The sequence below is a fragment of the Micromonospora sp. NPDC007220 genome, from assembly GCF_040634035.1.
Taxonomy (GTDB): Bacteria; Actinomycetota; Actinomycetes; order Mycobacteriales; family Micromonosporaceae; genus Micromonospora; species Micromonospora reichwaldensis.
In genome coordinates this window covers 1-57,671 of record NZ_JBEYEU010000031.1, presented here as the reverse complement: position 1 = coordinate 57,671, position 57,671 = coordinate 1, and the positions used below count along the sequence as shown (strand labels likewise).

The 57,671-nt window shown below is 73.3% G+C and carries 40 protein-coding genes and 2 tRNA genes (1 of these 42 running past the window's edge); 29 read left to right on the top strand and 13 right to left on the bottom strand.

What is annotated here, in order from left to right:
* A protein-coding gene (locus ABZ573_RS29465) for an amidohydrolase family protein (RefSeq protein WP_151457028.1) crosses the window boundary here: on the top strand, positions 1–640 show its 3' portion. The gene continues 389 nt to the left of window position 1, outside the view; the window shows 640 of its 1,029 coding nt (coding positions 390–1,029); its start codon lies beyond the left edge, outside the window; the stop codon is at positions 638–640.
* A 107-nt stretch (positions 641–747) separates the two neighbouring features.
* Here ABZ573_RS29465 and ABZ573_RS29460 read toward each other — a convergent pair whose 3' ends face one another.
* Positions 748–1,617: a dienelactone hydrolase family protein gene (locus tag ABZ573_RS29460; protein WP_358122275.1), complete on the bottom strand. Its 870-nt coding sequence runs from the start codon at positions 1,615–1,617 to the stop codon at positions 748–750.
* A 282-nt stretch (positions 1,618–1,899) separates the two neighbouring features.
* Between ABZ573_RS29460 and ABZ573_RS29455 the strand changes: the two genes are divergently transcribed.
* The 3 genes from ABZ573_RS29455 to ABZ573_RS29445 all read left to right on the top strand — a co-directional run bounded on the left by ABZ573_RS29455 (position 1,900) and on the right by ABZ573_RS29445 (position 4,118).
* Positions 1,900–3,363: an amidase gene (locus ABZ573_RS29455; protein WP_358122270.1), complete on the top strand. Its 1,464-nt coding sequence runs from the start codon at positions 1,900–1,902 to the stop codon at positions 3,361–3,363.
* A gap of 73 nt (positions 3,364–3,436) precedes the next feature.
* Entirely contained in the window at positions 3,437–3,724 is a 288-nt protein-coding gene (locus tag ABZ573_RS29450) for a hypothetical protein (protein WP_132239469.1), read from the top strand.
* Positions 3,711–4,118, top strand: coding sequence for a DUF5130 family protein (locus ABZ573_RS29445; RefSeq protein ID WP_132239293.1), 408 nt, complete (start codon positions 3,711–3,713; stop codon positions 4,116–4,118). Before ABZ573_RS29450 ends, ABZ573_RS29445 begins: the two co-directional genes overlap by 14 nt.
* 80 nt (positions 4,119–4,198) lie before the next feature.
* On the opposite strand, the gene pepN is transcribed toward ABZ573_RS29445, so the two are convergent.
* On the bottom strand, positions 4,199–6,751 hold the full coding sequence (gene pepN, locus ABZ573_RS29440) for an aminopeptidase N (RefSeq protein ID WP_358122268.1): 2,553 nt from the start codon (positions 6,749–6,751) through the stop codon (positions 4,199–4,201).
* 213 nt (positions 6,752–6,964) lie between these two features.
* Here pepN and ABZ573_RS29435 point away from each other — a divergent pair, with 213 nt between their 5' ends.
* The 4 genes from ABZ573_RS29435 (at position 6,965) to ABZ573_RS29420 (ending at position 9,974) form a co-directional block, all read left to right on the top strand.
* Positions 6,965–7,588 (top strand): DsbA family protein, encoded by a 624-nt coding sequence (locus ABZ573_RS29435; RefSeq protein ID WP_151457358.1) that lies wholly within the window; start codon positions 6,965–6,967, stop codon positions 7,586–7,588.
* 200 nt (positions 7,589–7,788) lie between these two features.
* Entirely contained in the window at positions 7,789–8,142 is a 354-nt protein-coding gene (locus tag ABZ573_RS29430; protein WP_151457186.1) for a hypothetical protein, read from the top strand.
* 92 nt (positions 8,143–8,234) lie between these two features.
* Complete coding sequence (locus ABZ573_RS29425; RefSeq protein ID WP_151457187.1) at positions 8,235–9,434, top strand: DUF1015 family protein; 1,200 nt, start codon at positions 8,235–8,237, stop codon at positions 9,432–9,434.
* Positions 9,435–9,506: 72 nt separating this feature from the next.
* Entirely contained in the window at positions 9,507–9,974 is a 468-nt protein-coding gene (locus ABZ573_RS29420) for a ribose-5-phosphate isomerase (protein WP_151457188.1), read from the top strand.
* Between the two features lie 117 nt (positions 9,975–10,091).
* Here the strand turns inward: ABZ573_RS29420 and ABZ573_RS29415 are convergent, their stop codons facing one another.
* Entirely contained in the window at positions 10,092–10,412 is a 321-nt protein-coding gene (locus ABZ573_RS29415; RefSeq protein WP_327029357.1) for a hypothetical protein, read from the bottom strand.
* 472 nt (positions 10,413–10,884) lie between these two features.
* Here ABZ573_RS29415 and ABZ573_RS29410 point away from each other — a divergent pair, with 472 nt between their 5' ends.
* The gene (locus tag ABZ573_RS29410) at positions 10,885–11,430 is read left to right on the top strand and encodes a hypothetical protein (protein ID WP_151457190.1); all 546 of its coding nucleotides are present in this window, start codon (positions 10,885–10,887) and stop codon (positions 11,428–11,430) included.
* A 145-nt stretch (positions 11,431–11,575) separates the two neighbouring features.
* On the opposite strand, the gene ABZ573_RS29405 is transcribed toward ABZ573_RS29410, so the two are convergent.
* Entirely contained in the window at positions 11,576–11,842 is a 267-nt protein-coding gene (locus ABZ573_RS29405) for a hypothetical protein (RefSeq protein ID WP_151457191.1), read from the bottom strand.
* Between the two features lie 194 nt (positions 11,843–12,036).
* Here ABZ573_RS29405 and ABZ573_RS29400 point away from each other — a divergent pair, with 194 nt between their 5' ends.
* Together ABZ573_RS29400 and ABZ573_RS29395 are read left to right on the top strand one after the other, a co-directional pair.
* Positions 12,037–12,834, top strand: coding sequence for a serine protease (locus ABZ573_RS29400; RefSeq protein WP_327029356.1), 798 nt, complete (start codon positions 12,037–12,039; stop codon positions 12,832–12,834).
* A 483-nt stretch (positions 12,835–13,317) separates the two neighbouring features.
* Positions 13,318–14,139 carry an FG-GAP-like repeat-containing protein gene (locus tag ABZ573_RS29395; RefSeq protein ID WP_192581577.1) on the top strand — a complete coding sequence of 274 codons (822 nt, stop codon included), beginning with the start codon at positions 13,318–13,320 and terminating at the stop codon, positions 14,137–14,139.
* A 1,026-nt stretch (positions 14,140–15,165) separates the two neighbouring features.
* Here the strand turns inward: ABZ573_RS29395 and ABZ573_RS29390 are convergent.
* Positions 15,166–28,137 (bottom strand): SDR family NAD(P)-dependent oxidoreductase, encoded by a 12,972-nt coding sequence (locus ABZ573_RS29390; RefSeq protein WP_358122263.1) that lies wholly within the window; start codon positions 28,135–28,137, stop codon positions 15,166–15,168.
* A 543-nt stretch (positions 28,138–28,680) separates the two neighbouring features.
* Between ABZ573_RS29390 and ABZ573_RS29385 the strand changes: the two genes are divergently transcribed.
* The 9 genes from ABZ573_RS29385 to ABZ573_RS29345 all read left to right on the top strand — a co-directional run bounded on the left by ABZ573_RS29385 (position 28,681) and on the right by ABZ573_RS29345 (position 39,900).
* Positions 28,681–28,863: a hypothetical protein gene (locus ABZ573_RS29385; protein ID WP_151454973.1), complete on the top strand. Its 183-nt coding sequence runs from the start codon at positions 28,681–28,683 to the stop codon at positions 28,861–28,863.
* A 36-nt stretch (positions 28,864–28,899) separates the two neighbouring features.
* The gene (locus ABZ573_RS29380; protein ID WP_327029353.1) at positions 28,900–30,468 is read left to right on the top strand and encodes a fatty acid--CoA ligase; all 1,569 of its coding nucleotides are present in this window, start codon (positions 28,900–28,902) and stop codon (positions 30,466–30,468) included.
* Between the two features lie 448 nt (positions 30,469–30,916).
* Positions 30,917–34,042, top strand: a complete 3,126-nt coding sequence (locus tag ABZ573_RS29375) for an amino acid adenylation domain-containing protein (RefSeq protein ID WP_327029352.1) — start codon at positions 30,917–30,919, stop codon at positions 34,040–34,042.
* A gap of 44 nt (positions 34,043–34,086) precedes the next feature.
* A complete protein-coding gene (locus ABZ573_RS29370; RefSeq protein ID WP_151454976.1) occupies positions 34,087–35,070 on the top strand; it encodes an aldo/keto reductase in 984 nt (327 codons plus the stop codon).
* Positions 35,071–35,128: 58 nt separating this feature from the next.
* Entirely contained in the window at positions 35,129–35,866 is a 738-nt protein-coding gene (locus ABZ573_RS29365; RefSeq protein WP_151454977.1) for a sulfotransferase family protein, read from the top strand.
* The gene (locus ABZ573_RS29360; protein WP_151454978.1) at positions 35,863–36,720 is read left to right on the top strand and encodes a family 3 encapsulin nanocompartment shell protein; all 858 of its coding nucleotides are present in this window, start codon (positions 35,863–35,865) and stop codon (positions 36,718–36,720) included. Before ABZ573_RS29365 ends, ABZ573_RS29360 begins: the two co-directional genes overlap by 4 nt.
* Before the next feature lie 376 nt (positions 36,721–37,096).
* Complete coding sequence (locus tag ABZ573_RS29355; RefSeq protein ID WP_358122259.1) at positions 37,097–37,318, top strand: hypothetical protein; 222 nt, start codon at positions 37,097–37,099, stop codon at positions 37,316–37,318.
* The gene (mraY, locus tag ABZ573_RS29350; protein ID WP_358122257.1) at positions 37,315–38,418 is read left to right on the top strand and encodes a phospho-N-acetylmuramoyl-pentapeptide-transferase; all 1,104 of its coding nucleotides are present in this window, start codon (positions 37,315–37,317) and stop codon (positions 38,416–38,418) included. The genes ABZ573_RS29355 and mraY overlap by 4 nt, the downstream gene beginning before the upstream one ends.
* Positions 38,419–38,730: 312 nt before the next feature.
* Complete coding sequence (locus tag ABZ573_RS29345) at positions 38,731–39,900, top strand: MFS transporter (protein WP_358122255.1); 1,170 nt, start codon at positions 38,731–38,733, stop codon at positions 39,898–39,900.
* A gap of 108 nt (positions 39,901–40,008) precedes the next feature.
* Here ABZ573_RS29345 and ABZ573_RS29340 read toward each other — a convergent pair whose 3' ends face one another.
* From ABZ573_RS29340 to ABZ573_RS29325, 4 genes are all read right to left on the bottom strand, one after another.
* Complete coding sequence (locus ABZ573_RS29340) at positions 40,009–41,106, bottom strand: FAD-binding oxidoreductase (RefSeq protein ID WP_358122253.1); 1,098 nt, start codon at positions 41,104–41,106, stop codon at positions 40,009–40,011.
* 179 nt (positions 41,107–41,285) lie between these two features.
* A complete protein-coding gene (locus ABZ573_RS29335) occupies positions 41,286–42,509 on the bottom strand; it encodes a S8 family peptidase (RefSeq protein ID WP_151457581.1) in 1,224 nt (407 codons plus the stop codon).
* Positions 42,510–42,627: 118 nt separating this feature from the next.
* Complete coding sequence (locus tag ABZ573_RS29330; RefSeq protein ID WP_358122251.1) at positions 42,628–45,819, bottom strand: Hsp70 family protein; 3,192 nt, start codon at positions 45,817–45,819, stop codon at positions 42,628–42,630.
* Between the two features lie 106 nt (positions 45,820–45,925).
* Positions 45,926–46,792, bottom strand: a complete 867-nt coding sequence (locus tag ABZ573_RS29325) for a sigma-70 family RNA polymerase sigma factor (protein ID WP_151455991.1) — start codon at positions 46,790–46,792, stop codon at positions 45,926–45,928.
* Between the two features lie 147 nt (positions 46,793–46,939).
* Here ABZ573_RS29325 and ABZ573_RS29320 point away from each other — a divergent pair, with 147 nt between their 5' ends.
* Positions 46,940–47,404 carry a carboxymuconolactone decarboxylase family protein gene (locus tag ABZ573_RS29320; RefSeq protein ID WP_225852341.1) on the top strand — a complete coding sequence of 155 codons (465 nt, stop codon included), beginning with the start codon at positions 46,940–46,942 and terminating at the stop codon, positions 47,402–47,404.
* A gap of 70 nt (positions 47,405–47,474) precedes the next feature.
* Here ABZ573_RS29320 and ABZ573_RS29315 read toward each other — a convergent pair whose 3' ends face one another.
* Positions 47,475–47,894, bottom strand: coding sequence for an ASCH domain-containing protein (locus tag ABZ573_RS29315; protein WP_225852340.1), 420 nt, complete (start codon positions 47,892–47,894; stop codon positions 47,475–47,477).
* Positions 47,895–48,393: 499 nt separating this feature from the next.
* Complete coding sequence (locus ABZ573_RS29310) at positions 48,394–48,837, bottom strand: hypothetical protein (protein ID WP_151455989.1); 444 nt, start codon at positions 48,835–48,837, stop codon at positions 48,394–48,396.
* 380 nt (positions 48,838–49,217) lie between these two features.
* Here ABZ573_RS29310 and ABZ573_RS29305 point away from each other — a divergent pair, with 380 nt between their 5' ends.
* Positions 49,218–49,832 carry an ATP-binding protein gene (locus ABZ573_RS29305; RefSeq protein ID WP_151455988.1) on the top strand — a complete coding sequence of 205 codons (615 nt, stop codon included), beginning with the start codon at positions 49,218–49,220 and terminating at the stop codon, positions 49,830–49,832.
* A 40-nt stretch (positions 49,833–49,872) separates the two neighbouring features.
* Complete coding sequence (locus tag ABZ573_RS29300) at positions 49,873–50,895, top strand: S66 peptidase family protein (protein WP_358122248.1); 1,023 nt, start codon at positions 49,873–49,875, stop codon at positions 50,893–50,895.
* Between the two features lie 205 nt (positions 50,896–51,100).
* On the opposite strand, the gene ABZ573_RS29295 is transcribed toward ABZ573_RS29300, so the two are convergent.
* Positions 51,101–51,174 (bottom strand) — tRNA-Gly (locus ABZ573_RS29295).
* A 179-nt stretch (positions 51,175–51,353) separates the two neighbouring features.
* Here ABZ573_RS29295 and ABZ573_RS29290 point away from each other — a divergent pair.
* The 6 genes from ABZ573_RS29290 to ABZ573_RS29265 all read left to right on the top strand — a co-directional run bounded on the left by ABZ573_RS29290 (position 51,354) and on the right by ABZ573_RS29265 (position 56,855).
* A tRNA-Pro gene (locus ABZ573_RS29290) sits at positions 51,354–51,427 on the top strand.
* A gap of 136 nt (positions 51,428–51,563) precedes the next feature.
* Complete coding sequence (gene tig, locus ABZ573_RS29285; RefSeq protein WP_327029346.1) at positions 51,564–52,910, top strand: trigger factor; 1,347 nt, start codon at positions 51,564–51,566, stop codon at positions 52,908–52,910.
* 169 nt (positions 52,911–53,079) lie between these two features.
* The gene (locus ABZ573_RS29280; protein ID WP_091628855.1) at positions 53,080–53,721 is read left to right on the top strand and encodes an ATP-dependent Clp protease proteolytic subunit; all 642 of its coding nucleotides are present in this window, start codon (positions 53,080–53,082) and stop codon (positions 53,719–53,721) included.
* A 10-nt stretch (positions 53,722–53,731) separates the two neighbouring features.
* Complete coding sequence (locus tag ABZ573_RS29275; protein ID WP_327029345.1) at positions 53,732–54,394, top strand: ATP-dependent Clp protease proteolytic subunit; 663 nt, start codon at positions 53,732–53,734, stop codon at positions 54,392–54,394.
* A 219-nt stretch (positions 54,395–54,613) separates the two neighbouring features.
* Positions 54,614–55,909, top strand: coding sequence for an ATP-dependent Clp protease ATP-binding subunit ClpX (gene clpX / locus ABZ573_RS29270; protein WP_151455911.1), 1,296 nt, complete (start codon positions 54,614–54,616; stop codon positions 55,907–55,909).
* A 148-nt stretch (positions 55,910–56,057) separates the two neighbouring features.
* Positions 56,058–56,855 (top strand): carbon-nitrogen hydrolase family protein, encoded by a 798-nt coding sequence (locus ABZ573_RS29265; protein WP_358122245.1) that lies wholly within the window; start codon positions 56,058–56,060, stop codon positions 56,853–56,855.
* 3 nt (positions 56,856–56,858) lie between these two features.
* Here the strand turns inward: ABZ573_RS29265 and ABZ573_RS29260 are convergent, their stop codons facing one another.
* Positions 56,859–57,086 carry a hypothetical protein gene (locus ABZ573_RS29260; protein ID WP_121399376.1) on the bottom strand — a complete coding sequence of 76 codons (228 nt, stop codon included), beginning with the start codon at positions 57,084–57,086 and terminating at the stop codon, positions 56,859–56,861.
* Positions 57,087–57,671: the final 585 nt, after the last annotated feature.

Genomic DNA, 57,671 nt, shown 5'->3' with positions numbered 1-57,671 from the left:
GGACCCGGAGGCGGCCTGCGCCGAACTGGACCGCTGCCTCGCGGCGGGGCACGCCGGGGTGGAGATCGGCAACCACGTCGGCGACCGCGACCTGGACGACGCCGGGATCGTGGAGTTCCTGACGCACTGCGCCGAGGTGGGCGCGCCGGTCTTCGTCCATCCGTGGGACATGCCGGGCGGCCCCCGGCTGGACCGGTGGATGGCCCGCTGGCTCGCCGGGATGCCCGCCGAGACGCACCTGTCGGTGCTGGCGCTGATTCTCGGCGGCGTCTTCGACCGGGTGCCCGACACGCTGCGGATCTGCTTCGCGCACGGCGGCGGCAGCTTCCCGTTCTGGCTGGGCCGCGCCGACAACGCCTGGCACCGCCGGGGCGACCTGGTACGCGGCGCCTCCACCGCCCCGCCCAGCTCGTACGTCGACCGGTTCTGCGTCGACTCGGTGGTCTTCTCCGCGCCCGCGCTGCGGCTGCTGGTCGACACGATGGGCGCCGAACGGGTGCTCGTCGGCAGCGACTACCCGTATCCGCTGGGGGAGCGGCCGGTCGGCCGGGTGGTGCGCGAGGCGGACTTCCTCACCGGCGAGCAGCGCGACCTGCTGCTCGGCGGCAACGCGCTGCGCTTCCTCGGCATCCGCTCCTGAGCCGCGCCCGGGCGGCGCGGTCCCCGAGGGGCCCCGCGCCGCCCGGCGGGTGGAATCCGGAGCCGTCGCGGCCCCCAGTGCGCGCGACGGCTCCGGAGCATGGGGGTTCAGGAGTGCGGGCAGGTGTCCCGGTACTCCTCGATCGCCGAGCCCCGCGGGGCCGGGCAGAGGAACTGCTCGTAGCGGGTGTCGTCGTCGACGAACCGCTTGAGCCAGGAGATGCTGTACTTCGCCACCGTCACGTTCGCCGAGGTGGGCGCTGAGTGGCTCGCCGCGTTCAGCTCCAGGTACGCCTTGTCCAGAGTGGCCGGCAGGCTGGTGTAGAACGGCTCCGAGTGCGACGAGACCGGGGCCACGGTGTCGTTCTCGGCCCCGATGACCAGGGTCGGTACGCGCACCGACGACCAGCTCTTCTGGGTGTGCCAGCCGGTCAGCGGGATCGCCGCCTGCAACGCGGGCCGGGTGCTGGCCGCCGACAGGCTGCCTCCGCCGCCCATCGAGTGACCCATCACGGCGAGCCGGTTCTGGTCGATCCGGGTGCGGACGGTGCTGGTGTTGGTCAGGTAGTCCAGGGCGGCCAGCAACTGGGTGCCCCGGCTGGCCGGCTGGTCGTACACGGACCGGGTGTCGATGGTGATGACGACGAAGCCCTGCGAGGCCAGGCGGGGGCCGAGCCACGCGACCGAGGTCTGGCGCGCGGTGAAGCCGGGGGAGATGGCGACCGCGCCGAAGGTGCCCTCGGCGGTGCTCGTCGGGTAGTAGATCGTCCCGCCGCCGAAGCCGCTGACGCTGCTCGCGGCCACGGTGGTCTGCGCGGTGACGAACGGGCCCCGGGTGGCCTCGATGCTGGCCACGGTGGGCGCGGGGCCGCGCTCGTAGGGGTTGGCGGCGAGCGGCGCGGCCGTAGGCAGGTCCCGGGCGCCGGCGGGTGCGGCGGGGGCGGCGGCCAGGCTCGCGCCGACCAGGGCGAGGGCCAGCAGCGGACGGGTGGCGCGCGAGGACCAGCGGCGGCGGGGGACCGGGTGCAGAGCGGGTAGAGGTTGCACGGCGACGCTCCCTGCGGGGGTGGGGGTCGGTGGCGGCGGTGCGGGGGGCCACCGGGTGGACGGTGATCGCCATCGATCGGGTCCATCCTGCGTGCCGGGTGCCGGTGGCCGGTCATCCCGATGTGGTCATGTCCGGGGGGATATGGCGCTCGTCGCACCGCCGGCCGGTCGTGTCGTACGGCACACCGGCGGCCGGGCGGGCAGGATGAGGGGATGGCCGAGCCGCACGACCTGACCGCGTTGGAGCAGGCCGCCGCGATCGCCGGCGGCGAGCTGTCCAGCGTCGAACTGGTCGAGCACCACCTGACCCGCGTCGACGCGCTCGGCGACACCGTCGGCGCGTTCGTCACGGTCACCGGCGAGCGGGCCAGCGCGGCGGCCCGCGCCGCCGACGCCGTCCCCGCCGACGAGCGCGGCCCGTTGCACGGCGTGCCGACCGCGATCAAGGACCTGACTCTCACCGCCGGGGTGCGCACCACCTTCGGTTCGGCGGCGTTCGCCGACTTCGTGCCGCCCGTGGACGCCGACGTGGTCCGGTTCATGGCGGAGGCCGGGCTGGTGAGCCTGGGCAAGACCACCACCTCCGAGCTGGGCTGTTCGCTCTACTCGGAGGGGCTGGTCGCGCCGCCGGCCCGTAATCCGTGGGACCTGGCGTACACCGCCGGCGGCTCCAGCGGAGGGGCGGCGGCGGCCGTCGCGGCCGGGCTGGTGCCGGTCGCCCAGGGCTCCGACGGCGGCGGCTCGCTGCGCATCCCGGCGTCGCTGTGCGGCCTGGTCGGCTACAAGCCGAGCCGGGGGCTGGTCTCCGGGGGGCCGGTCGGCTCCGGCGCCTTCGGCCTGCCCACCAACGGCCCGATCGGGCGTACGGTCGCCGACGTGGCGGCGCTGCTCGACGTGCTGGCCCGGCCGGTGCCCGGCGAGCCCTACCTGGCGCCCACCCCGCCCCCGGGCGGCTGGCTCGGCGCGGCCCGCGCGGCCGACCCGGGGCGGCTGCGCGTCGGGCGGTTCACGGCCCCGATGCTCGCCGACGAGCCGGTGCACCCCGACTGCCTCGCCGCCGTGGACCGGGCGGCGGCGCTGCTCACCGCCGCCGGCCACGAGGTGGTCGACGTCCCCGCGCCCCTCGGGCCCGCCGTGTGGCCGCTGTTCGAGATCGTCTGGTACGTGCTGGCGCTCGCGCCCGTACCGCGCGGGCGGGAGAGCGCGCTGCTGCCGCTGACCCGCCACCTGCGGGCCCGAGGCGCGGAGATCTCCGCCGGCACCCTCACCGCCACGCTCGGCGAACTCCAGGCGCAGGTACGCCTCGGCGTGCGCCGCACCGCCGGCTGCGACCTGCTGCTCTGCCCGACCCTCGCCGCGCCGCAGGCGCCGCTGGGCTGGTTCGCCGAGGGGGGCGACCCGGCCGAGGACTTCGACCGGCAACGCCGGTTCTCGCCGTACTGCGCCGTGTTCAACGTCACGGGTGATCCGTCCGTGTCCCTGCCGGTGGGCGTCACCGCCGAAGGGCTGCCCGTGGGGGTCCTGCTGACCGGCCGGTACGGCGACGACGCGAGGTTGATCGCCACGGCTGCGCAACTGGAGCACTCCAGTGGCGGATGGGATCGCCACCCCGCAATCTGGCGGGCCGTGGGCTCCGCTAACGTGAATGGCAGCGGTGTCGGGAGGTCGGCGCCATGATCGTCCACCCGACCCGGAATCTTAAGGTCTCTTCTTCCGCCTGGGGGCGTTGGGATTGTCTGTAACCGAGACGTTGCTGGTCTTCGTCGGCATCCCGGCGGCCGCGGTGCTGGTGATCGCCGGTCTGGCGTACGCCGGTAGTCGTGGCGGCGGCGGTGGCGGCGCCAAGCGCTACCGGCCGGGCCGGTCCTTCGACTTCACTCCGGTCTGGTTCCTGGGCCGGCCGGAGCAGCTGGCCGACTCGGCCGGCACCGCCCTGGCAGCGGGCGCGCAGGCGCCGGCGCTGACCAGCCGCAAGCAGGAGCAGGCCGGCATCGAGGCGCCGGCCGGTGGAACCGGAGGCGCAAGTGACCGTTGGTGAGAAGCAGGCCGGGACGGGGAATCCGCCCGAGGTGCTGGACGGGCCGTTCTCGACCCGCCAGCTGCTGCGCATCGACGAGGCCCTGCGCCTGGCGGACCAGGGCACCGGCCTGGTCTTCTCGGTCTTCGTCGGCGGCCTCGACGAGCCGATCCGGGAGCACGCGGAGCGGCTGCACCGCCAGCTCGCCGAGCCCGACCGGTCGGTCCTGATCGCGGTGTCGCCCAACCAGCGGCAGCTGGAGATCGTCACCGGCCGGCACGCCCGCAAGCGCATCCCCGACACCTACGCCCGGCTCGCCGCGCTGTCGATGGTGGCGGCGTTCGGCGGCGGCGACCTGGCCGGCGGCATCATCAACGGCCTCGACCAGCTCGCCAGCCACGCCGGCAAGGGCTGACCGACCCGGAGCCCCACCCGACGTCCAACGGTGAAGCTCGGTCCGCACCGCGGACCGGGCTTCACCGTGTCGGGCGTACGTCAGGCGCTGCGCGCGTCCCGCTCGCGGGCCCGCAGGGCGCGGACGACGCCGTCGCGGCCCTCGCCCACCAGCCGGCGCAGCGGGGCCGAGTGGCCGTCGCCGGCCAGCCACGCGTCGGTGGCCGCCACGGTCTCGTCGTCCACCAGGTACGCCGGGTACGCCAGCTGCGCGAACTCCTGCGCCGGCTCGCTGTCCCGGCTACCCCAGACCTGGTCCACCGTGGCGAAGTACGCGTCGCGGTAGGGCACCGTCAGCTCGACCTGCGCCGGGTGGATGAGACCCTGCAACAGCGCCCGGTTGCGCCAGTTCGGCAGCGACTCCGGGCCGGTCAGCTGAGCCCAGACGGCGGCCTTGTTCTCCGCCGTCGGCACCAGCGCGTGCGCGTACGCGGCCTCGCGCTCGCCACTGGCCGTGCGGTCCCCGGCCAGCTCGGCCTCGATCTCGGCGGGACCGGCCGCGCCGTTGGCGACCAGCGCGCCCAGCACGGCCCAGCGCAGCTCGGTGTCGATGGACAGGCCGGCCGGAACGTCGCTGCCGGCCAGCCAGCCCCGCAGGGTGGCCAGGTCCTCGGCCGAGCGGGCCGCCGTGGCGTACGCGCGGGCCCAGGTCAGCTGGAAGCCGCTGCCCGGTTCCGCCGCCGCCAGCGTGGTCCGCGCGGTGCGGGCCAGCTCCGCCCAGCCGGTCGGCGCCCAGGCCGGATCGGCGTAGAACGTGAGCGCCGTCTTGGCCTGGCGCAGGGCGGCGTTGACCAGGTTGATGTCGGTCTCGGCGGGCAGCCCCGCCAGCACCAGCGCCACGTAGTCGCGGGCGGCCAGTTCGGCGTCGCGGGTCATGTCCCAGGCGGCGGTCCAGCACAGCGCGCGGGCCAGCGACGACTCGAAGCCGGCGATGTGCTGCACCACGGTGGCCATCGACCGCTCGTCGAGGCGCAGCTTGGTGTAGGTGAGGTCGTCGTCGTTGAGCAGCAGCACGTCGGCGGCGGGCACCCCGCGCAGCGCGCTCAGCTCGGTCCGCTCGCCGGCGACGTCGATCTCGTGGCGCTCGCGGCGGACCAGCCGGCCGTCGGTCAGGTCGTAGAGGCCCACCCCGATCCGGTGGGTACGCAGCGTCGGGTGCGCGGTGGGCGCCTCCTGGAGCACGACCACCTGCTCGTAGGTGCCGTCCGCGCCGATCGTCAGCTCGGGCCGCAGGGTGTTGACCTGCGCCGTCTCCAGCCACTGGGCGGCGAACTTGCGCAGCTCCCGGCCGGAGGCCGTCTCCAGCTCGGAGAGCAGGTCGTCGAAGGTGGCGTTGCCCCAGGCGTGCTTGGCGAAGTAGGCCCGCAGGCCGGCCAGGAACGGCTCCTCACCGACGTACGCGACGAGCTGCTTGAGCACGCTCGCGCCCTTGGCGTAGGTGATGCCGTCGAAGTTGACCTCGACCGCCTCCAGGTCCGGCATCTCGCAGTAGACCGGGTGGGTGGAGGAGAGCTGGTCCTGCCGGTAGCCCCAGTTCTTGCGGATGGACAGGAACGTCGTCCAGGCCTCGGTGAAGCGGGTGGCGTGGGTGTTGCACCAGTGGCTGGCCCACTCGGCGAACGACTCGTTGAGCCACAGGTCGTTCCACCAGCGCATGGTGACCAGGTCACCGAACCACATGTGCGCCAGCTCGTGCAGGATCGTGTTGGCCCGCTGCTCGTACTCGTAGTCGGTCACCTGCGAGCGGAAGAGGTAGTGCGACTCGGCGTGCGTGACGCAGCCGAAGTTCTCCATGGCGCCGGCGTTGAAGTCGGGCACCCACAGCTGGTCGTACTTGGGCAGCGGGTAGCGCACGCCGAACTGCTCGTGGAAGAAGTCGAAGCCCTGCTTGGTGACCAGGAAGAGGTCGTCCGAGTCGAGGTGCGGCGCCATGGAGGCCCGGCAGAACGCGCCCAGGTCGATGCCGTCGTGGCTGTCCCGCACCTCGTGGTACGGCCCGGCACAGAGGGCGGTGATGTAGGTGCTCATCCGCACCGAGGTGGTGAGGTGGACCGTCTTCAGCCCTTCGCCCGCCGCCTCCTCCCGCTCTACCGGCATGTTCGAGACCACCTTCCAGTGGTCCGGGACGGTGGCGTGCCAGGTGTAGACGCTCTTCAGGTCGGGCTGGTCGAAGCAGGCGTAGACCCGCTGGGCGTCGGCCGTCTCGAACTGGCTGTAGAGGTAGGTCTCGCCGTCGACCGGATCGACGGTGCGGTGCAGGCCCTGCCCGCTGTTCGAGTACGCGAAGTCCGCCTCGACGACGAGCGTGTTCTCGCTGTCCAGTCCCGACAGGGTCAGGCCCTTTTCGGCCGACCAGTCGCCCAGGTCCACCGGGGTCCCGTTCAGCGTCGCGGACCGCACCGAGTCGGCGGCCAGCTCGATGAAGGTGCTCGCGCCGGGTTCCGTGCACCGGAACCGCACCTCGGTCCTCGAACGGAAGGTGCGAGCCTCGGCCGCCGCCCGTACGGCGGACGAGAGGTCCAGACTGATGTCGTATCCGGTCACGTCGAGCAGGCGGGCCCGCTCGGTGGCCTCGACCTGCGTCAGGTTGCGCACTCCCGGCACTTTTCGTCTCCATCCCGTTTCGCCGCACGCCTTGGTGGCGCCGTCATCGACCGCTCGTGACGGCCGGATTCGAGTCTTCCATGCACGAACACCCTGTGGTGGGCGAGGTCACGCTCTCATTCCGCTGTGGGTCGACACCCGCTGGGGTGAAGATCGCAGGAGGCGCCGGGAGGCCGGCGCACACCCGTCGTGAAGGGACCAGCCGTGAGTGAGCGTGCCGCCGTAGACATGTTCTTCGACCCCCTCTGCCCGTGGGCGTGGATCACCTCCCGTTGGCTGCTGGAGGTGGAGCAGGTCCGGGACGTGGACGTCCGGTTCCGTGTGATGAGCCTCTCGGTGCTCAACGAGGGCCGGGAGCTGCCGGAGCAGTACCAGGAGCTGATGCGGACCGGCTGGGGCCCGGTGCGGGTCTGCATCGCGGTGGAGCAGCGGTACGGCCAGGACGCCGTCCGGAAGCTCTACACCGCGCTGGGCACCCGGATCCACCTCGGGCAGGAGAAGCTCACTCGTGAGCTGTTCGTCGCCGCGCTGACCGACGTCGGGCTCGACCCGGAGCTGGCCGACGTGGCCGAGGGCACCGCCCACGACGAGGCGCTGCGGGCCAGCCACGAGGCCGGCATGCGTCCGGTCGGCACCGACGTCGGCACCCCGGTGATCCACGCGCCCGGCCCGGACGGCGGCCCGGTCGCCTTCTTCGGCCCGGTGGTCACCCCGGCGCCGAAGGGGGAGGCCGCCGGCCGGCTCTGGGACGGCGTCCTGCTGGTCGCCGGCACCCCCGGCTTCTACGAGCTGAAGCGCTCCCGAGACCAGGACCCCATCTTCGACTGAACCGCTCCTTCGTTCGGCCCCACCGTGGGCAGCTCCCGGACCAACCAGGGGGTTCGCGTCGTGAACCCCCTGGTCGGCGGCGGTGGCGCGGGGCCCGGGTGAGGGCGGGGGCGTCACCGGGGTGGCGGCGGGATCGTTGGCCCGGGTGTCCGCCGCAGCGACCCGCAGGGCCGCACCCGCAGCTCGTGGAGGCAGTTCCGATGGCCAAGCACCGTGTGCCCGGTGACGACCCGTCGACCCGGGAGGGGGTGACCGAGCGCCCGGACGCGGCGTACTGGTCGGTCGACGACTCCCGCTGGCCGGCGGTCCGTCCCGACCTTCCCGCCCACATGGTGGACCTGCTCGCCCCGCCGATCGTGGTCGGCGTCGCCCGCGTGCCGGCCACCTCCCGGCTCACCCCGCCGGCCGAGCACCGGCTGGTACCGGCTGTGCCGGGCGGGACCCGGCGGATCGTGCCCGCCGGACCGGGCGTGCCGGGCCGGCGACCGGCGGGCGGCCCCACGCCGGGCGGCCGGCACCGCAGGACTGCGGGACAGTCCGACCGTACCGCCTGAATCCGGCGCCCGCCCCGGTAGCTCTTTCATCTGGTGGACCCCGCGCGGGTCCCGCGCCGGCGGGACTCGCGTCGCCGGTAGCGTCTCCGCACATGACGGTCGTGCATCCGATCACCCGGGCCTGGATCACCACTGGCGGCACCGGCGCGCAGAACTACGACGAGTTCGCCGACGACGCGGAGATCACCGCGATCATCGAGGCGAACCCGCACAGTGCCCTCGGCATCGAGATGCCGCACCGGGCTCCGGAGAGCCTGGGCAGGTCCTTCCTCGACGCCCTGCCGGACGCGGTGACCCGGCTCGCCGAGGCCAAGGCCGACGGCAGCTACACGCCGGCGGAGCAGGTCGTGGTCCTCTACCGGATCAGCGCGCCGGGGGAGGAGAACGCGTACGGGCTCTTCGCCATGGTGGACACCGACCAGATCTCCACCCGGGCCGACGAGCCCGGCCTGGTCATCCGCAACGAGGACGTCTTCATCGCGAAGGTGCGGGAACGGGTGGCGCTCGCCGAGGCCCTGGGGCATCTGCTGTCGCCCGTACTCCTGCTCCAGACCGGGCGCGGCGACGAGCTGCACGCCGCCCTCGCGGCGGCGACCGACGCGGCCGGCGCGCCGGCGGCGACCGACACCGACCAGGCCGGGCGCACCCACGCCATCTGGCTGCTCGGGCCGGGCCCGCGCCAGGACGAGCTGACCGCCCTGGCGGGCGGCGGGGAGCTGGTCGTGGCCGACGGCAACCACCGCAGCCTGGCCGCGCAGACCGGCGGGCTGCCGCGCTTCCTGTCGGTCATCACGACCCCGGCGTCGGTGGCGATCCAGCCCTACAACCGGCTGGTCAGCGAGCTGACCACCACCGCCGACGACCTGCTCGGCCGGCTCCGCGCCGCCGGCGCGGAGATCAGCCCGATCGACGGCCCGGTCGAGGTCCCGGCGGCCGGCGGCACCGTGCACCTCCGCCTCGCCGGCCAGGGGTACGCGGTCACCCTGCCGCACGTCGGCGACAACCGGCTGGAGAACCTGGACCACGCCCTGGTCGAGCGGCTGCTGCTGCGCGACGCGCTCGGGCTCGACCCGGGCGACAAGCGGATCACCTACGTCGGCGGCGACTACCCGGCGAGCTGGCTGACCGGCGAGGTCGACGCGGGCCGGGCCGAGCTGGCGGTGCTGGTCGCCCCGGTGACGGTGGACGACTTCGTCGCGGTCAACCTGGCGCGGGAGAAGATGCCGCGCAAGAGCACCTGGTTCACCCCGAAGGCCCGCGGCGGCCTGGTGGTCGCCGAGCTGTCCCGCTGACCTTGTGACGAATCCGCCTCCGGGACGCCGCCCGCGCGTCGTCCCGGAGGCGCGCCTGACAGACTGCGCGGTATGCGCGTCTACCTGGGATCCGACCACGCCGGTTTCGAGTTGAAGGTGCACCTGGTCAACCACCTGACCAAGGAGGGGCACGACGTGGTCGACGTCGGCCCGCACGCCTTCGACCCGGACGACGACTACCCGGCCTTCTGCCTGCACACCGGTGACCGGGTGGTGGCTGACGAGGGCAGCCTCGGGGTGGTCATCGGCGGCTCGGGCAACGGCGAGCAGATCGCCGCGAACAAGGTGGCCGGCGTCCGGGCGGCCCTCGCCTGGAGCATCGACACCGCCCAGCTGGCCCGCGAGCACAACGACGCGAACATCGTCGCGGTCGGCGCCCGCCAGCACACGCTGGACGAGGCCACCGCCATCGTCGAGGCGTTCCTGACGACCCCGTTCTCGGGCAACGAGCGGCACGCCCGCCGGATCGCCCAGGTGGCCGACTACGAGAGCACCCGCCAGCTCCCCACGCTGCCCTGACCGCCTGACCGCCTGACCGCCTGACCGCTCGGCCGGGCGGGTCCGAGGGTGGTGGGATCGCCGTAGCTTCCGGACGGGCTGTGCCCCCTGTGGGGCGGTTCCCGCCAGGACCGGGGGTCAGCGGCGGGGGAGGTCCTCGCGGGGCGTCCAGTTGCGGCGGATGATCACCACGCGCTCCTCGGCCGCGGCCAGGTCCTCGTCCGTGGGGCGGGAGGCGTCGCGGGCCCGCATCGCGGCGGTCACGCTCACCTGGGACGAGCCGGGGCCGACGAGACCACGCAGGCCGCGGTCGCCCTCGTCACCCGGGCCGCCCCGGCGGGCACGCGGCGGCTCGGGGCCGTCGTGCACCCCGGCGGTCGTCGCGTCGGGGCCCCCGGTCGCGCCCGCGTCGCCGCTCGGGTGCCGTATCCGGCGCCGGCGTCGCTCCGTGTCACCCATCAGCCGACCGTACCGCCCCGGCCCGATCGGCGCTGGCTCGCGCGTCCGGCGCTGGCTCGCGCGTCCGGCGCTGGCTCGCGCGTCCGGCGTCGGCTTGCGGGTCCGGCGCTGGCTCGCGCGTCCGGCGTCGGCTTGCGGGTCCGGCGCTGGCTCGCGCGTCCGGCGTCGGCTTGCGGGTCCGGCGCTGGCACGCGCGTCCGGCGCTGGCTCGCGGGTTCGGCGTCGGCTTGCGGGTTCGGTGTCGGCTTGCGGGTCCCGCGTCGGCTCGCGCGTCCGGCGCGTGGCGCGCGGAGTGGCCGGTGACCTCGGTCACGACGCCCCGGTCGTCGGCGCACGCGGGGTCGGCCGGCCCTGCCGTGGCCAGCGGATCGGGGCCCGTGCCCGGGTGCGGCCTCGGCGACCGGTTTGCGGGCTGGCTACCCTCGGAACGGACGGCGGCCGGTGGTTGCCGTCGGTCCAGGGGAGGGACGAGATGGTCGACCAGACGCAGCCGTGGGCCGAGCGGACCGTCGAGGTGCCGCCGCAGCCCGGTGCCGGGGTGCCGCCGCAGCGCGACGCGTACCAGCGGGGGGTGGCCTCGGTCGGGCAGTCCCGTACGACGCGCACCGAGCCGTTCCCCGTCGTCGAGCACGAGCCGACGGGCACCGGGTGGCCGGACGCGCCGGCCCCGCGCCGGCCGCTGAGCTGGCATGTCGAGCAGTTGAAGCGCGGCGGCGAGTGGAGTGCGGCCGGCGCGCTCTTCGCCTTCGTCTGTTGGGGGATCTGGGCGATCTCGGGCGGCGGGAACCTGGGCGGCCCGTTCCTGATCTTCCTGCTGAGCCTGCTGGTGGCCGTCGGCCTCTTCGCGTTGGCCCGGCTGCTCGGCCGGGTGGTGCTGGAGCGGCAGCTGGGCCGGGTGCGGCGCAGCGCGCGCGGGGCGCACCTGGTGACGGCGGTCTTCCTGGCCGGTCTCGGGATCGCCTACCTCCAGCAGACCGAGTGGGTCGTGTCGGCCTGGAACTGGATCAGCAACAACTGACCGTACGCCCGGGCGGGCCGGCCTGCGCCGCCCGCCCGCGCGCCCGGTCGCGGCGTCTCGCGACCTCCGGTCGTTCCACCAGGTCGCCGGCTGCTTACCCGGCCGGCCGCGGTTCATCCGCGCCCGGCCGGAGCTGATCCGCAGCTCAGTGCTTCCCGCCGTGGCCCTCCGCGTCGGCCTTCGGGGAGGCCACCCGGGCCGCCGGGTCCTCGACGCCGGGCTCCCCGCCGTCCGGCGCCACCATTCCGTCGTAGTTGTAGACCGTGCCGTCCTCGCCGTGCTGCTTCGTGGTCCGGATGTAGCGGTGCATCATGCCGTCGATCTCCACCTCGAGCAGGGCGTCGCCGCCCGTGTCGATGGTGCTGCCGTCCCGGGGTCCGCCAACGAGGTGTGCCTTCTTGTTCGTGTCCATGTCCAGGCCCGTACCCGGGCGGTCCCGGCGCAAAACGGGCGATGCGCGTCCGGCGCGCCGAATCCTGGTCGGCTGCGGTATGACCGACGCGGGATGTGTCGGGGCATTGCTATCCATCGATAGATCTCCATAGGCTCCCGCCATCGGTTTCCGGCGTGCCGCCTCGGCCCGCCGCGAGGGTTCGGGAGGCTCCCATGGTCCGTTGGCGCACACTCGTCGGCCGGTTGGCCGCCGCGTTGGTGGCGGTCACCGCCGGCTCGTTCGTCCTGGCCGTTCCGGCCTCCGCCAAGCCCGGGCCCGAGGTGACCCCGTACGTCGTGGGCGGGACGCTGGCCGCCCAGGGCGAGTTCCCCTTCATGGTCCGGCTCTCCATGGGCTGCGGCGGTTCCCTCTACAGCCCGCGCCTGGTGCTGACGGCCGCACACTGCGTCGGCGGGACCGGTACGAACACCAGCATCACCGCCACCCTCGGCGTCGTGGACCTCCAGTCGTCGAGCCGGATCCAGGTGCGCTCGAACTACGTCTACCGGGCGCCCGGCTACAACGGCAACGGCAAGGACTGGGCGCTGATCCGGCTGGCCACGCCGGTCACCACGCTCCCGACGCTGAAGATCGCCACCAGCACCGCGTACGACAACGGCACCTTCACGGTCGCCGGCTGGGGCGCCACCCGCGAGAACGGCGCGCAGCAGCGCTACCTGCGCAAGGCCAGCGTGCCGTTCGTCAGCGACGCGACCTGCAACTCCTACTACGGCGGCCAGATCATCGCGAACGAGGAGATCTGCGCCGGCTACGCCAGCGGCGGCATCGATACCTGCCAGGGGGACTCGGGCGGCCCGATGTTCCGGCGCGACGCGAGCAACGCCTGGATCCAGGTCGGCATCGTGAGCTGGGGCAACGGCTGCGCCCGGCCCTCCTACCCCGGCGTCTACACGCAGGTGAGCACCTTCGCCCCGGCGATCGCCTCGGCGGCGGCGAGCCTCGGCGGCTGACCCGGAACCAACCCTGGGGGCCCGGCCGGCTCGTCCGGCCGGGCCCTCGTGCGCGTGCTCCGGCTGGCCTCTGCCCGTGCGCCAGCCCCGCGCGACGGCTGGCCCCTACCCGAGCGGCCCGCCCCGGCGACGGTCGGCCCGCGGCGGGCCGCTCGGGCCGCGGCTTCGACTTCAAGTGACAGAAGACCGAGGTGGCAGAAAGTCGCCTACGCCCCTTCTTCGATCGGTCCCCTAATGCCCGTGGCCGGCGATGGGGGCATGGATCAGCGCCGATAGGCGTAGGTGGCTTTGTCGCCTGTCGATCTCGCCTGTCGAGCACCTTCTTGCGGGTGGTGAGGGGTGCGGGTAGGGGTTACCACCCCCAGCCCCTGTTCGTAATGATCGGACTGTCGTATTTCGGGGTGTACGGGGAGGTAGTTCGTGGCACGCATGGGCGGGAATGGTCACTGCCGTTCGTTCAACGGGAACGGGAGGATGGACATCATGGCCCGTGACGACGACACGGGTGAACTGCTGGTCTTCCCGCACAGCGGCAGCTTCCGTGGTGGCGACACATACGACGAGCCCGTGCTGATCAGCACCGACTTCCATCCGTATCGCAACTACGGGATGGTCCGTCCCATCGACGTCAACGGCAACGGCTACGCCGACGTCATCGGCGTGAGCATGCGACACATGAACGAGACGCACGGGATCTTCCTCTATCCGAACAGGGGTGGGCTGAACGGTCTCGACACCCTCGGCGATCCGATCCGCATCTCCGGCGCCCGGGACGACAAGAAGTGGGAGACGCTCGGCATCGCCGACGTGGACCTGGACGGCTGTGACGACATGTTCGGCCGCGAGCAGGACGCGGGCCACGTCGACGCGTTCTTCAACAAGCGCCAGGTCACGCAGAACGAGACGTACGACCGCACCGCGCACCGCCTGGTGACGATCGACGTCGAGGACTTCCCGCTGGCGATGGCCGACTTCACCGGCACCGGCCGGCCCGACCTTCTGGTCCGCCGCGCCAACGGCGACCTCGACCTGTACGAGTTCGCGCACGACACCTCCGGCGAGGGCCCGTGGTGGCGCGGCGAGGGCCAGTGGTTCACGCTCGGCAAGGGCTGGCAGGAGTTCGCGCACATCACGGTGACCGACATCGACCTCGACGGCCGGCCGGACCTGCTGGCCGTACGCGCCGACGGCACGCTCGTCGTGCACCTGCACAACGGCAAGTTCGACGCGGAGCGGCCCTCGGCCACGTTCTCCGCGCCCGAGGTGCTCGCGACGGGTTGGCAGAAGTACTCGGTGGTGAGCTGACGTAGGCCGCCGGCTGGAGGCCGGCCGCCCGCTGAGGGCCGGCCGGCTCCGTGACGCCAGCTTCTGTCCGGCAGAGGCAATCTCGGTGTTCGACGCGCGGGCCGGTGCACAGACCGTCTCGACGAGGTGACGGCGGCCGGGTCCCGCGCCCGGCTCCCGGCCACGCGGCGACACCACCGGTCCGGCCCGGCGACATCCCGCACCCGCGAACGACCGGCTGAAGCACCGGTGACCCCAGGACATCTCGAAACGGCTGCCGCGCCTTCGCGTGCGAGCGCCCGACCGCCCCGCCGCTCGCGTGCGAGCGCCCCGGCCGCCGCGCTTTCGTGTGGAGGGCGCCCGGCCGCCGCGCTATCGCGTGGGGGGCGCCCGGCCGCCGCGCTATCGCGTGCGAGCGCCCCGGTGATCAGGACGCCATGGACGTTATCCGGCCATTTTAAGGTCCATGGCGTCCTGATCAGCATTGGCTGGGGCGGCGTTCCTGGATTGCGTCAGTTATCAGCCGGACAATTCGGGCGGGGTGCCGCACTGCGTCGTCCGCCTTGAAGCACAGCGCCAACCAGCCCGCCGCGCGGAGAGCATTGAGCCGAGCCATGTCGCGCTGGAAGTGGCTGCGTTCCGGTGGTGGTCACCCTCGTGCTTGATCAGCCCACCGGCCCCGGGTACGCCCGGGGCCGGTGGGCCTTTTCCGTTCCGGAGTGGCCGTTCCCGTCCGCGCAGGGCGGCCGTTCCCGTCCGGGCGGGCCGTTCCCGTCCGGGCGGGCTGTTCCCGTCCGGACGGGGTGGGCCTTCTCCGGTCGGGACTGTTTCCGGTCCGGGCGGGACGGGTCGTTCCCGATCTGGGCGGGGGGCCGTCCCCGGTCGGGCTGCTCCCGGTCCGGTCGCGGCCCGCTTGCGGCCCCGGCGGGCGTCTCGTGCGTCTCGTGAACGGACCAGCCCTCCACCCCGGTCGGGCCTCCCGTGAACGGACCAGCCCCCCACCCCGTCGTGCGTCGGGGTGGGGGGCGGTCGTGGCTCGCCCCGGGGTCAGGCGTTGTCCAGCTCGCTGTCCAGGATGTCGAACAGGTCGTCCGCCGTGACCGAGGCGAGGTCCGTGGCCTCGGCCGGGCTGGACTTGTCGCGCCACCTGGTGAGCAGCCGTTGCAGGGCCGCGGCGATGTCCGTCTCCGCCGTCTGCGCCGCGTCCACCAACTCCAGCGTCGCCTCCACCCTGGCGATGCTGTCGACGAGGGTGCGCAGGTTGAGCTGCGCCTGGTTGCCGCCAAGCTCCCCGATGAGGTGCTCCACGAGCGCCGCGGGCGTGGGGTGGTCGAACGTCAGCGTCGCCGGCATCCGCAGGCCGGTGGCCTGGTTGAGCCGGTTGCGCAGCTCCACCGCCGTCAGCGAGTCGAAGCCCAGCTGCTTGAACGCCTGGTCCGCCGCGATGGTCTCCACCGAGTCGTGGGCCAGCACCGCCGCCACGTTCGTGCGTACCAGGGTCAGCAGCACCTCGCGCTGCTCCGGCTCGGCGAGGCCGGCCAGCCGGCCGGACAGCGACGCCGCGCTGCCGGCCGAGGAGGAGCGCCGGGGGCGGGTGAAGGAGCGCAGCGGTGCCGGCGCCGACGTGCTCGTGCGCAGGACGCCCACGTCCAACCTGATCGGGACCAGGCACGGCTCGTCGGTCCGGCAGGCCGCGTCGAACAGCGCGAGGCCTTCCTCGACGGTGTGCGCCCGCACGCCGGTGCGCCCGATGCGGGCGAGGTCGGCCTCGGTGAGCCCACCGGTCATCGCGCCACCGCTGCGCCACAGGCCCCAGGCCAGCGACGTCGCGGTGAGGCCGGACGCCCGACGCCGCGCGGCGAGCGCGTCCAGGAAGGCGTTCGCCGCCGCGTAGTTCGCCTGGCCGGCCGTGCCCAGCACCCCGGTCGCCGAGGAGAACAGCACGAACATCTCGACGTCGCCGGCCAACTCGTGCAGGTTGAGCGCCGCGTCGACCTTCGCCCGCAGCACCGCGTCCACCCGTTCCGGCGTGAGCGACTCGACCGTACCGTCGTCCAGCACGCCCGCGGCGTGCACGACGCCGACCAGGTCGGGCAGGGACGCCAGGAGGTCCGCCAGCGCGGCCCGGTCGGCGGCGTCGCAGGCGGCGACCGTGATCCTGGCGCCCAGCGACTCCAGCTCGGCCGTCAGCTCCGCGGCGCCTGGCGCGGCCGGGCCACGGCGGGAGGTCAGCACGAGGTGCCGCGCACCGTGCGCGGTGACCAGGTGGCGGGCGAGTTCCGCGCCCAGTGCTCCGGTGCCGCCGGTGACGAGCACGGTGCCCGCCGGGTCGAACAGGCGGCGGTCCGAGGCGGACACGAACGTCGCGAGCCGCGGCACGGTCGACACCCCGTCGCGGACGGCCACCTGTGGTTCACCGGTCGCGACGGCCGCGCCGACGAGAGCCGGGTCGTCGGTGTCGACGAGGACGAAACGATCGGGATGCTCGGTCTGCGCCGAGCGGACCAGGCCCCAGACCGCCGCGCCCGCCGGGTTCGTGCCGTCGGTCGCACCCCGGGACACGAACACCAGCGGGGAGCGGTCGCCGGGCAGCCACTCCTGGACCGCCGCGAGCGCGTCGTGCACGGCGGCCCGTACCGCCTCGGCGTCCGTGCCGGTCCCGACCTGGAACACGTCGAAGGCGCTGGCGGAGGCCACGGGCGTGGGGACCGGCTGCCACTCCAACCGGTGCAGCCCGTCCGGACCGGCGGTGGAGCGCAGCTGCTCGATCGTCACCGGGCGCGCGACCAGGGACTCGACCGTGGCCACCGGCATGCCGGTGCCGTCGGCGAGCGCCAGGGCGTACGCGTCGCCGGCGGTGGGCGTGATCCGCACCCGCAGGGCCGTCGCCCCGGTGGTCAGCACCCGTACGCCGTGCCAGCTGAACGGCAGGCGCAGCGGACCGTCGGCCCCGGTGGCCAGGGAGATCGGGTGCAGGGCCGCGTCCAGCAGCGCCGGGTGCAGTCCGAAGCGACCCGCCGGCGCGTCGACGGGGAGCGCGACCTCCGCGAGCAGTTCGTCGCCGTGCCGCCAGGCCGCCACCAGTCCCCGGAACGCGGGGCCGTAGTCGACGCCGAGGTCGGCGATGCGGTCGTACAGCTCCTCGACCGGGGCCGGCACGGCGTCGGCGGGCGGCCACTCACCGGCCCAGCCGGCCTCGGCCTCCCCTGCGGCGTCGAGCAGGCCGCTCGCGTGCTGCGTCCACGGCTCGCCGTCGAGCGCGTCCTCGCGCCGGGAGTACACCCGCAGCGGCCGGCGCCCGGCCTCGTCGGGCTCCCCGACCTCCACCTGCACCCGTACCGCGCCGTCGGCCGGCAGCACCAGCGGCGCGTGCAGGGTCAGCTCCTCGATGCGGTCGAGGTCGACGTGCTCGGCGGCCCGCCGCGCGAGTTCGACGAACGCGGCACCCGGCAGCAGGACCGTGCCGAGGACGGCGTGGTCGGCGAGCCAGGGCTGTTCGCGCAGGGAGAGCCGGCCGGTGAGCACGCTCCGCTGGGAGTCGGCGAGCGCCAGCACCGCTCCGAGCAGCGGATGGTCCGCCGCCCCGAGCCCGAGCCCGGCGGCGTCCGCCGGCCCCTCGTCGGGGACCAGCCAGTACCGCTGGTGCTGGAACGCGTACGTCGGCAGCTCCACCTCGCGGGCGCCCGCCCGGTACGCGCCGGCGTCGGGGCCGGTCCCGGCGGTGAAGAGTCGCCCGACGGCCCTGCCGAGGGTCGCGGTCTCGGGTTCTCCCCGGCGGGCGGTGGCGATGGCCGTGGCGTCGCCGGTGGCGGCGGCCGTGGCGAGGACGGTGTCGGGGCCGATCTCGAGGAAGGTGCCGACGTGGTGCGTGCCGGCGAGAGCCTCGACGGCCTCGTGGAAGCGGACGGTGTGGCGCAGCTGGGTGACCCAGTGGTCGGGGGTGGAACGCAGCGGTCGGCCGTCGACGGTGGAGATGACGGGAACGGTGGGCTCCCGGTGGGTGATGGAGTCGGCGACGGCGCGGTAGTCGTCGAGGACGGGGTCCATCAGGTGGGAGTGGAAGGCGTGCGAGACGGTGAGCCGCTTCGTCCGGTGGCCCTGCGCGGCGAGTGCCTCGGCGGCCGCTAGGGTGGCGGCCTCGTCGCCGGAGAGGACGAGGTCGGTGCCGGTGTTGACGGCGGCGACGCCGACCACGTCGGAGAGGTACGGGGTGACCTGTTCCTCGGTGGCCTGCACGGCGACCATGGCGCCCCCGGTGGGGAGGGCCTGCATGAGCCGGGCGCGGGCGGCGACGAGTTTCGCGGCGTCGGCGAGGTCCCAGACGCCGGCGACGTGGGCGGCGGCGAGTTCGCCGATGGAGTGTCCGGCGAGGTGGTCGGGGCGGATGCCCCAGGATTCGAGGAGCCGGTAGAGGGCGACCTCGAAGGCGAACAGGGCGGGTTGGGTGTAGCCGGTCTGGTGCACCTCGTCGGTGTCGATGACCTTGCGCAGCGGTTGGTCGAGGTGCGCGTCGAGGGCGGCGCAGACCTCGTCGAACGCGGTGGCGAAGACGGGGTACGCGGCGGCGAGTTCGCCGCCCATGCCCAGCCGCTGCGCGCCCTGCCCGGTGAACAGGAACGCCAACCTGCCGGCCCCGGGGGTGCCGGTGACCAGGTTGGCGGCCTCCTGGCCGGCGGCCAGCGCGGCGAGGCCGTCGAGGAGTTCCCGCCGGTCGGTCCCGACGACGGCGGCCCGCTGTGTGAACCGGACCCGGGCGGCCAGGGAGCGCGCGACGTCGGCGTCCGGCAGTTCGGGGCGGGCCGCGAGGTGGTCGTGCAGGCGGCGGGCCTGCTCCCGCAGGGCCTGCTCCGAGCGGGCGGACAGCAGCCACGGCAGGGCCTGCGGCGGCGTGCCGGCGTCGGCGCTGTCGGCCTCGGCGGGCGGCTCCTCGATGATCACGTGCGCGTTCGTGCCGCTGACGCCGAACGACGACACCCCGGCGCGGCGCGGGTGGCCGTTGCGCTGCCACTCGGCCGGCTCGGTCAGCAGCGCGACCGAGCCCGCCGACCAGTCGACCTTCGGCGACGGCTCGTCGACGTGCAGGGTGCGCGGGAGCAGCCCGTGCCGCAGGGCGAGGACCATCTTGATGACCCCGCCGACGCCGGCGGCGGCCTGGGCGTGGCCGATGTTGGACTTCAGCGAGCCCAACCAGAGCGGGCGTTCGCGGTCCTGGCCGTAGGTGGCGAGGATGGCCTGGGCCTCGATGGGGTCGCCCAGGGAGGTGCCGGTGCCGTGCGCCTCGATGGCGTCCACCTCGCCGGCCGCGAGGCCCGCGTTGGCGAGCGCGGCGCGGATGACCCGCTGCTGCGAGGGCCCGTTGGGGGCGGTGAGGCCGTTGGAGGCGCCGTCCTGGTTGACGGCCGAGCCGCGTACGACCGCCAGCACGCGGTGGCCGTTGCGGCGGGCGTCGGAGAGCCGCTCGACCACCAGTACGCCGACGCCCTCCGCCCAGCCGGTGCCGTCCGCGGCGGCGGCGAACGACTTGCACCGGCCGTCGGGGGCGAGGCCCCGCTGCTTGGAGAACTCGACGTACAGGCTGGGGGTGGACATGACGGTCACGCCGCCGGTCAGCGCGAGGGAGCACTCGCCGGAGCGCAGCGCCTGCACGGCGAGGTGCAGGGCGACCAGCGACGACGAGCAGGCGGTGTCGACGGTGACCGCCGGCCCCTCCAGCCCGAACGTGTACGCCACCCGGCCCGAGGCGACGCTGCCCGCGGTTCCGGTGCCAAGGAATCCCTCGACACCGTCGGGTACGGCGCTCGCCCCGGCGGCGTAGTCGTGCGTCATGAGGCCGGTGAACACGCCGGTGGGTGAGCCGCGCAGCGCGTCCGGCCGGAGGCCGGCGTTCTCCAGCGCCGCCGAGCAGGTCTCCAGGAAGATCCGCTGCTGCGGGTCCATCGCGAGCGCCTCGCGGGGGCTGATGCCGAAGAACTCCGCGTCGAACCCGGCCGCGTCGAGCAGGAATCCGCCCTGGTCGACGTAGCTGGTGCCGGGGGTGTCCGGGTCGGGGTCGAACAGCGTGTCCAGCGACCAGCCGCGGTCGGTCGGGAAGCCGCTGATGCCTTCGCGGCCGTCGAGCAGCAGCTGCCACAGCTCGTCGGGTGAGGTGACGCCGCCGGGGTAGCGGCAGGCCATGCCCACGATCGCGACGGGTTCGTCGGTGGGGCGGGCGGCGACCGCCGCCACGACGGGCCGCGGTTCGTCCTCCCGGTCACCCAGCTCGCCCCGAAGGTACTCGACGAGGGCCTCCGGGGTGGGGTAGTCGAAGGTCAACGTCGCGGGCAGCCGCAGCCCCGTCGCGGTGTTGAGCCGGTTGCGCAGCTCGACGGCCATCAGCGAGTCGAAGCCGAGCTGGCGGAACGGTTCGGCCACGGAGACGGCGTCCGCGTCCGGCTGGGCGAGCACGGTGGCGACCTGCGTACGCACGATGTCGAGCAGCAGCCCGCGCTGCTCCTCCTCGCTGCGCCCGGCCAGCTCGCGGGCCAGCGCGGTGGCGCCCGGCCGGGTCGCGGCCTGCCGCCGGCGCGGCACCCTGGCCAGGCCGTGCAGTGGCGGCGCGGCGTTCGTGGCGGCGCGTACCGCGGCGACGTCGATGGTGACGGGCACCAGGTGCGCGAGGTCCGAGCGGCACGCGGCGTCGAACAGCGCGAGCCCTTCCTCGACGCTGTGCGGGAGGAGACCGCCGCGCGCGATGCGGGCCAGGTCGGTCTCGCCGAGCTGGCTGGTCATCGCGCTGGCCTCGGCCCACAGGCCCCAGGACAGCGAGGTGGCGGCCCGGCCCTCGGCCCGGCGCTGTGCGGCCAGGGCGTCGAGGAACGCGTTCGCCGCCGCGTAGTTCGCCTGCCCCGCGGTGCCGATGACGCTCGCGACGGAGGAGTAGAGCACGAACAGGTCGACGTCGCCGGCCAGCTCGTGCAGGTTGAGCGCGGCGTCGAGCTTGGGTCGCAGGACGGCGTCGAGGCGGTCGGGCGTGAGCGACTCCAGGATGCCGTCGTCGAGCACGCCCGCGGTGTGCACCACGCCCACCAGCGGCCGGGCGAGCCCGTCGAGCAGCGCCGACAGCGCCTCGCGGTCGGCGGTGTCGCACGCGACGACGTCGACCGTGGTGGCGCCGAGGGCGGTCAGCTCCTCGGCCAACGCGGCGGCGCCCGGCGCGTCCAGGCCCCGGCGGGAGGCGAGGACCAGGTGTTCCGCGCCGTGCCGGGTGACCAGGTGGCGGGCGAGCGCGGCGCCGAGCGTGCCGGTGCCACCGGTGATCAGGACGGCCCCCGTCGGGTCGAACAGCGCGCCGTCCCGGGTGGCGGCGGCGTGCCGCGCGAGCCGCGGCACGGTCAGCGCCCCGTCGCGGACGGCGAGCTGCGGCTCCCCGGTGGCGAGCGCGGCGACGAGGGCGCGCTCCGACTTGTCGGTGCCGTCGGTCTCGACGAGGACGAAGCGGTCCGGGTGCTCGGTCTGGGCGGAGCGGACCATGCCCCACGCCGCCGCGCCCGCGAGGTCGCCGCCGCGGGTGACCACGGCCAGCCGCGCGGTGCCGGCCGCGGCCCGCTGGAGCGTCGCCAGCGTGTCGTGGAGGGACTGTCGTACGGCGTCGGCGGTGTCGCCCGCCTCGACCCGGAACACCTCGACGTCGGGCGTGCCGGTGCCGGTCGGGGCGGCCACGGGCACCCAGTCCGTGCGGTACAGCGCGGCGGTGGGGCCGCTCGCGCCGGCCAGGCCGTCCGTCGTGACCGGCCGGACCGCGACCGCGTCGGCGCTCAGCACCGGGTTGCCGTCGTCGTCGGTGGTGCTCACCCGCAGGGTGTTCTCGCCGGCCGGGGTCAGCCGGACCCGCAGCGCCGAGGCCCCGCGGCGGTGCAGCCGCACCCCCCGCCAGGAGAAGGGCAGCCAGGCCCGGCCCGCCGGGTTCCCGCCGCCGTCGAGGTGCAGCACGAGCGGGTGCATGGCGGCGTCGAGCAGCGCCGGGTGTACGCCGTAGCGCACGGCTGCCGGCTCGTCCTCGGTGCGCAGGGTGGCCCGGGCGAACAGCTCGTCGCCGCGCCGCCACACCTCCTGGACGCCCTGGAAGGCAGGGCCGTAGCAGAATCCGCGCGCCAGCAGCCAGCCGTAGAAGTCGCCGACGTCGACGGGCTCCGCGCCGGCTGGCGGCCACTCGTCGACCACCGGGGCCGGCGCGGGTGCGTCGGCCAGCGTGCCCGAGGCGTGGCACGTCCACTCCGCGCCCGGCGGCTGCCCGGCCGGCTGGGAGTACACGCCGAACTCGCGGCGGCCCTGCTCGTCGGGTCGGCCGACCCACACCTGGAGGTTGACCCGCTGCTCCTCGGTCAGCGTCAGCGGGGCCTGGAGGGTGAGTTCCTCGATCGTGCCGCTGCCGGTGTGCTCGGCGGCGTGCGCGGCCAGTTCGAGGAACGCGGTGCCGGGCAGCAGGACCGTGTCGAGGACGGCGTGGTCGACCAGCCACGGCTGCTCGCGCAGGGAGAGCCGCCCGGTGAGCACGAGCCGGTCGGTGTCGACGACGCCCAGCACCGCGCCGAGCAGCGGGTGGCGCGCCGCGGTGAGGCCGGCCGTGCCCACGTCGCCCCCGGCCGTGGGCCGCAGCCAGTACGACCTCCGCTGGAACGGGTACGTCGGCAGCGGCACCTCGCGGACGCCGGGGAAGTAGGCGTCGGCGTCGGGGCTGGTCCCGACGGTGAAGAGGTGGCCGACGGCCCGGGCGAGGCTGTGCGTCTCCGGCTGCCCCCGGCGCATGGTGGCGATGCCGGTGGCGTCGCCGGTGGTGGTGGCCAGGACGGTGTCGGGGCCGATCTCGAGGAAGGTCTCGACGCGGCCGGCGGCGGTGAGGGCGGCGACGGCGTCGTGGAAGCGTACGGCCCGGCGGACCTGGGTGACCCAGTGCTCGGGCGTGGAGCGCAGCGGCTGCCCATCGACCGTGGAGATCAGCCCGATGCGGGGTTCGTGGTGGGTGATGGACGCGGCGACGGCGCGGTAGTCGTCGAGCATCGGGTCCATCAGGTGGGAGTGGGCGCCCAGCGGGATCGGCAGCCGCTTCGTCTTGTGACCGAGCGCGGCGAGCTGCTCGGCGGCGGCGAGGGTGGCGGCCTCGTCGCCGGAGATGACCAGGTCGGTGGGGGTGTTGATGGCGGCGATGCCGACCTGCTCGCTCAGGTACGGGGTGACCTGCTCCTCGGTGGCCTGCACGGCGACCATCACGCCGCCCAGCGGCAGGGCCGCCATGAGGGTGGCGCGGGCGGCGACGAGCTTCGCGGCGTCGGCGAGTGACCAGACACCGGCCACGTACGCGGCGGAGAGCTCGCCGAGGGAGTGCCCCGCCACGAAGTCGGGGCGGATGCCCCACGACTCGACGAGCCGGTGGAGGGCGACCTCGAAGGCGAACAGGGCCGGCTGCGTGTACGCGAAGCGGTGCAGGTCGTCGCTGCGGATGATCTCGCGTACCGGCTTGTCCAGGTGGCGGTCCAGCTCGGCGCAGGCCTCGTCGAAGGCGTCCGCGAAGACGGGGTACGCGGCGGCGAGTTCGGTGCCCATGCCGAGGTACTGGGCGCCCGTACCGGTGAACAGGAACGCCAGCCCGCCGGGGCGGGCGGTGCCGGTGAACACGTCGGGGGTGCCCTGACCGGCGGCGAGGGCGGCGAGGCCGTCGAGCAGGTCCTGCCGGTTGGCGCCGGTGACCGCGGCCCGGTGGCCGAAGGCGACCCGGGTGGTGACGAGGGACCGGCCGACGTCGGCGACCGATAGCTCGGGCCGGTCGGCGAGGTGGTCGTGCAGCCGGCGGGCCTGCTCCCGTACCGCCTGCTCGGAGCGCGCCGACAGCAGCAACGGCAGCACCGGCGGGGCGGCGGGGGCGTCGGCGGCCGGGGCGTCGGCGGCGGGCGGCTCCTCGATGATCACGTGCGCGTTCGTGCCGCTCATCCCGAACGACGAGACGGCGGCCCGGCGCGGCCGTTCGCTGGCGGGCCACGCGACCGGCTCGGTCAGCAGCGACACCGCCCCGGCCGACCAGTCCACCTTGCGGCTCGGCTCCGAGACGTGCAGGGTGCGCGGCAGCAGCCCGTTGCGCAGGGCGAGGACCATCTTGATCACGCCGCCGACGCCGGCGGCGGCCTGCGTGTGGCCGATGTTGGACTTGAGCGAGCCGAGCCAGAGTGGCTGTTCGCGGCCCTGGCCGTAGGTGGCGAGGATCGCCTGGGCCTCGATGGGGTCGCCCAGGGCCGTGCCGGTGCCGTGCGCCTCGAGCGCGTCCACCTCGCCGGCCGCGAGGCCCGCGTTGGCGAGCGCGGCGCGGATGACCCGCTGCTGCGAGGGCCCGTTGGGGGCGGTGAGCCCGTTGGAGGCGCCGTCCTGGTTGACGGCCGAGCCGCGGACGACCGCCAGTACGCGGTGGCCGTTGCGGCGGGCGTCGGAGAGCCGCTCGACCACCAGCACGCCGACGCCCTCGCCCCAACCGGTGCCGTCGGCGTCGTCGGAGAACGCCTTGCACCGCCCGTCGGGGGAGAGGCCGTTCTGCCGGGAGAACTCGGTGAAGGTCTCCGTGCCGGCCATCACGGTCACGCCCCCCGCCAGGGCCATAGAGCACTCGCCGGAGCGCAGCGCGCGTACGGCCAGGTGCAGGGAGACCAGCGACGCCGAGCAGGCGGTGTCGACGGTCATCGCCTGGCCCTCCAGGCCCAGGGCGTACGCGACCCGGCCGGACGCCACGCTGCTCGCGGTGCCGGTGATGAGGTGGCCGTCGACCCCGTCCTCCTCGCTGTGCCCGAGCCGGCCGTAGTTCTGCACGTGCAGGCCCGTGAAGACGGCGGTGTCGCTGCCGCGCATCGAGGTCGGCGGGATGCCGGCGTGCTCCAGCGCCTCCCACGCGGTCTCCAGGAACACCCGCTGCTGCGGGTCCATCGCCAGCGCCTCGCGGGGGCTGATGCCGAAGAACTCCGCGTCGAACTCGTCCGCGTCGTGCAGGAAGCCGCCGGCGGTCGCGTTGCACGTGCCCGGCCCGTCGCCCGCGAACAGCGCCGCGAGGTCCCAGCCGCGGTTGGTGGGGAACTCGCCGATGACGTCCGTGCCGTCCGCGACCACCCGCCACAGGTCGTCCGGGGAGGTGATGCCGCCCGGGTAGCGGCAGGCCATGCCGACGATCGCGATCGGCTCGCTCTCGTCGTACGACTCGACCGTGGCCGGCGCCGCCTCGGCCGTGCCCAGCCCCAGGGCGTCGAGCAGGTGGCCGGCGAGGATGTCCGGCGTCGGGTAGTCGAAGACCAGGCTCGCCGGCAGGCTGAGGCCGGTCGCGGCGCAGAGCCGGTTGCGCAGCTGCACGGCGATGAGCGAGTCGTAGCCGAGTTGGCGGAACGGCGTCTCGCCGTCGATCGTCGCGGGTGCCTGGTCACCCAGGACCTCGCCGGTCGCGGCCCGTACGAGTTCGCGCAGCAGGCCGAGCCGGTCGTCCGCCGGGGACGCCAGTAGCCGCTCGGCCAGGGCGTTGCCGGCGCCGTCGGTGCCGGCGTCGGCGGCCAGCACGGGGCGCGCGGCGACGACGCAGGGCTCGCCCGAGGCCAGCGCGGCGTCGAGGAGGGCGCTACGCCGTGCCGCGGGGGGCCGGGCGAACCCTGGCGCGCTCCACGCCACGGAGACGCCGGGCAGGCCGAGCGCGCGCCGGTGCCGCACCAGCGCGTCGGCGGCGACGGTGGCGGCGAGGTCGCGGCCGTCGGTGAGCAGCACGAGGTTGGCCGGGGCGCGCCCGAGCGGCGCGGTGTGCAGCGCCAGCGTCTCCTCGACCGTGAGGTCCACCGCCGCGACGGTGGTGACCGGCCGGTCGCCGAGCACGGCCGCCAGCGTCTCCGGGTCGAACGGCACGTCCGGGTGCACGCAGACCTCGGCGCCGAACGCCGCCAGCTCCGCCGGGGCGCCCGCCGGCACGTCGTCCGGCCCCACCAGGACCAGTTCGCGTACGTCGTGGGCCGCCACGAGGTGGCGGGTGAGCGCCGCATCGTACGACCGGGCGACGAGCACGACCGTGCCCCGCAGCGGTGCGCCGCCGGGCAGGGCGGGGACGTCCGCGTACCGGGGCACGAGCAGTTCGCCCTCGCGTACGGCCAGCACGTCCTCGCCGCAGGCCACGGCCGCGCGCAGCTCCTCGGCGCCGACCCGGTCGGCGTCGAGCAGCACGAGCCGGCCGGGACGGCGGAGCTGGTGGGCCCGCGCGAGCGCCCAGGCGGCGGCCTGCCCGGGGGCCGCCTCGTCGTCGCCGTGCAGGCCGCCCCGGGTCAGTACGACCAGGCGCGAGTCCGCCGGGTGGTCCTCGTCGAGCACCCGCGCCAGCAGCTCGGACAGCGCGGTGTGGTCGGGGTAGCTGTCGACGGTCAGGTCGTCGTCGGTGAGGTCGGCGGTCAGCTCGGGCGGGCCCACGACCGCCCAGGCGAGCCGACCGGAGTCCGACTCGGAGCCGGGCTCCGGTGCCGGCTCCCAGCGCAGCGCGTGCAGCCGGTCGGGCAGCGACGAGGCCACGCCGACCAGGCGGGCGGGCAGCTCGGGGAGCCGGTGCCGGGCGGGGCTGCCGAGGGCGGTGCGGGGGATCTTCCGCACCAGGTACGTCTCGACCGGCACGGCCGCGGCGGGCAGTTCCGCGCGGCACCGCGCCAGCAGGCCGGCGGTGTCCACGTCGGACCCGACGACGAACGCGACCGGACCGTCGGGCCCGGCGAGGGCTGCCGCGTCGGCCACCCCCGCGACGCCGCGCAGCACCGCGTCGATCCGGTCCAGCCGGACCCGCTCGCCGCCGACCTCGACCGCGTCGGCCAGCCGGCCGGTGACCGTGAGGTGCCCGGAGTCGTCGCGGCGGGCCAGGTCGCCCGTGCGGTACCAGCCGCCGCGCAGTGCCTCGGCCGTCTCGGCGGCGAGGTCGTGGTAGCCGCCGGCCATCACGTTCGGGCCGCTGACCCAGACCTCACCCTCCTGGCCGGGGCCCAGGTCGGCGCCCGATGCGGGGTCGACCACCCGCACGCTCAGGCCCGGCAGGGGCAGGCAGCGTCGTTCCGCGTCGCCGTTGGGCCAGCTCACCGCGATCAGGCCGGACGTCTCGGTGGTCACGTAGCCGGTGAGCAGCGGCGCGGCGAACGCGGCCTCGAAGGAACCGCGCAGCGCCGGGTCCACGGGGCCGACGGCCAGCGCGATCCGTACCCCCTGCGGGTCGGGGCCCGGGGCGTCCAGCAGGGCGCGGTGCGTCGCGCCGGTGCCCACCAGCACGGTGCTGCCCTGCGCGGCGAGCGTGGCCCGCAGCTCGTCGGGGGAGAGGCCGCCGGCGAGGCGTACCGACGCCCCCGCCGCGGTGGCGGCGAGGAGCTGCCCGAAGCAGGCGTGCACGGGCAGCATCCACAGCACCCGGTCGTCCGCCGTCCACCCGAGTCCGGCCACGTAACTTGCCGCGGCGGCGGGCCACAGCGCGTTGCGCTGCGTGGACAGCACGCCCTTGCGGCGGCCGGTCGTCCCCGCCGTCCAGGTGAGGAACGCCAGGTCGTCGAGGCCGGCGTCGTCCTGGGGTGGCGACGCCGGGTCGGTCGTCGCCAGCTCCTCGAACGAGTGCCCGTCGCCGTCGTACCCGCCGTCGACGACGAGGACCGACACGGACACCCGCGCCGCGTTGGCCGCGTCGGTGATGACCGCGTCGGCGCCGGCGTCCTCGACCAGCCGGGCCAGCTCGGCGTCGTCCAGGGCCGGGTTCAGCGGCACCGCGATGCCGCCGGCCCGGACGACGGCGAGGACGCCCTCCACCGCCGTGACGCCGTCGAGCAGGACGACGACGCGGTCCGCCGGCCACACGCCGAGGTCGGCGAGGTGGCCGGCGAGCCGCGCCGTTCGTATCTCCAGCTCCGCGTGGGTCACGTTCCGCCGCGAATCGGCGTACGCGACCTGGTTGCCGGACCGGTCGGCGTTGGTCCGGAGCAGTTCGGGCAGGGGCCGGAGCAGATCGGTACGCGGCATGGTTCAACAACCTCTTGTCGGATAGCAGTGGTGATGCGGACCGTGGGTGGGGATGCGCTCAGACCGTGACCGGAAGGGACACCAGGGCGGGCACCGGCGGCGTACGCCTGACCTTCAGCGACTCCCGGGAGGCGGCGAGCTCGATGTCCGGGAAACGGGTGCACAGCTCCCGGAGGGCGGGTCGGGGAACCGCTTCGGGGCGTCGTACGACGCGTACGGGCTCGCGAAGTGGTCGTCGTCCATCAGTTGCCGATGCCCGTGCACCGGGCACGTGTCCGCCATGTCGTCCTCGCTGTGATCGCTCGGAAGGAATCGCTGTCGGATGCGGTGCGCCGGGCGGGAGGGACCGCCCGCGCGCCCATGGTGCCCTCAGGCCGTCCACGCTCGGGTAACTGCCGGGACGACGGCCGTTGGTGCGGTGACGCCTCACCTCACGGGTACGGGTCCCGAATCGGGCCCGTGGGCCAGTTCTTCCGCTGTTACCGGGTGATGGACACGCGCTGATTACGTTCAGTTCGCACTCGTGCACAAGGAGGAACAGCGATGACGACGTCGCGGGCCAGGCCCAGCGCGGCCGATGGGCTGGCGAGCGCGGAGGGCGATTTCGTCCAGATCATCGACATGCCCCGGCGTCTTGCAGACGACGACGGCGGCATCGCCGAGTGCGAGGTGCGGATGGCGCTGGTCAACCCGCCCGGCATGCGTTCCCAGGCCGACGCGGCGTGAGCCGCCCCCACCCGTACGTCCACTGAGGAGGACTTGGTGACCGTTCAGTTGCGCACGCTCGTCGACGTGGCGCGCCGGCACGCCGTCCAGCAGCCGGACGCCGTCGCGATCATCTGCGAGGGCCGGCGCGTCGACTACGCCACCCTGCACCGCGTCAGCAACCAGGTGGCACGCGGCCTCCAGGCGGCGGGCCTGCGCCCCGGTGACCGCGTCGCCTACCTGGGCAGGGAGTCCGAGCACTTCTACGACCTGCTCTTCGGCGCCGCGAAGGCCGGCGTGGTGTTCGTGCCGATCAACTGGCGGCTGGCCGCCGGCGAGGTCGAGCACATCCTGCGCGACTCGGGCGCCGCCCTGCTCTTCGTCGACGCCGACTCGACCCCGGTCGCCGAGAAGCTGGCGCCGGAGCTGCCGATGCTGCGACAGGTGGTCGCGCTGGACGACGGCGGCGTGGCCCGCGCCGGCTTCGCGGCCTGGGTGTCGGCGCAGCCGGACGCGAACGTGCTGGCCAAGGTCACGTCCGACACGCCGTTGGCGCAGATGTACACCAGCGGCACGACGGGGCTGCCGAAGGGCGTCGTCCTCGCGCACCGCAGCTTCTTCGCGGTACGCGACGGGCTCGCCTCGGAGAACCTGGACTGGCTCGACCTGCGCGAGAGCGACGTCAGCCTCCTCTGCAACGGCGGCTTCCACATCGGCGGCCTGTCGTGGGCGGCGATGGGTTTCGCCGCGGGCGCCACGAACGTGCTGATGCGCGAGTTCAACACTGCGGGCGCGGTCGGGCTGATCAGATCGCTGCGCGTCACCACCATCCTCGCGGTGCCCTCGATGCTGCGACTGCTGCTCGCGGAGCCCGGCGTCACCAAGGCGGACTTCGCTTCGCTGCGGAAGATCGTCTACGGCAGCGCGCCCATCTCGACGGCGCTGCTGGCCCGCTGCATCGAGGGCTTCGGCTGCGAGTTCGCCCAGATCTACGGCCTGACCGAGACCGGCAACTCCGCCGTCTGCCTGCCCCCGGCCGACCACACCCCGGACGGCGGCAAGATGCAGTCGGCGGGGCTGCCGTACCCGGGCTTCGAGGTCAAGATCGTGGACGACAAGGGCGACCCGCTGCCGGCCGGCGAGGTCGGCGAGGTCTGGCTGCGTTCGCCGGGCGTGATGGTGGAGTACTGGAACCTGCCGGAGGCCACGGCGAAGACGCTCGTCGACGGCTGGGTCGTCACCGGTGACGCCGGCTTGCTGGACGAGGACGGCTACCTGTACATCCGGGACCGGATCAAGGACATGATCATCGTCTCGGGGGAGAACGTCTATCCCGTCGAGGTCGAGAACGTGATCAGCCGGCACCCGCTGGTCGCCGAGTCGGCGGTCGTGGGCGTGCCGGACGAGCGCTGGGGCGAGGCCGTCTACGCGTTCGTGGTGCCGGTGGAGGGGCAGCAGCTCACCGAGCGCGACCTGGCGCTGCACCTGCGCGGCCAGCTCGCCGGCTTCAAGCAGCCGCTGCACTACGAGTTCATCGACCGGGTGCCGCGCAACCCCAGCGGGAAGATCCTGCGGCGCGAGCTGCGGGAAAGGTTCTGGCAGGGGCACGACCGTCGGGTGAGCTGATCGCGATGACGGCGGTGACCAGCGAGCGGGACACCCGCGACCCGCTGCGCCGGCTCGAACGGCCCGCGCGTTGCTGGCTACCGTCCGTCATCGCGCCTGCTTGTCGGGTGGCGGGGGTGTCCGTTCGCGCCGCCGGTACACCTCCGCGCGTAACCGACGGTCCAGCGTGGAATCTCCGCGTACGCCGGCAGATGGGCGAAGGATTCCCTGGTGGGAGGCCTGTCTGGCGGACGGGCGGCGCGCGGGGAGCGCGGTCACCACTTCCAAGTGACGGGAATCGATGTAGCAGAAAGTTGCATATTCCCTCCCATCGATCGGCCCTCTAGTGTCCTTGACCAGCAGCCAGGGCATCGACCGGCGCCGATAACTACCCTTGCTGCGCGTCGGGTCGGATTCGTCCCGTCCGCAGCATGACGACAGGCCTGCGGGCACGGGGACAGGAGGCGTGATGAGGGCGGGCGACACCGGATCCGCGGCGGCGGTTCCCGTCTCCGACGGACCCACCTGCCGGTGCACCGCCACCACTGCGGCGGCCGCCGGGAGGGCGTACGACGACCGGCCCTTCCTGGCCGTGCCCGGCATGGTCGAGGAGCGCGTCGACCGGCACCCGCACCGCCGGGCGGTGTCGTTCCGGGGCCGTTCGCTGACGTACCGCGAACTCGACGACCTGGCCAACGGCGTGGCCGCCGCCCTCACCGGGCGGGGCGTCCGGCGGGGCGACGTGGTACCCGTTCTGATCGCCGACGGGCTCGAGCTGCCCGTCGTCGACCTGGCGCTGATGAAGCTCGGCGCGGCCTTCGTGCCCGTCGATCCCGGCTGGCCGGCGGACCGGCTGCACGCCTCGCTGCGGGAGGTGCGGCCCCGGCTCGCGGTGGTACGCGGCACCGGCCCGCGTCCCGACACCGGCGACGTCCCCTGCCTGCCCGTCGACCTCGACGAGATCACCCCGACCCGCCGCCGGCCCGGCGTGCCGATCGGCCCGGCCGACCTGATCTACGGCATCTTCACCTCCGGCACCACCGGCACCCCGAAGTGCGCACTGAACCGGCACGACGGGATCGCCAACCGGCTGCGGTTCATGACGCGGCACTTCGCGGCGACCGGCGACGAGGTGGTGCTCCAGAACAGCCGGCACACCTTCGACTCGTCGGTGTGGCAGATGTTCTGGCCGCTGACCACCGGTGGCCGCACCGTGGTGCCGGTCGAGGGCGGGTTCCTCGACGTCGAGCGGACCATCCGGACCATCGCCGACGAGACCGTCACGATGACCGACTTCGTGCCGAGCGTGCTCGGCGCGCTGGTGTCGGTCCTGGACCGGGACCCGGCGGCCCGGCGCGCCGTCGCCTCGCTGCGCAACGTGATCGTCGGCGGCGAGGAGATCGACCCCTGGGCGGTGCACCGGCTGGTCGAGTTGGTGCCGGGCGTGGCGGTCACCAACGGCTACGGCCCGACCGAGGCGTCGATCGGAATGATCTTCCACACCGTCGCCCGCAGCGACGGTGACGTCATCCCCATCGGCCGGCCCATCGACAACTGCTACGCCGCCGTCGTGGACGACGAGCTGCGCCCCCTGCCGCCGGGCGAGACCGGCGAGATCGTCATCGGCGGCGTGTGCCTGGGCGAGGGATACCTCGGCGACCCGGCCCGCACCGCCGAGGTGTTCGTGCCCAACCCGCTCCCCGACATCCCGGGTGCCCGGCTCTACCGCACCGGCGACCTCGGCCGGATCGCCCCCGACGGCCGGCTGCACTTCGCCGGCCGCCGCGACCACCAGCTCAAGGTCAACGGCGTCCGGATCGAGGCGGGTGAGATCGAGACCGCCGCCACCCGGCTGGCCGGCGTACGGCAGGCGAAGGTCCTGCTCGCCCGCGAGCACCGGGGGAAGTCGCTGGCTCTCTTCCTCGCCGCCGACCCCGAGGTCACCGAGCCGCAGGTGCGGGCGCACCTCCGGCTGCTGCTGCCCCGGACCCACGTGCCCCGGCACGTCGTCGTGCGCGACGCGCTGCCGCTGACCGGCAACGGCAAGGTCGACCGGCAGGCGCTGGAGGCATGGCTGGATCGCACGTTCGCCGACCGGACCCGTCCGTCGGCCGCGCCCGCCGAGGCGCGGACGCTGCCCGAGCGGGTGCTGGGGGTGTTCCGGACGGTCCTCGGCCGGCCCGACCTCGACCCCGACACCGACTTCCTCGACGCCGGGGGCGACTCGCTCCAGGCCCTCGACGCGGTCACCGCCCTCGGCGCGGACCAGAGCCTGCGCGTCGGCGTGCAGGACCTGTTCACCCACCGCAGCGCCGCCCGGCTCGCCCGGGCGCTCGCCGTACGGCTGCGCACGGCCGATCCCACCGAGACCGAGGACGAGCTGGTGGAGCGGGACGCGAAGATCCCGGCCGACCTGCCCGTACGCCCCGTCGGCCGGCGCCGGGCGCCGCGTACGGTCCTGGTAACCGGCGCCACCGGCTTCGTCGGCGCGCGCCTGGTGCACGAGCTGCTCGCCACCACCGACGTCCGGGTGCTCTGCCTGGCCCGCGCGGCCGACGACGCCGAGGCCACCGCCCGCGTCGTGCGCGCGCTGGCCGAGCGGGGCCTGTGGCGGCCCGGCCACGGCCCGCGCCTGCACGGGTACGCGGCCGACCTCGGCAGCCCGGCCCTCGGCCTGACCCCGCAGGCGTGGGACCGGCTGGCCCACGACTGCGACCTCGTGCTGCACGCCGGGGCGCTTGTCAACTTCCTGTTCGACTACCGGGCCCACCGCGCAGCGAACGTCCTCGGCACCGCCGAGCTGCTGCGGCTGTGCCTGACGGGACGGCCGAAGCCGCTGCACCACGTCTCCACCCTCGGCGTCCTCGACAGCGAGGCCGCCCGCCATCCGCAGCCGCTGCCCGAGACGTACGACCCGGCCCTCGCCGTCCCGCCGACGAGCGGCTACAGCCGGTCGAAGTGGGTGGCGGAGCGGTACCTCGACGACGCGCGGCGGCGCGGCGCGACCGTCACGGTGCTGCGCCTCGGCGAGGTGATGCCCGCGGCCGACGACGGCCACCCCAATCCCCGGGCCCTGACCCACCTGCTGCTGGCGGCCTGCCACCGGCTGCGGATGCGGCCCGACGCGCCCGTGCGCTCCGACTGGACGCCGGTGGACTGGGCCGCCCGGCGGATCGTCGCCACGGTCGTCGACCCGCGCCAGTGGGGCGGCACGCTGCACGTCCTGCACCCGGTGAGCGTCGACTTCACCGACCTGCCGCTGGGCGGCGCGGACGCCCTGCCCCGGGTGAGCTGCGCGCGGTTCCTGGCGGGGCTGCGCGAGGCGGCCGGCGAGGGCGACCGCGACGCCGCCGTGCTGCTGGCCCTCTTCCCGCCCGGCGCGGGCGCCGACGAGGAGCGGCTGCGCGCGGTCTTCGCGACGCTGCTCACCGACAACCCCCGGCTCTTCCGGCGCGACGGCTGCGCCGAGTTGGAACGCCGCCGGGGCTTCACCGACCACCGGCTCGGCCCGTCCGTCGGCGCCTACCGCGCCTGGCTGGGCGCGCACGAGGGGCGGGAGGCCGACCGGCTGCTGCTGCCGGCGGGACCAGGGTGAACGGTCGCGCGCGACGCAATTTCCGGCACGGATGAGGGAGTGGAATGCGATACCGCAGGATGGGTCGGCTCGACTGGCAGGTCAGCGAGGTCGGGTACGGGATGTGGGGCATCGGGGGCGGGCCCGGCGGCTTCACCGGCTGGGACTACGACACCGCGCCGGCCTGCCTGGACGAGGCGGTGGAACGGGGCTGCAACTTCTTCGACACCGCCTGGGTCTACGGGCGGGGCGTCAGTGAGCAGCTCCTCGGCGGCCTGGTGCGCCGGCACCCGGACCGCCGGCTGTACCTGGCCACCAAGATCCCGCCGAAGAACCGCGAGTGGCCGCCCGGCCCCCAGGACACCCTGGACGACGTCTTCCCGGCCGAGCACATCCGCGAGTTCACCCACCGCAGCCTCGAGAACCTCGGCGTGGACCGGATCGACCTGCTCCAGTTCCACGTCTGGGAGGACCGGTGGGCCGCCGACGGCCGCTGGCAGGAGGCCGTCGCGGACCTCAAGCGGGAGGGCCTGGTCGACGGCGTCGGGATCAGCGTCAACCGGTGGGAGCCGACGAACTGCCACGCCGCCCTCGACACCGGCCTGATCGACGTCGTGCAGGTCATCTACAACATCTTCGACCAGGCGCCGGAGGACGAGCTGTTCCCGCGCGCCCAGCGCGACGACATCGCGATCATCGCCCGCGTCCCGTTCGACGAGGGGACGCTGACCGGCACGCTGACCGCCGACAGCACCTGGCCGGAGGAGGACTGGCGCAGCACGTACTTCGGGCCGGAGAACCTGCTGCCCAGCGTGGAGCGCGCCGAGCGGCTGGCCGCCGACGTGCCGGCGGGGATGACCATGCCGGAGCTGGCGCTGCGGTTCATCCTGCACCACCCGGCGGTGAGCACGGTGATCCCCGGCATGCGCCGCGCCGAGCACGTCCGCGCCAACCTGGCCGTCAGCGACGGCGTACCGCTGGACGCCGGGCTGCTGGACACGCTGCGCGGCCACCGGTGGGACCGCAAGCCGACGTCGTGGTCGCAGTGAGCGCGCCCCGCCGCGGCGCCGCCCCCGGGTGGCGGGAGACGCGGTACGGGAGGCCGGCATGCCGGTGATCGCCATGTGGGCGCATCCCCGGGCGCTCTCCACCGCGTTCCTGCGCATGATGATCGCCCGCGGCGACGTCACGGTCGTCCACGAGCCCCTGGTCACCCTCGTCGACGAGGGGCACGTCGAGCTGCCCGCCGCCGACGGCGGCACCGTCACCGTGACCGACGCGGCCGAGGTCGTCGCGCACCTGACGGAGCTGGGCCGGGACCGGACCGTCTTCGTCAAGGACACGCTCGAATACCGCTACCGGCACCTGTTCGCCGATCCCGGGGCGATCGCCGACGTCACGCACACCTTCATCGTCCGGGAACCGGCCCGCACGATCAGCTCGCACTACGCGATCAAGCCGACGGTGACCTGCCCGGAGATCGGCTACGAGCACCAGTGGGAGCTGTACGACCTGGTCAGCCGGACCGCGCACCGGCCGCCGGTGGTGATCCGGGCCGAGGACCTGCTGCGGCACCCGGGGGAGACGGTGTCGGCCTGGTGCGAGGCCGTGGGGCTGCCGTTCCTGCCCGAGGCGCTGAACTGGGCGCCGGGGGAGCGCACCGAGTGGCGGCGTACGCGCAAGTGGCACCTCGACGTCGAACGCACCTCGGGCTTCTCGCCGGTCGAGAAGTCCTTCGAGGTGACCGTCGCCAACAACGACACCCTGCGGTCGTACCACGACTACCACCAGCCCTTCTACGAGCGGCTGATCCGGCACGCCATCTCCATCGGGGAGGACTCATGACCACCACCGCCGCGCCGCCCGTGACCGCGTCGTCGACGCTGTCGCCGGGTGAGCTGTTCGCCCGCGCGTACGCCGACGATCCCGCCGGCGCCGAGGTGCGCTTCGACTACACCATCACGGACGCCTTCCAACCGACCAAGGAACGCCCCCGGGTGACCGTGCGCAACCTGTTCCGCAAGCGGCCGGTCGGCATGGAGCCGGTCCGGTTCTGGTCCGAGGGCCGGCCCGACGCGGGCGAGGCCGCCGCCGTGCACGAGTCGGTCCTGCGCCGGGAGGCCGCCTTCCGGTTCGGCACCGCCTCCGCCGGGGTGCACCCGATCCGCGCCTGGGTGCGTATCCCCGAGGAACTCGCCGACGACCCGGAGGCGCTGGCCTCCTTCATCGACTACCGGCTGCTGGTCCGCCTCGCCACGGCCGAGAACCAGGCGCTGACCATCGGCGAGGGCGGCCTGCTGCGGCACCCGGAGATCGGGCGGCTGCCGTACCGGCACGACTGGCTCAGCGGCCTGCTCGCCGCCTGCGACGAGATCGAGCAGACCGGGGCCACCCCGCACGCGATGATCGTCAACCCGCGGGACTACTACACCCACCTGCTCGGGAAGGGCTCCCTCCTGACGGACCTGACCCGCAACGGCGTCCAGATCAGCCGTACGCGGATGGTGGCGCCGGGCGAGGCGGTGGTGGGCGACTTCGCGATGGCGGCCCGCCTGCTGGACGCGGGGCGGTCCGCGATCCGCGTCGACACCCCGCCGCCCGGCACCCTGTCCACCGACGGCCCGGCCGTCTGCGCCGAGATCCACGAGGGACTGGCCGTGCACCTGCCGACCCACTTCTTCCACGTCGTACCGGCCTAGCGCCTCGTCGTACAGCCTTGGCCGGGTGATCCGTGCTGCGTGGGACGGTGGTGGCCGCCGAGCCGGTCTGGGGCGGGAGGGTGTGTGACGCTGTCGAGCTGAGTCGTCTGTGACATCAGGCGTCGTCCGGGCCACCGTGGCCCCAGACGGCGGTGAATCGTCTGCGACATCAGCTCGACAGCGTCCCACGTGCGGACACTTCCGCCGACGGACACCATGACGGACCCTGGAGTTCGTCGCGAACCCGCGCCTCGGTCGGAATGCTGGTTCCCCAGCGGTTACCCGACCGAACGCCGGACCAGCCGTTCGTGGTCAGGACGCCATGTACCTCAAAGGGGGCTGCTCCGCTCGCGGTCGGATGGCATGCTCGTGTCCCGTGATCGATGATCTCGCGAAGGACAACCTGCATGGCCGATTCAGATCTGTCCGTCAGGCGATAGGGACGAATGCTCCCGGCCTGGTCAAGCGCCTGGCGACCGGGGAGGCCAGGAATCTTGGCGAGATCTTCGACCGCCCGCTCTCGGAATCGCTGCCGCGGTGGCAGGGCGCGGACGGCAGCGACCTGCGGGTGACCCCGGGCGTGGAGGCTCGCCCGTGAGGGCGGTCATCGTCGCGGCTGTGGTCGCATTCGTCATCTCCCTGTTCGGCACGCCGGTGGCGATTCGCGTCTTCACCGCGCTCAAGGCAGGCCAGCCGATCCGATCCATCGGGCTTGCCAGCAACCAGGGAAAGAAGGGCACGCCCACGATGGGCGGCGTCATCTTCATCGTGGCGACCGTCTTCGCCTACGTCGCCGGGCACATCGCCCTGACCACCCTCCCGCAACGGCAGATCGCGCAGGAGGGCCCGACAATGACGGCCCTCGTCCTGCTCGGCCTGTTCGTCTTCTGCGGCGCGGTCGGCTTCTTCGACGACTTCCTGAAGGTGCGCCGGCGCAACTCCGACGGACTGTCCGCCAAAGGCAAGCTGCTCGGCCAGGCGATCGTCGGCGGCGGGTTCGGCATCGCCGCGCTCTACGTGCCGAGCACCGACGGCCAGACCGTGGCCAGCGAGCACATCTCGCTCATCCGCGACATCAGCTGGCTGGACGTCGGCAAGGTCGGCGCGGTCCTGGTCATCGTCTTCGTGATCATGGCGATGTCGAACGGCGTGAACCTCACCGACGGCCTCGACGGCTTGGCCACGGGCGCGTCGATCCTGGTGCTCGGCGCGTACGCGGTGATCGGCTTCTGGCAGTACCGGCACTGGTGTGCCGACGACGCGTACGCCCGCGTGAACGACTATTGCTACCAGGTCCGGGACCCCCTGGAGATCGCCATGATCGCGGCGGCGGCGGCCGGCGCCTGCGTGGGCTTCCTGTGGTGGAACACGTCTCCGGCGCGGATCTTCATGGGTGACGTGGGCTCGCTCGGGCTCGGCGGCCTGATCGGCGGGCTCGCGGTGGCAACCCGCACGACGCTGCTTTCGGTCATGATTGGCGGGCTCTTCGTCATCATCACGACGACCTGGGTGATCCAGATCGTCTCGTTCCGGACCACCGGAAGACGTGTCTTCCGGATGGTGCCGCTGCACCACCATTTCGAGTTGGCCGGGTGGAGCGAGGTCAACATCGTGGTCCGGTTCTGGATCGTGGCCGGTGTCTGTGTGGCGGTCGGCCTGGGCCTGTTCTACTCGGATTTCCTGGCGGTCGTTGGATGAGGTCACGCGACGCGGAGGTTCGCCCCGGGGCTGCTCCGTCAGCAGGCTGCCGCCGGGGCTGGTGCGTTCGCGGACCCGGTTGAGGGGTCGTGGATCCAGGTGGTGGCGCAGCCGTCGGCGACGGTCTTGAGTCGTTGATTGGATCGTTCCGCTTCGATGCCGCTATCCTGAGCGCGAGGTGCCCGGTCGGCCTTCGGTCTGCCTGGTCGCTGGTCGATCCACTGGGGACTCGACCTGCGTCGGCAACCGCGATGCCGGACCACCTCACCGCCCAGCAAGGCCTCACGGAGCACGGGCTAGGAGCGTCACCGCATGACCACGACCGGCGGGAAACTATCGTTCTACCGGCCCATCGTCCCGCTCTTCGCCGCGATCTTCCTGTGCCTGCTCGGCGTGGGCGCGTCCCTGGCGGTGCTGCCGTTCTACGTCCTCGACGAGCTGGGCGGCAACCGGGTCGAGGTGGGGGTGGTGATCGCCGCGATCGCGGTCTCCGCCGTGATCGCCCGGCCCATCGCCGGCCGGGTCGGCGACCGGCACGGGTACCGGACGGTGATGCTGGGCGGGGCGGTGGTGTGTGCCGCCGCCGGGGCGGCCTACCTGGTGGCCGGCAACATCGGCGTGCTGGTCGGCGTCCGGGTCCTGCACGGGATCGGTGAGGCGGCCGTCTACACCGCCGGCGCGGCCTGGCTGGTGGCGCTGGCGCCGGCCGACCGGCGGGGCCGCGTCGTCGGCCTGTACGGCATCTACATGTGGCTGGGCATCACGCTGGGCGCCCTGCTCGGCGCGGTGCTGCTGCGTACCTCCGGTTATCCCGCGGTGTGGCTGTTCGCGGTCCTGGCGGCGGCCGTCGGGGCCGCGCTCGTCGCGACCCGACCGCGGCCGCAGCAGGCGAGCCCGGCGGGCCGGGCCGGCATCCTGCCGCGCAGCGCGGTGGCGCCCGGCGTCGCGCTCTCCCTGGCCGGGTTCGGCTACGCCGCGCTGGCCGCGTTCGTGGCCCTGCACATGGCGGAGCGGGGCATCGAGAACGGCATCGTCGCGTTCAACGCGTTCGGCTTCACCTACGTGGGGGTCCGGCTCGTCGTGGGCGGGCTGCCCGACAAGCTCGGCGCCGGCCGGGTGGCCGTCGGGTCGGCCCTGATGGAGGCGGTGGGGCTGCTCCTGGTCGCGGTCGCGCCGAACCTGCTGGTCGCGGTCCTCGGCGGGCTGGTGATCGGCGCCGGGCTCTCGCTGCTCTTCCCGGCGCTGGCCCTGTTGGTGATCAACCGCACGGACCCGGCCCACCAGGGGACGGCGCTCGGCGCGTTCACCTCGTTCTGGGACATCGGCCTGGTGGCCGGGGCGCCGCTGGCCGGCCTGGTCGCCAGCATGGCCGGCTACCCGGCGGTCTTCCAGGTGATGCTGCTGGCGGCGCTGCTGTCGGCGGCCCTCTCGGCGTGGACGATGCTGCCCCGCCGCTCCCCGTTGAACCAACACTCCGGCTGACCTCCCACCCACCCATGCCTCGCTGATCATGGGGTTGGCGGCGAAGCCGATCTCCTCGGCGCCCGCCAACCTCATGATCGACCCGGGTGGCCGGGTGGCCGGGTCGGGTCAGGGGAGGCGGGACGGGGACAGCGGGGTGGGGTCGACCGGGGGCGGGGCGTCGACCGCCAGCGCGGCTAGCAGGGCGCCCGCCGCCGGCGAGGTCTGGACGCCGTAGCCGCCGAGCCCGGCCATCCAGAGGAAATCCGGCGCGTCGGGCGCCGGGCCGATCACGGGCACGTCGTCCGGGACGGAGGTCCGCAGCCCGGCCCAGGGCTGGTGGACGCGACGGATGTCCAGTGTGGTCGCCGCCTGCACCCGGTCGGCGCCGATCGCCACGTCGAGGTCGTCGGGGCGGGCGTCGCCCGGCGGCACGGGAGTGGTGTCGCACGGGGAGACCAGCAGGCGCCCCGACTCCGGCTTGAAGTAGAAGGTGCCGTCGACGTCGTTGACCATCGGCCAGTCCCCCGCCGGGACACCGGCCGGCGCGTCCACCAGGAAGGCGGTGCGCCGCAGGGGCGTCAACCCCACCGGTCGTACGCCGGCCGCCGTCGCGACCTCGTCGGCCCAGGCGCCTGCCGCGTTGACGACGACCCGGGCGGTGAACTCGCCGGCGTCCGTGTCCACCTGCCAACCGTCGCCGCCGCGCCGCAGCCGGCGTACCCGCGCGCCGCACACGACCCGGCCGCCGGCCGCCCGGATGCCGCGCAGGTAGCCCTGGTGCAGCGCGGCGACGTCGAGGTCCCGCACGGCCGGTTTCACCATCGCCCGCCGGCACCACTGCGGCCGTACGACGGGGCAGTGCCGGGGCAGGTCGGCGACGTCGATTTCGCGGGCCGGCGGGTCCACCTCGGCCCCGTCGCGCAGCGCCGCCTCGAAGGCGTCCTCGCTGCCCGGTGGGCAGAGGCTGAGCGTGCCGCGCGGGGTGAGCAGCGGGTGCTCGGCGAACCCCGGCGGCGGCGCGGTGAGGAAGCCCCGGCTGGCCCGGGTCAGCGCGCGCACCGCCGGCCCGCCGTAGTACTCGGAGAACACGGCGGCCGAGCGGCCGGTGGAGTGCTGGCCGGGGACCTGCTCCATCTCCAGCAGCACCACGGTCCCGTACGCGGCGAGGTGGTGTCCGGCGCTGGCGCCCGCGATTCCGCCGCCGATGACCAGATAGTCGATCATCGATTGAACGGTAGTCGGCGAGCCCTGCGCGGACAAGGCCCGCCGAACATCGATCTTCCCGCCGCAGCCGCAGCCGCAGCCGCAGCCGCAGCCCTGGCCCCAGCCGCGGCCGCAGCCGGAGTTCACGGCCGCGGCCGCAGGTGAGCCGTGCGGCCCGCCGGTGCGACGGGCCGCGCGGGTCAGGGGCCGCAGTAGAGCAGACGGTTCGGCGTGCCGCTGACCACGCCCGTCACCACTCCCGTCGTCGCCCTGCCGACCAGGTACGCGGCCACCTGCGCCGGGCTCCAGGTCGGATTGGCCGAGAGGGCGAGCGCGGCGCAGCCGGTGACGTGCGCGGCGGCCATCGAGCTGCCGCTGATGGTGGTCACCGCCGCGTCGCCGGTGTGCCAGGTGGAGGTGATGTTGGCGCCGGGGGCGAACAGGTCGATGCAGCTGCCGTGGTTGCCGCTCGGCATCCGGGCGTCGGTGCTGGTGGTGCCCGCCACGGTGAGCGCCGCCGCGACCCGCGCCGGCGAGAAGTTGCAGGCGTTGGCGTTCGAGCTGCCCGCCGTGACGGAGTAGGTCACCCCGGACGAGATCGACCGGTTCACCGCGGCGTCCAGTGCCGTGCTGGCGCCGCCGCCGAGTGCCAGGAGCGCCACCGCAGGCCGCACGGCGTTCGCGGTGACCCAGTCCACCCCGGCGATCACCTGGGAGAAGGTGCCGCTGCCGGCGCAGTTGAGCACCCGTACCGGCCGCAGCCGGATCTCCTTCGCCACCCCGTGCAGGGTGCCGCCGATGGTGCCGGCGAGGTGGGTGCCGTGGCCGTTGCAGTCGTCCGCCGGGCCGCCGTCGACGAGGTCGACGCCGCCGCCGGCCCGGACGCCGAAGTCGCCGTGCGTACTCCGGATGCCGGTGTCGATGACGTACGCGTGCACGTTGTGCGCGGTGTTGGGGTAGGCGTACCGGCCGTCGAGCGGGAGGTTGCGCTGGTCGATGCGGTCCAGGCCCCACGACGGCGGGTTGAGCTGTACGCCCGGCCCGACGAGGGTCACCACCCGGTCCCGCTCCACGTACGCCACGGCCGGGTCGGCGGCGAGCCGCCGGGCGGCCCGCTCCGGCAGGTGCGCCACGAATCCGTTGAGCGCGTGCCCGTAGACGCGGTCGACGGTGGCCCCGTAGCGGTCGGCCAGCCGCCCGGCGGCGTCCGTGACGGTGGCCCGCCGGTCGTCGGCGCGTCCGATGGCGTCGTCCCTGAGCACGACGACGTATCCGTCGGTCACCGCGTTCGGGGCGTCGGCGTGCAGGATCTCGCCGGTGGCCGGGGTGGCCGCCGCGGGGGTGCCCATCGCGGCGACGACCGCGGCGGCGGCGAGTACGCCCACCGCGCGGGCCCGCCATCGCCGGGTACGGGGAAGTGTCATCTGCCGGTCCTCCTCCTGTCGGCCCCGCGCCGGCTCGTGACCGGACGCGGAGCAGCCTGGCCGTTGAGAGGAGGCTATCGGCTATATAGATCCATCTGAATGCCTGTCGGGGTGTCGGCTACCCGGCGAACCGGTAGAGCACGAATCCGTACGGGGACTCCGCCCCGGCGTCCCCGCTCTGCCTGCCGGCACCGCAGGCGATCACGCTGGTGTTCCACGAGCACGTGTCGCTGCGTACGTCCGCCAACTGGCCCAGCTCGGCCACCTCACCCGAGCCCACCGACAGCCCGGCGACGCTGCGGTCGTCCTCGACCGAGCTGGGCGGGTCGGCGAGGAGCAGCAGGTTGCCCGCGTCGAGCCGGACCGCCACCCCGCGACGGTCGGAGAGCACGGCGCGACCGTCGGGGCCGAACAGCGTGCCGGCCGACTCCGGGGAGGTCCGCCGGGCGAGCAGGTGCTCGCCGAGCGGCACGAGCCGGGTCGCCCGGGGCGCCTTCCACTTGCTCACCTTCTCCTCGGTGGCCGCCACGACCTCGGTGGTCTCGTCGTCGCCGCCGGTCACCTCCAGCAGGCACGCCCGCCGCTCGCCGCAGGGCACCAGGGCCTCCGGCCGGCGCTTGTCGTCCTCGGCCGTGTACAGCACCTTCGGCTGGGCGTCGCTCGTCAGGTCGTACGCGAGCAGCTGGTAACCGGCGTCGTCGCGGGCCACGTAGAGGCGGTCCTCGTGCGCCACCACCAGGTCGTCGTGGTCGGCCACCCCGGCGCGGGTGCGGACCACCTGGCCGCTGCCCATGTCGACCAGTCGGACGGACCGGTCCGCGCCCACCTGCACGATCCGGTTGACCTCGCCGCGCCAGGGATCGCGCGGGGAGCCGTCGAGGAAGGCCGGGCCGCCCAGGGCCTTGTCGGTGGTGACCGGGTGGACGCTGGTGCGGGTGTTGTCGTACTCGTCGCGCGGGCTGGGCTGCGACCAGACCTCCCCGCCGTCGCCCAGGCGCAGCCCGACGAGCCGCTTCCCGGCGCGGTCCACCTGCACCGCGACGCCGTCGCCGAAGATCACGTCGTCGTTGCCCAGGATCGACCGGCGCCACCGCTGGTCGCCGGAGGCGCCGTCGAGCAGCACGAGGTCCCGGGGGGTGTCGTCGCCGATCGCGTCGGCGAAGACCGCGACCGCGCCGGGCAGGGCGACGATCCCCTTCCACCGGTCGGAGGACACCGCGGTCTGCTTCCGCCACTTCACCGCGCCGGTGCCGGCGTCGACCGACACCACCTCCAGCCGCCCGTCGCCGAGCGGATACCCGAGATAGGCCCGCTGCCCGAGGACCGCAGTGAACATGTCCGCCGGTCGTTCCGTGCCGGCGGGCACCCGGGTCAGCTGGTCGACGGTCCGGAACTCCAGGGCGGGGTAGCGGTCGCGGGTCAGGTACAGCACCGCCGCCGTCGCCACGCCGGCGAGCGCCAACACGGCGGCGAGCGAGACCCACAGCGCCCGGCGTCGGGGGAGCGCCGGCCGACTCCGGCCGCCGCCGGGCGACGCCGACACGGGCGTGCCGGAGACGGGTACGCCCGGCCACACCCCCGCAGGACCACCCTGGGGTACGCCCGGCGGCGCGTAGGGTGCCGCGCCGCCCGCCGGTGCGCCCGAGGCCGGGGCTGCGGCCGGAGTCCCCGGCGGTGCGTACGGTGCCGAGCCTTCGGCCGGTGCGCCCGACGAGCCCGCAGCCGGCGCCCACGGCGGTGCGAACGGTGACTGGCCCGCTCCCGGCGGTGCGAACGGTGCCGGGCCCGCGCCCGGTGGTGCGAACGGGTCGGCCGGTGACGGTGCGGCGGGCACGGTCGGGGCGGTCGGCGGCCCGGCGACCATGGTCGGCGTCAGCCCGGCGGGCAGGGCCGGCGTGACGCCCTCCGGTCCGGCGACGGCGGTCGGCGTGGGGGCCGGGCCGGCGGGCACGGTCGGCGCACTGCCGTCCTGGCCGCCGACGCCGTCCCCCGACGCGGCGGGCGCGTGCGGCGTGCTGCCGGCGGATGCGGGCTGCGCCGGCACGGCGGGCGGTGCCGGTGCGGAGGCCTGCGGTGCCGGCGCGGCGGGATCGGGCTGTGGTGCGCCGGCCGGTTGCGCCGCAGCGGGGGGTTGCGCGGGTGCGGCGAAGGCGTCGGCGGCCCGGGCGCGCCGGGGCAGGGGCAGGTCGGTCAGCGCCCCCTCGGCCACCGGCAGCTCCGGCTGCTCCAGCACGGTCGGGGCGATGCCCAGTTCGGCGTGCAGCAGCCGGGCCACCATCGGCATCCGGGTGGCGCCACCGACCAGGAACAGGCCGGAGAGCTGCTGCGGGTCGAGGCCGGCCGCGCCGATCACGTCCCGGGTCACCGCCACCGCCCGGCCCAGCAGCGGCCCGGCCACCCGCTCCAGGTCGGCCCGGGTGAGCGTGACCGCCGCCTCCACCCCCGGTACGGCCACCGGCGCCGCCGGCACCCGCGACAACATCTCCTTCGCGCCCCGGACGTTCTCCCAGAGCTCGTGGCGCTCCCGCCACTGGGTCGCGGACTCCGGGCGGGTGAGCCGCTCCCACCGGTCGGGGTGCGCCTCGGCGACCAGTTCGCCGAGGCGACCCAGCAGGGCGGTGTCCACGTCCAGGCCACCGAGGTCGTCCGCGCCGCCCGCGGTGACGACCGTGAACCCGGAGTCGCCCCACGGGTCCGCGCCCTCGTTGCGCAGCACCGCGACGTCCAGCGTCCCGGCGCCGAAGTCGAAGACCGCGATCGTTCCGCCCACCGGCACCGGGCGGCGCAGCACCTGCGTGTAGTAGCGGGCGGCGGCCACCGGTTCCCGCAGCAGACGGGTGCCCGGCGGCGTGGGACCGGAGAGCGTGTGCTCGGCCGCCGACGGCCAACCGGCCGTCGCCAGGGCGTCGGCCAGCACCTGGCGGCGGGCGGCGTCCCAGGTCGCCGGGCACGTCAGCACCGCCGGGGGCAGGAACCCGACCGCCTCGACGGCCGCCCGGGCCACCGCGTGCAGCGTCGCGGCCAGCAGTTCGGCCGGCGGATACCGGCGGTCACCCAACACGACGGCGGGCTCGTCGATGCGCCGCTTCGGGTTGGGCTCGTACCGGCCCGGATCGGTGCGGGCCAGCCGCTGGGCGTCCCGGCCGGCGTGCAGCAGCCCGTCCGCGTCGGCGTACACGCCGGAGGGGATGATCGGCTGCCCGTCCACGAGCAGTGCTCGGGTGTGCCCGTCGGGCCGGCGCAGCACGGCGACGGTGTGGGACGTGCCGAGGTCGACGCCGAGGGCGTACCCCTCGTGCTGGCCTGCCATCTGCCGTTACCTCCGCGGGACGAGGGGATGCCCGGCCCCGAATCGTACGCAGCAGCCGCACCAGCGCCGATCGCGCCCTGACGTGCGACTCAGGCGGCGCGCACCGTCACCCGACAACCAGGTCCAGGCCGGCGATCTGCTCGGGGTCGGCGACCACCTCGATGCCGAGGATCCGGTCGGCGACCACGAAGCTGAGCACCAGGCGGGTACGGCCGTCGACGAGCACCACCGCCCCCGGTGCGCCGTCCACGAACGCCGGCACCGCCCCCTGCGCCTTGCCGGAGAAGAAGCTGGCGACCGTGGCCGAGCCGCATGCCTCGCCGGCCCCGCCCATCCGCACGGCCGCCGCGTCGGAGCGCAGGACGACGTGCGGGTCGAGCAGGGTGAGCAGGTCGTCGAAGCGCCCCTCGCGGGACGCGGCGAGGAACGCCTCGACGGTCCCACGCTGCCGGGCCCGGTCGGCCTCCGGCGCCGGCGACCCGCCCTGCACGCGCCGGCGGGCCCGGCTGGCGATCTGCCGGACGGCGGCCGGGCTGCGGTCGACCACGGGCGCGAGCTCGTCGAAGGAGACCGCGAACATGTCGTGCAGCACGAACACGAGCCGTTCGGTGGGGCCGAGGGTCCGGAGCACCACGTCCAGCGCGCGCCCGACCGACTCCGTGAGCATCGCCTCCCGCTCGGGGTCGGGCTCGCCGTCTCCGGGCGTGGTCGACTCGTCGGCGGCCACGTCGGCGGGCCGCTCGTGCCGCGCGGCGCTGGAGCCCAGCCGGTCGAGGCAGACCCGCCCGACGGTGGTGGTGAGCCAGCCCGGCAGGTTCTCGATGCCATCGACGTCGGCGCGGCTGAGCCGCAGCCAGGTGTCCTGGACCGCGTCGTCGGCCTCGGCCCGGGAGCCGAGCATCCGCTGGGCCACGGAGCGCAGCCGGTGGCGCTGCTCCTCGAAGCGCTCGGCGAGCAGGTCGGTGTCGCTCACGGCATCGCCATCCCGGTCGGCCTCCGGCCTTCGTGTGGCCCGGGTCACATCTGTCACGTCGCCCCTCCGGCTGTCGACAGCAGGGTGACGAACGAGGAAAGCGCTGCGGCGGGGGCGTCGGCAGCGTAACAGGAAGGACGGCACACGATGTCCGTACAGGCCCGTATGCGGAACCCCGCGACCCTGCTTCCCGACGCGGTGAAGGCGATCAATCTGCTCTACAAGGCGGCCCACTCGGCCGGGGTCCCGGGGAGCACCCTGGAGCTGGTCCACCTGCGGGCCAGCCAGATCAACGGGTGCAGCGCCTGCCTCGATTCCGGCGCCCGCAACGCCCGGAAGGCGGGGGAGACCGAGGAGCGGCTGTTCGCGCTGGCCGCCTGGCGGGAGACGCCGTACTTCACCGACGCCGAGCGGGCCGCACTCGCGCTCGCCGAGTCCGCGACCCGGCTGGCCGACCGGGCCGACCCCGTGCCCGACGAGGTGTGGGACGAGGCCGCCCGGCACTTCGAGGAGAAGGAACTGGCCGCGCTGGTGCTCTGGCTCGCCACCACCAACTTCTTCAACCGGTTGAACGCCACCACCCGCCAGCCCGCCCCGCAGAACTGGGGCTGAGCGGGCGACCGACCCGGGCGTACGGCGCGCGCCGCCGCACGCCCGGGTCGCCGCGTACGGCAAGAGGCGCTCAGACGGTGTGCACCAGCCGGAAGCGCTCGAGCAGCACCGGGGTGTCGTCGTCGACGGTGAAGCCCGGGTCACCCAGCTCCGCGCGCACCTCCGCGCTGTGCCAGAACGTCTCGTGCCCGGCCCGCCACTGCGCCACCGACTCGTACCCCTCGCCCTCGTCGAGGGCGTGCGGCAGGTCGACGTCGCCGAGCCGGACCACGCGTACCTCGGTCACCTCGATCACCGCGACCCGCCGGCCCGCCGAGTCGACCACCGCCGAGCGCTCACCCACCTCGGGCATCGGCTCGTCCGTCCGCTCGTAGCCGAGCACGAGGCTGGACGTCGAGGTCTTCGCACCGGACAGGATCGCGGCCACCAACTGGTCCCGCAGTGGCCCCGGGAACGCGAACTCCGCAGGGGAAAGATCATCAAGTTCCACGTCCGAAGGGTACGCGTCAGCGCTGCTCGGGGCGGTCGGGTTTTCGTCGACGACGTCGGCATCCACCGATGCCTGGCCCCGGCTCCGGTCTAATGGACCCATGTTCACCAGCCGAGCGCCGGTCGTCGCGACGTTCCTCGCCGCGCCACTGTCGTGATTGCCCAGACGCCCGGCTGGCTCTGCTCTTCTGCACCGCGCACACCCGCTACTTCGAGTCCACCGGGGTCGTGATCGGTCGGGCCGGGGCTACCGGCTGTTGCCGGTCAGCGTGGTCTTGAGGGTGGAGACGGCGCGTTCGCCGAGGGCTCTACCGGCGCCAGGCCGGCGTAGGCGGCAAGGTGACCGGGTTGTCGAAGGTCGACAGGCCCCCGACCGCGTCGATGAACTCCGCCGACAACGCACAGGAGCAGCTTGACCAGCACACCCGGCGGGCCGCGGGCGGGTGCTTCCAGCGCCTCCCGGCGCTGCCCGTGCACCTGCCGATCGGCGGCTCTCGACGCTAACTACCTTTGATGTACGCAATCGTGGGCTTGTCGGAGTTGTACCGAACAAAATGGTCAGTATTGCTGAAGGTGTTGCACCGGTAGCTGTCACCTTCCTGGTCGAAGAATTCGTAGTCGTAATGCTCTTCGTTGGAGAAATCCAGCCGGTAGGCATAGCCGCCGACATTGTCACCCGACATGTCAGCATTGGAATGCAGCTTGTACCTCGAGATGGCCGTCGTGGTCTTGAAGCTGCTCTCGGTGGTTATCCAGTCGTTTCCGCCAACAGGCCAGTTGCAGCTGATGCCGAAGTCGGTCTTCCCCATGGGTGCACCCGACCCGCCCTGGTCCGCGCCGGATTCGCCGAGGTAGCCCACCTCGTACTTCTTCCCCCTGGCGCTGGTGAACTCCTTCCAGACGATCGCATCCTCGTTGACTTTGACGGCAACCTTCTTCGCCATTTCCCACTTCTTCCGACAGGGCGGTCGTTGCTCCGCCTCGGCCATTCCCTGGTGTGATCAATGGCCACGATAGGCGAGTGATCGGCGGATCGACCTAATTTGCTCACTACCGCCTCGGCCTGACGGTGTTTCGGTACCATGTCGCTTTCTGCCGTGCCGTGCGGGCTAGCAGGCCGTTCAAGTTCGGGTACGAGGCTCCGCCCGTAATCGGTCACCGACCGCGACCCGCTGACGACCACCCTCCGGTTCGGCGGCGACCCTGGGTCACCTCCAGGCGCGGGCGGGACCGGCTTCGCGGTCGACGACCCCGCCCGGCGAACGACTCCGGGATAGCTGTGGGGCCCGTCGACAGCCGGCTGGAGGTTTGCCACCATCGGCGGATGCTCGGAAGGGAGAGGCCGGTGGTGGTTGCCGTATGCGGATCTCCCGGAGCCGGAAAGACCACGGTCGCCATCGCGTCGGCGCGCCGCCTCGGGCTACCGCTGCTGACCCGGGACGAGTTGAAGGCCGGTCTCGGGTTGTCCTCCGCTTCCGTCACGCACGGTGGCGGTGTCCAGCTCGATTCCGATTTCCACATCGCCGGTGGTCCCTTCAGCCTCCGCGCCGAGGCCGTGATGGCCGACGCGGCCCGGCTGTTCGCGACCGCACGGGTGAGTTTCGTCGTGGAGTCCTCGGTGCTGTCGCACAGGCTGCTCGATGCGCTGATCACGTGTGGCGCACGAGTGCTCGCTGTGCACGTCGTGGCCGATGAGGCAGTGATCCGCGATCGCCTCCGTGCCAGAGCGGTCAGCGGCGCGGCTGTCGACCAACAGCTCGAATCCCAGTTTCAGCGAGGCGACATGAAGCGGTCGATCTTCGAGCCGCCGGACGGAGTCGACGCCGTCGTCGAAGTGGACACCTCAGGCCATGGGGATCCGGTCATCGAACCCATCGAGGAAGCGGTCCTCACCCTGCTTCGGTCAACGCCTGACCGTACGTTCCGGTCCAGGCGGTAAGTGCGTAGCGTGTCTTTGCGCGTGTTGGGACACTGCGCCGGTGACCGGATCCGCACTGCCTCAGCTGCTTCGGCCTCGTGCCCTGAGGCCCGGAGATCTCGTCGTCATCGCATCGCTGTCCGGGCCGCTCCATGCCGCTTACGAGCCCGACCTCGAGCAGGCGATGGTCGTGCTCGAGCGGATGGGGTTTCGCGTGCGTCGGGCTCCGCTACTCGAAGCAGGGCGCCACCACTGGTGGAGCGCGGCTACGCCAGCGGAGATCGCCAGGGAAATCAATGCTCTTCTGCGTGATCCTGAGGTGCGCGCCATCATCGCGCACGACGGTGGCCAGACGGCGCTCGGCTACCTCGACCTGATCGACGTTGCGGCGATCGCTGCCGACCCCAAGCCGATCCTCGGCTACAGCGACATCTCGCTGCTGCATCTGGTGCTCTACGCACGCACGGGACTCGTCGGGTTCCATGCCGACTTGGCCACGCCTGGACTTGGCGGGGCGTGGCAGGTTGCGCCCGCAGCACGCCGAGCGGAACTTGAAAGGCTCTACTCGACGTTGCTGACCAGTACCGAGGCCATCGGTGCGCTGCCTGCCACCCCGTCATGGGAGTGCTGGCGTGGCGGTCGTGCCGAAGGCCGGCTGATCGGCGGGGTGATCAATCGTATTGTGCTGGCGCAGGCGACGCCTTACGCGCTGCCGCTCGAGTGGTTCGACGGTGCGGTGCTGTTCTGGGAGGAAATGGGCGGCCACGCGTCGTACGTGTGGAGCTACCTGCAGGTGCTGCGGCACTGCGGCATCCTCGATCGGATCTCCGGCATGGTCGTCGGCGTTCCGTACGCGATCGACGGGCTCGGGGCGCCCGACGCGTCCCCGACCCTGCCCGAGATAGTCCTCGACGTTCTCGGTGAACGTGACATCCCGGTCCTGGGTAACGTCGAGTTCGGACACGCTGGCCCGAATCTGCCGATGCCGGTCGGCATCCACGTCGGCCTCGATGCCCAGCAGCGGACGTTGTCACTGCTCGAACCGGCGGTACGGCCGCATGCGACAACGGGACCGCTCGGCTGAGCAACACGGATCGGTCAGGGGCATCGACGAGTCGGCGAAGGTAACGGACGGCCGGGGAACCAGACTGTCGGCCACCTGCACAAGGACCCGCCTCGGACGGCACGGCCGACGCTACTGGCCCGCCAATGGCACGCAAGATCAGAAAGAGCTGAGACGAGAGCGGCCCAGGCTCGGCGACAACGCCGCTGACCTGGGCCGGTACTGCTGGAGCGGGCGACGAGAATCGAACTCGCACCGTCAGTTTGGAAGACTGAAGCTCTGCCATTGAGCTACGCCCGCGTGCGCCCCGCCATCGCAGGGCGCGCCGACAGCGTACCGAATGACCCGCGTGCTCCGCGCGGCCGTATCCCCGGCGGGTGGTGTCGGAGCGTCGGATGTCCGGTTGGTCCCCCTTCGGCGCGTTGAGGGACGCCCCGGGACTTCCGGCGGGTCGCGACGGCATAGACTGCTCGTCGCCACGGGGTGTGGCGCAGCTTGGTAGCGCACTCGCTTTGGGAGCGAGGGGCCGTGGGTTCAAATCCCGCCACCCCGACTGTCGTCCGCGGCCGGTCGCCGGGGTCGCCCTCTGTGCGGTCCCCGGCCGCTGCCGGTGCGTCCGGCCGGCTCGCCTACACTCGATGGGCTAATCACGCCCAGACTAAAACCGAGATCCGTCAAGGAGTACGCCTGTGAAGAGCACCGTCGAGACTCTGAGCCCGACGCGCGTGCGGCTCGCCATCGAGGTGCCGTTCGTCGAGCTCGAGCCGAGCCTCAGGAAGGCGTACCGGGAGATCGGGCAGCAGGTCCAGGTGCCCGGCTTCCGCAAGGGCAAGATTCCTGCGGCCGTGATCGACCAGCGGGTCGGCCGGGGCACCGTCCTCAACGAGGCGGTGCAGGAGGCCATCCCGCAGAACATCCTCGCCGCCGTCCGCGAGCACGACCTGAAGACGCTCGGCCGCCCCGAGGTCGAGATCACCGAGTTCAACGACGGTGACTCGCTGAACTTCACCGCCGAGGTCGACGTCCGCCCGGAGATCACCCTGCCGGACCCGGCCACCATCGAGGTGACCGTCGACGAGCTCCAGATCGACGACAGCGAGATCGACGAGCAGGTGAAGAACCTGCGCGAGCGGTTCGCCACCCTGAAGACCGTCGAGCGGGCCGCCCAGGAGGGCGACTACGTCCAGATCGACCTGAACGCGACCGTCGACGGCGAGGACGTGCCGGGCGGCTCCGCCAGCAACATCTCCCACGAGGTCGGCAGCAAGCAGCTCCTCCCGGGCCTGGACGAGGCCGTCGTCGGCCTGGCCGCCGGCGAGGACACCAGCTTCACCACCCAGCTCGTCGGCGGCGACTTCGCCGGCCGCGACGCCGAGGTGGCGGTGACCGTCCGCACGGTCAAGGAGAAGGAGCTGCCGGAGCTCAACGACGAGTTCGCCCAGATGGCGAGCGAGTTCGACAGCATCGAGGAGCTGCGCGGCGACCTGCGGGAGCGGGTCACCCGGGGCAAGCGGGTCGAGCAGATCTACGCCGCCCGCGACAAGGCGCTGGAGCAGATGGTGGCCGCCGCCGAGGTGCCGGCGCCGGAGGGCATCGTCCGCGAGGAGGTCGAGAGCCGCAAGCAGGCGATGGTCGACCAGCTCGAGCGGATCGGCGCCTCCCTGGAGGAATACCTCGCGGCCGAGGAGAAGACCGAGGAGCAGATCGACGCCGAGCTGACCGAGGCGGCGACCGAGGGCGTCAAGGTCCAGCTGCTGCTGGACACCCTGGCCGACGCCGAGGACGTGCAGGTCTCCGACGACGAGTTCGGCCACGAGATCGTGCACCGGGCCCAGCGCGCCGGGATGGCTCCGCAGCAGTACTACGACCAGCTGGTCCGCTCGGGCGCGGCCGGTGCCGTCTTCGGTGACGTGCGGCGGGGCAAGGCCCTGGCCTCGGTCATGGAGCGCATCAAGATCAAGGACTCGGCGGGCAACGAGGTCACCCTCGACGCGCTGCGCGCCGAGAACGAGGCCGAGCACAACCACGAGCACTGACAGTGCGGGGAGGCCGCCGTCCGCCGCCTGCGGTGGACGGCGGCCGATTCCCTTTTCGGGTACGCCTCGGCGGTACTGCGCTGATAGCGAACACTGCCCGGACCGGCGCTCTGCCATCCGGCTGAGCGGTTAGTGTCGGGTAGGACGGTACGGAGAGCGAAGGGCTGCCATGACCGACATGCACATCCAAGCGAAGCCGCTCCGGGCGATCGATGCCCGCGGTGGCGACACCATTGGCAACCTCGACGACTCGGTCTACAACCGGTTGCTCAAGGAACGCATCATCTTCCTGGGCAGCGAGGTGACCGACCAGGTCGCCAACCGCATCTGCGCGCAGCTCCTGCTGCTCGCCGCGGAGGACCCGGACCGCGACATCAACCTCTGGATCAACTCGCCGGGCGGTTCGGTCTACTCCGGCATGGCGATCTACGACACCATGCAGTTCATCGACAACGACGTCTCGACCGTGGCGATGGGCATGGCGGCGTCCATGGGTCAGCTGCTGCTCTGCGCCGGCACCAAGGGCAAGCGCTACGCCCTGCCGCACGCGCGGATCATGATGCACCAGCCCTCCGGCGGTCTGGGCGGCACCGCGTCCGACATCGCCATCCAGGCGGAGCAGATGCTCTACACCAAGCGGATGTTCCAGGAGCGGGTCGCGCACCACACCGGCCAGAGCCAGGCGCAGATCGAGGCCGACTCCGACCGCGACCGCTGGTTCACCGCCCAGGAGGCCCTGGACTACGGCTTCATCGACAAGGTGATCATCGGGGCCGCCCAGGTTCCGGATGGCGCCGGGACCCTGAGCTGAGGAGCTGACGATGACCGACCTGAGCCTGCCGCCCCAGTTCGCGGCCGTGCACAACCGCTACGTCCTGCCGTCGTTCGTCGAGCGCACGTCGTACGGGGTCAAGGAGTCCAACCCCTACAACAAGCTCTTCGAGGACCGGATCATCTTCCTCGGCGTCCAGGTCGACGACGCGTCGGCCAACGACGTGATGGCGCAGCTGCTGACGCTCGAGGGCACCGACCCGGACCGCGACATCATCATGTACATCAACTCGCCCGGCGGTTCGTTCACCGCCATGACGGCGATCTACGACACCATGCAGTACGTCCGGCCGGACATCTCGACGGTCTGCCTCGGCCAGGCCGCCAGCGCGGCGGCCGTGCTGCTGGCCGCTGGCACCCCGGGCAAGCGGATGGCGCTGCCGAACTCGCGGATCATCATCCACCAGCCGGCCACCGAGGGCGGCTACGGGCAGGGCTCGGACATCGAGATCCAGGCCCGGGAGATCCTGCGGATGCGGACGCAGCTCGAGGAGATGCTCTCCCGGCACTGCAACCGGCCGATCGAGAAGGTCCGCAAGGACATCGACCGTGACAAGATCATGACGGCCGAGGAGTCCAAGGAGTACGGGCTGGTGGACACCATCCTCACCAGCCGCAAGAAGGGCCTGCTGGCGGCCAACGCCGCCAGCTGAACAGCTCGGGTCGCGGTCGGCCGGGAGTCCGCTCCCGGCCGACCGTCTGACACACCCGATTTGGGGGTCGGAGAAACCTCCGCCAGCGGGTAACGTCGGGTCTGTGCCGCTCCACCGGTCCGCCGGCGGGGTGAAACGAGCGGGGTGAAACGAGGCGGGCGCTTCCACGTCCGCAGGCAAGGGCCGGGTCTCCGGCCGACGAGTGCAGGGAGAACGTAGGTGGCACGGATCGGTGACGGCGGCGACCTACTGAAATGCTCGTTCTGCGGTAAGTCGCAGAAGCAGGTCAAGAAGCTCATCGCGGGCCCTGGGGTCTACATCTGCGACGAGTGCATCGATCTCTGCAACGAGATCATCGAGGAGGAGTTGGCCGAGTCGGGCGAGGTGAAGTGGGAAGAGCTTCCCAAGCCGATGGAGATCTGCCAGTTCCTCGACACCTACGTCGTCGGGCAGGACCAGGCCAAGAAGGCGCTCGCCGTCGCGGTCTACAACCACTACAAGCGGATCCAGGCCGAGGCGGCCGGCGCGCCGGGCTCCGGCAGTGACGCCGTCGAGCTGGCCAAGTCCAACATCCTGCTGCTCGGCCCGACGGGGTGCGGCAAGACCCACCTGGCGCAGACCCTGGCGCGGATGCTGAACGTGCCGTTCGCCATCGCCGACGCCACCGCGCTGACGGAGGCCGGCTACGTCGGCGAGGACGTGGAGAACATCCTCCTCAAGCTGATCCAGGCCGCCGATTACGACATCAAGCGCGCCGAGACCGGCATCATCTACATCGACGAGGTCGACAAGATCGCCCGCAAGTCGGAGAACCCGTCGATCACGCGGGACGTCTCCGGCGAGGGCGTCCAGCAGGCGCTGCTCAAGATGCTGGAAGGCACGGTGGCCAACGTGCCGCCGCAGGGTGGGCGCAAGCACCCCCACCAGGAGTTCATCCAGATCGACACCACAAACGTGCTGTTCATCTGCGGTGGTGCCTTCGCCGGGCTCGACCAGATCATCGAGGCCCGCACCGGCCACGGCGGCACGGGCTTCGGCGCCCGGCTCCGGTCGGTCTCCGAGCGGTCGACCGACGACATCTTCAGCCAGGTCATGCCGGAGGACATGCTCAAGTTCGGGCTGATCCCCGAGTTCATCGGCCGGCTCCCGGTGATCACCAACGTGCGCAGCCTCGACCGCATCGCCCTGGTGCGCATCCTCACCGAGCCGCGCAACGCCCTGGTCCGGCAGTACCAGCGCCTCTTCGAGCTCGACGGCGTCGAGCTGGAGTTCGAGCCGCCGGCCCTGGAGGCGATCGCCGACCAGGCGATGCTGCGCGGCACGGGCGCCCGCGGCCTGCGCGCGATCATGGAAGAGGTCCTGCTCTCCGTGATGTACGAGGTGCCGAGCAACCCCGACGCCGCCCGGGTGCTGATCACCCGCGAGGTGGTGCTCGAGAACGTCAACCCGACGATCGTTCCCCGCGAGTTCACCGGCCGGCGTGCCCGGCGGGACCGCGAGGAGAAGTCGGCCTGATCCACCGCCGCCGCGCCCGACCACTCCGGTCGGGCGCGGTGTCGTGTCCGGCCCGGCCGATGCCGGTGGCCCGATCCACCCGTGGCCCGGGAGCCCCGCCACCTCTTCGACGCTGTCGCCGCGCCCCCTCCGGTCGTACGCTGATCCCATGCGCGTCGCCGTCTGTCAGCTGAACTCTCGGGAAGACCGTGAGGCGAACCTCGCGGCCGCGGAGGCCATGCTGGAACGTGCGGCGGCGGCCGGCGCGGACCTCGCGCTCCTGCCGGAGTTCGTCGACTATCTCGGCCCCGCCGCGGGGCTCCCCGAGCCGGAGCCGGTCGACGGCGAGGTCGGCCAGTTCTTCGCCGGCGTCGCCCGGCGGCTGGGCATGTGGCTGATCGCCGGGTCGATCCACGAGCGCGGGCCGGATCCGGCCCGCACCTGGAACACCTCCCTGGTCTTCGACCGCTCCGGCACGCTGGCCGCCAGCTACCGGAAGATCCACCTGTACGACGTGGAGATCCCCGGCCGGGTCTCCTACCTGGAGTCGGCCACCGTCGCCCCGGGCGACCAGCCGGTGGTCGTCGACGTCGAGGGCCTTCGCGTCGGCCTGTCGATCTGCTACGACCTCCGGTTCCCGGAGCTGTACCGGCAGCTCGTGGTCGAGGGCGGCGCCCAGTTGCTCGTGGTGCCGGCGGCCTTCATGGTCCACACCGGGCGGGATCACTGGGAGGTGCTGCTGCGCGCGCGGGCGATCGAGAACCAGTGCTTCGTCGCCGCGGCGGGGCAGACCGGCGACCACCAGCCGAGCCGGAGCTGTTACGGCCGCAGCATGGTGGTCGACCCGTGGGGGACGGTGCTCACCCAGGTGCCCGACGGCCCGGGCCTCGCCGTCGCCGACCTTGATCTCGACCGGCTGCGGACGATCCGCGCCGAGCTGCCCAGCCTCGCGAACCGCCGCCTCTGACGCTCACCCCTGAAGCAGTACGCCCAGCACGGCGAAGCCGGCGATCGCGGCGGCCGTGACCAGGAGTGCCGTCGTCATGCGGGACCGACCACGGCGGGCCAGCCGAGCCACCGAGACCAGGACGACGAAGACCACGAAGGCGCCGATGACCAGCTGCCAGAACGGCAGCAGCAGTCCCGTCAGCGCGTCCTCGGCGAGCACGGTCACCCGGGTGCGCGGGAGGTCAGCCATGACAGACACTCTGGCACGCCGGGACCGCCTTCGGACCCCGGCGGTCATCACGAATGCGCGACCGCCGGCGGTCGTTCCGGACCGACAGTGACGAGCGCCGATTTGCCTTCTCCGGGCGGGCGGCGTAACTTTCTCTCTGCACGCGGGAGGCCGGACAAACCGGCCGACAACGGCACCAGGCTCGTGGCGGAGACGCCGGGCGAGGCTGAGGATCCGGGCGGTGCGAGGACACTCCAAGATGGGGTTGCGATCGCGAGGCCGACCGGGTAGAGTTCGGGAGCCGGCAGGAGCCGGGCGGATGGCCACGAAGTGGCGATCGGCCGGTCTGCGGTTCCCCACGACAGCAACGACCGCCGTGATACGGCGAGCGTCATCGTGGATTCGGAACACTTCCTTGATCACCTCGGACACGAGGTTGACGACGGGAAGCGGGCCGAGTAAGGTAAAGAGGTTGCCCCAAGCGGGTTCCCACGATGTGGGACGCCTGAGTGGTGTGTGGTTGTTCTTTGAGAACTCAACAGGGTGCTTGATAAGCCAGTGCCAATTATGATTTATACCCCGGACTGGTCAGGCTTCGGTTTGGCT

Bases quoted from the DNA above. Each gene is read 5' to 3' on its own strand.
- ABZ573_RS29455 (WP_358122270.1), top strand. From the start codon at position 1,900: ATGGCCGAGCCGCACGACCTGACCGCGTTGGAGCAGGCCGCCGCGATC.
- ABZ573_RS29430 (WP_151457186.1), top strand. From the start codon at position 7,789: ATGGCCAAGCACCGTGTGCCCGGTGACGACCCGTCGACCCGGGAGGGG.
- ABZ573_RS29425 (WP_151457187.1), top strand. From the start codon at position 8,235: ATGACGGTCGTGCATCCGATCACCCGGGCCTGGATCACCACTGGCGGC.
- ABZ573_RS29420 (WP_151457188.1), top strand. From the start codon at position 9,507: ATGCGCGTCTACCTGGGATCCGACCACGCCGGTTTCGAGTTGAAGGTG.
- ABZ573_RS29415 (WP_327029357.1), bottom strand. From the start codon at position 10,412: ATGGGTGACACGGAGCGACGCCGGCGCCGGATACGGCACCCGAGCGGC.
- ABZ573_RS29410 (WP_151457190.1), top strand. From the start codon at position 10,885: ATGGTCGACCAGACGCAGCCGTGGGCCGAGCGGACCGTCGAGGTGCCG.
- ABZ573_RS29405 (WP_151457191.1), bottom strand. From the start codon at position 11,842: ATGGACACGAACAAGAAGGCACACCTCGTTGGCGGACCCCGGGACGGC.
- ABZ573_RS29400 (WP_327029356.1), top strand. From the start codon at position 12,037: ATGGTCCGTTGGCGCACACTCGTCGGCCGGTTGGCCGCCGCGTTGGTG.
- ABZ573_RS29395 (WP_192581577.1), top strand. From the start codon at position 13,318: ATGGCCCGTGACGACGACACGGGTGAACTGCTGGTCTTCCCGCACAGC.
- ABZ573_RS29390 (WP_358122263.1), bottom strand. From the start codon at position 28,137: ATGCCGCGTACCGATCTGCTCCGGCCCCTGCCCGAACTGCTCCGGACC.
- ABZ573_RS29385 (WP_151454973.1), top strand. From the start codon at position 28,681: ATGACGACGTCGCGGGCCAGGCCCAGCGCGGCCGATGGGCTGGCGAGC.
- ABZ573_RS29375 (WP_327029352.1), top strand. From the start codon at position 30,917: ATGAGGGCGGGCGACACCGGATCCGCGGCGGCGGTTCCCGTCTCCGAC.
- ABZ573_RS29370 (WP_151454976.1), top strand. From the start codon at position 34,087: ATGCGATACCGCAGGATGGGTCGGCTCGACTGGCAGGTCAGCGAGGTC.
- ABZ573_RS29365 (WP_151454977.1), top strand. From the start codon at position 35,129: ATGCCGGTGATCGCCATGTGGGCGCATCCCCGGGCGCTCTCCACCGCG.
- ABZ573_RS29360 (WP_151454978.1), top strand. From the start codon at position 35,863: ATGACCACCACCGCCGCGCCGCCCGTGACCGCGTCGTCGACGCTGTCG.
- ABZ573_RS29345 (WP_358122255.1), top strand. From the start codon at position 38,731: ATGACCACGACCGGCGGGAAACTATCGTTCTACCGGCCCATCGTCCCG.
- ABZ573_RS29340 (WP_358122253.1), bottom strand. From the start codon at position 41,106: ATGATCGACTATCTGGTCATCGGCGGCGGAATCGCGGGCGCCAGCGCC.
- ABZ573_RS29335 (WP_151457581.1), bottom strand. From the start codon at position 42,509: ATGACACTTCCCCGTACCCGGCGATGGCGGGCCCGCGCGGTGGGCGTA.
- ABZ573_RS29330 (WP_358122251.1), bottom strand. From the start codon at position 45,819: ATGGCAGGCCAGCACGAGGGGTACGCCCTCGGCGTCGACCTCGGCACG.
- ABZ573_RS29320 (WP_225852341.1), top strand. From the start codon at position 46,940: ATGTCCGTACAGGCCCGTATGCGGAACCCCGCGACCCTGCTTCCCGAC.
- ABZ573_RS29310 (WP_151455989.1), bottom strand. From the start codon at position 48,837: ATGGCGAAGAAGGTTGCCGTCAAAGTCAACGAGGATGCGATCGTCTGG.
- ABZ573_RS29305 (WP_151455988.1), top strand. From the start codon at position 49,218: ATGCTCGGAAGGGAGAGGCCGGTGGTGGTTGCCGTATGCGGATCTCCC.
- ABZ573_RS29280 (WP_091628855.1), top strand. From the start codon at position 53,080: ATGACCGACATGCACATCCAAGCGAAGCCGCTCCGGGCGATCGATGCC.
- ABZ573_RS29275 (WP_327029345.1), top strand. From the start codon at position 53,732: ATGACCGACCTGAGCCTGCCGCCCCAGTTCGCGGCCGTGCACAACCGC.
- ABZ573_RS29265 (WP_358122245.1), top strand. From the start codon at position 56,058: ATGCGCGTCGCCGTCTGTCAGCTGAACTCTCGGGAAGACCGTGAGGCG.
- ABZ573_RS29260 (WP_121399376.1), bottom strand. From the start codon at position 57,086: ATGGCTGACCTCCCGCGCACCCGGGTGACCGTGCTCGCCGAGGACGCG.